The following is a 56,995-nucleotide window of genomic DNA, read 5'->3' as shown; positions in this document are numbered from 1 at the left end:
TATTTCTTCTTATTACATGGAATAACCTACAAGGAAAAAGAGGATGATTATCGTTCCCATTCCGGCGTTTACGGACAATTACATCTGGCTTGTTGTCAACGAAGAACAACACAAAGCGATTTGTGTGGACCCAGGCGACAGTGAACCGGTTTTACATTACCTGAATGAAGAACAACTGACGCTTGAGGCCATTCTATTAACACACCATCATTTCGATCATGTTGGTGGTGTTGAAGGTTTGTTGAACGCCTGGCCCAACACCCCTGTTTACGCGCCTGACGATCCCCGCATTCCGGCAGTGACTCATCCCTTGAGTGATGGCGACAGGCTCTGTTTTTCCAACATGACGCTGCAGGTTTTAAGCACAACCGGCCATACCTCGACCCATATCAGCCTGTATGATGAAGCGCAAAACCTGCTTTTTTGCGGCGACACGCTGTTTTCAGCCGGTTGCGGTCGAGTGTTTGACGGCACCCTGGAAGCCTTGCACGGTTCGCTGGCGCGCTTGAAAACCTTGCCGGATGCCACACAAGTTTACTGTGCCCATGAGTACACGCAGCAGAATCTGCGCTTCGCAGCGACGGTGGAACCGGAGAATGAAGAAATAAGCCGTTACCTGAACGAGCTCGATCAGCATCCCGGCCGTTTAACCCTGCCTTCAACGATTGAGAAAGAAAAGAAAATCAATCCCTTTCTTCGAACCGAGGAGCCGGCAGTGATTGCTTATGTTCAGAGTCGGGGCTTGGTTAGTCAGGAACCCTTGCTGGTGTTTCAACAACTGCGGGAAGATAAAAATAATTTTAAAACTTAGCACCCTGCAAATTAACAATCTCTTGTCTTTCAACAAGGGATCTAATTGAGTATAATTTAACCTATTATCACTTCACTGACCAAAAAATGGTTCGTAAATTCAGGCATATTGCATTTCTAGGTGACAGTTTATCCGATCGAGGCACCATGGATCGCCGTAAACTGTTTGGTTTCATTCCCATGGATTATTTAAGCGGCCTGAAAGGCAAATCGCCGCGCGGACGTTTCACCAACGGCTTTTTATGGGGCGACTTTGTCGCCGCCACCACCGTTGAGCAGTTGGAAATTCTGCGTGCCCGCCGTAACGGAAAACTGCCTGACAGCGGCCGAGGGAATGCGGATTTGGCCGATGCCCTGCTCACCAATGATCATGGCTTTAAACGCCGCAATGAAAATGCCTTTTCTCTTAATGATGATTTGCATGTGTTGTATGAAGGCCACCGCTTAGCGCGTTTTTACTGCGAAGGCGGATTAACGGCACATGATTACTCCGAGGAATTTACCCTGGACTTAGGCAAGGAAGGGGCTCGTCAAATTGTCTCCAACCTCGGCGCCAAACGGCAATCCCTGCTGGATGATGATAAGAAATACAAGATTACGCAAGCTGAAAAAGTAGACACCCTCATCGTGGAATGGTCAGGCGCCAATGACCTGATTACGGTGAACGAAAAGCCCACCATGAAAGAAGCAGACAGGGCAGTCGATGCACGGATAGAGAATATTGAGAAACTGATAGCCCAGGGCTATCGCCAGTTTGTCCTGTTTAATTTGCCTGATTTGTCATTAACGCCGCGTTATGCGCGAAAAGGCGGCGACGAACAAAAAAATGCCCGACTCCTGTCTCTGTACTTCAACGAGCAACTGGCCAAGCGATGTCAACATCTGAAGGAAAAATACGTCAAACTTAATCCGCCGATTTTCCTGGACGTGTTCGATGTCTGCACCCTTCTGCAGGAAGCCTATGACGATCCGAAAAAATACGGTTTTGATAAGGATAAATTAACCACCCCGTTTACTGAATCAGAAGCCTTCAAAAAGGAACAGAACGATCCTGTCGACACCCAAAAACACATCTCGCCCGCCAAAGGGTATATGTTCTGGGATGATGTCCATCCCACCGCGTACATGCACGCCTACCTGGCTGAAACATTTGAACAGCAGTATGAAGACAAGCTTAGGATTGAACCACCGGCTTCGCAGCATGAGGGCAAAAAAAGAGAAGAGCAGCAGCAGCGGCGCTTGGATGAATTGAGATTGGACAGCGCCGAGAAAGCCCTGCCTCGCAATGTTTTGCTCTTATTGAAATCTTTAAATGAGCATGCAGAGACTCTGATGAACTCTTCTTCTTTGCTTCGCCGTTCGAAAGGAGATAAACTTCATGGACTTTATTGCTGTATTCTTCAGGCAAAAGGCGATTTGGAAATCATAACAGACACATTGTCCGCTCTGCGCAAAAATAGACCGAAAATGGAAACCATCGAAACGCATAAAAATCCCATTTATGATTTTTTTGCCCGCAAACACACCACCTACTCTGAAGATCTTATTCAAGCCCTCGAAAAGGCCGTGGACGATGCCATCCAGGCGCACGATAGCCGCGATGAGGAAAAGGAAAGCCAGGGTCATTCGCTGCACTAGGTCCCTGGCATAAGCCAACGCAACACACGTCATTTACAAGGATGTAGAAGACATTTGGGTAAGGAAGCAAAGTCAGCCGAACGATTCTTAAATTGACAGCGTCATACGCTGGATTGACGGTATTCTTATTAACAGGAGGTTATACTGCCTCTCTGCCGTTTTCTTCAGGTCACCACTACAGCCATCAGATGCTGTAGTGGTTTAAGACTAACTATTTAAATCAAAGAGCTTGTATGTTTTGTGCTTGAGGGCCTTTGGCTCCTTGCGTCACAATGAATTGAACTCGTTGACCTTCTGTGAGGGTTTTAAAGCCAGAGCTTAAAATTTCTTTAAAATGAGCAAAGACATCCGGCCCGGAATCCTGCTCAATAAAACCAAATCCTTTGGCTTCGTTAAACCATTTAACGACTCCGTTTACTGTTTTAGACATAAGTATCCTTAAGTATTTATTGTAATGCCTGTAAAGGCGAATTTAGCCGGAAACAAGAATTAAAAACTACCGAACGAGGGATTAAATGAATAAAACGACGATTTGGAGAGTGTAAAATAGACATTTTCTAGCTTTATCCAATGTACAACTCTTTAGGTTAAAAGTCAATCTTATCACCTGAAATAGTTTGTGTTGTATACACCCACGGTTATGTTGATGCCGTTTAACCATGACTTTTAATTGTATTTACGAAATCCATTCACTGTTCAAACTGCATCGACCTTCTTGCAAATGCAAATTGTTCGTTTGTTATTCATTATGAATAAACAAAATAAACAAAAGAACCAATTAAAACCTATTCGGTTAATAAATCAGCAAAAAGGGTTTATTGCCGGGCCATAATTTAGTACACTGGCAAGCCAATAATTAATAACAGGCTTTTGCATTGAAGTATAAGGCATCAATTGTTACGAGATTGTTTCTTTTATTTTCAATCGGTTGCAGCATGTTCACTGCTGCTTTCGCCAGCGCCATTCCTTCGGTCTGGGATGTGTTACGCGGCCAATTAAAACTCAATCATGAAGTGACTCAACCCGAAGTTCAGGCGCAATTGCGCTGGCTTATTTCACACCCCAGCTACCTGCAAAAGCTGGCACGTTCAGAACCTTACATTTATCACATTGTCACTGAAATTCGTAAACGCAACATGCCAGGCGAAATTGCCCTGCTGCCCATGATTGAAAGCGCTTACGATCCTTTTGCCTATTCAGGAGCAGGGGCAGCCGGTTTATGGCAGCTCATGCCCGGAACCGGTAATAATCTCGGATTAAAACAGGATTGGTGGTTTGACGCACGCCGCAGTATCCGTCCTTCAACCGATGCGGCATTGAATTACCTGACTTACCTCAATAAATACTTTAATGGTAACTGGATACTGGCGATCGCCGCCTATGATTCGGGCGAAGGCACCATCTCCAAAGCCATCAGAAACAGCGGCCAATCGCGCAATGTCCGTTTCTGGAATCTGCCGGTACCCGAGGAAACGAGAGCCTATGTCCCCCGCCTCCTCGCTCTGGCTGAAATTATTAAGTACCCGCAACGTTACCATGTCACCCTGCCGGATATCCCGCACACGCCCTATTTTGAAGAAGTCAACATCGGCAGCCAGATTGACTTAAGCCATGCCGCCAAGCTGGCAGGTATTTCCTACAGCGACCTGATTAAATTAAATCCCGGTTACAACCGCTGGGCAACAGCACCCTATAAGCCATTCAAATTATTAATCCCGGCCGATAAGGTGGCTTATTTTAATCGCAATCTCGCGTTGGTTCCTCAGGAAAAACGGGTAAGCCTGACACGCCATCAGGTAAAAAACGGCGACAGCCTCAATTCCATCGCCCAGCGTTATTTCACAACGGTTAAAATGATCCGCGAGCTGAATCAACTGCATTCAGAAAAATTAAAAGCAGGACAGTTCCTGTTGATTCCAAGCAGTAAAAACACCAGTGTCGCGGCCTCCAAACGACCGACTGTACTCAATACACCTGACACGCCGGCAACCACCCAGACTTATAAAGTCCTCCATATCGTCCAGCCCGGCGACAGCTTCCACAGTCTTGAGACCAAATACCATGTTGAGGCCGCCGAAATACGTCGCTGGAATAAAATTCCAAGTCACGCCCTGTTGCGCAAAGGGCAGCAATTAATCATCTGGAAACGTGTGGTTAAAGCCGGCATCTACACGGTGAAAACGGGCGATAACTTAAGCCGCATCGCCAAACGCTACAATACAACCGTGGCTAATCTGACCCGTTTAAACCCTCACATCAACAGCCGCCTGCTTAAGCCAGGTCAGAAATTAATTCTCGGTTAGTTAGTACCGGGAGAAAAAGGCTGATGCGCCTGTGAAACATCAGGCGCCATTTTTAATTTATACAAAAAAACCCGCTTGAAATTGTTAAATCCTTCTCCCGTTTTTGCCGAAATCTCAATGGCCATGCTGTCGCTGTTATTACCCGGCAATTTCTCATCGGCTTTGGTGCCAATGATCATCCGGCTGACCTGTGGAAAAAAACGTTCGGCATAATCCCGGCCGGTGTTGCAGGCCTGATTAAAATGTCGGGAGGACAAATCACCCAGGATGAGAATCAAATCATACTTTTCCTTTCCCTGATGGGAAGCCATAGCGGTTTCATTCATGTCCTCATTCAAATCGAAAACAATGGCCATGTTTTCATCCTGATCCCTAAGCTTTAAGGTGAGAAACGGCTCTGCATCCTGCACCCATAAATTATCCTTGTAATAAAGCAGAAAGGTTCTTTTCCCACAGTCTTTATCCCCCAGTACCAGTACCCGCCTGGTTGGACTCTTATCAACAAAAAAACCCATAGCTCCATTCCTTAATGCAAAAGTAAACAACAAACCGGCCTTAGGATTCTTATGCCCATCTGCGCGCTGCCCGATTAATGTGTAAATATTATACAATAATAGTACTTAATAGGCGCTTTGACAGTAAAACAGAAGGATTTAATAAGGAAGATGCTAAAACACCGTAAAGAAAAGTAAATATAGACAAACTCCCTTGCAAGTTGCGGGTAAATGGTGTGTTATACTTAATGATAACTTAACTGCCTGTAAAAATTAGCAAACACTCATGAAATTATTGTTTGACTTTTTCCCCATACTTCTATTCTTTATTACTTATAAGCTGTATGGCATTTATTATGCTACTGCTGTTGCAATGGTTTCCTCCTTAATCCAGGTTATCTTCTTCAGGCTCAAGTACCAGCGCTACGAAAAAATGCATCTGATCGGCCTTGGCGTTATTTTTATCCTGGGCGGCGCCACCCTCATCCTTCACGATCCCTGGTTTATCAAATGGAAACCAACCGGCATTTATTGGTTGACTGCCCTGGTTTTTTTAGGCTCACGCTTCATCGGCAGCCGCACGCTGATCCAGAAAATGATAGAACATAACATCAAGCTGCCCATGCAGACCTGGTATCGGCTGAATTACGCCTGGGCCGGCTTTTTTATACTGATGGGCATTCTAAATCTCTATGTGGCCTACCATTACAGCACGGATGTCTGGGTGAATTTCAAATTATTCGGCGGCGCGGGATTAACATTACTGTTTGTGTTTCTACAGGCCATTTATTTAAGTCGGCACCTTATCGAAAAGGAAGACGAGAACCAACCCTCCAGGGATTCCGGGAAAAGTCTGCCATAACATTTGGAGCAAACCATGAGATTGCTACTGGTTGAAGATGATGAATTGCTGGGTGATGCCGTCAAGGCCGGCCTGACGCAATTTGGCTATATTGTGGACTGGCTTAAAGACGGCGAGGCTGCCCGCGCTGCCGTAAAAGCCGAATCATTCGAATTGATCATTTTGGACCTGGGTCTACCCAAATTATCCGGTCTTGGGTTTTTACAGGCCATTCGCAACGAAGGCAACGCAACGCCGGTGATCATTCTGACGGCGCGTGAATCAATAGAGGACAGGGTGAAGGGGCTGGACAGCGGCGCCGATGATTACCTGATCAAACCCTTTGATTTAAACGAGTTGAGCGCCCGGGTACGAGCCTTGGTTCGACGCTCTACCGGCCGTGCCGATTCTGTACTGCAGTACCGCAATGTCACGCTTGATCCGGCTGCTCATAGCGTGTACGTCGACGACACCATCGTCAATGTCCCCCGTCGCGAATTTGCCTTGTTGCAGAAGCTTCTGGAAAACAGTGGTCAGGTTCTCTCCAGAGAGCAATTAATGCAGAGCATCTACGGGTGGGATGAGGACGTCGACAGCAACGCGCTGGAAGTTCATATTCATAATCTGCGTAAAAAGCTCAATGCCAATTTCATTCGTACGATACGCGGTGTAGGGTACATGGCTGAAAAGAACGAGAGTAACTGACGTCTGTGAAATCTTCAATACGCAAGTTTTTATTGATCAATCTTTTATTGGCTATCACGATCACGACGACGTTAACTGCCATAGGGAATTATTATCTCGATCAGAAAGACATCCAGGAGCACCTGGATACGCTGATGGCGATTTCCGCTTTATCCTATCAGGCCTTGCTCGGGGATGATCTGCATGAGCGCCCCCTGGTGAAGATTCAGAATAACCTGGAAATTATTCCACAGAAAATTGAAAATTATTATCAGCGGCGTTTTTTAAACGATCTGCCCCCTAAAAATTACCTTGATAAATTTAACTTTCAGGTCTGGACCAACGGCGGAAAATTGCTTCTGCATTCCTCCACCGCCCCTAAAATTCCTTTAACCGCTGAAGAAGACGGGTTCAGCGACAAATACCTTTCGGATCAAAAATGGCGGGTATTTACCACCTACAATGACAAAGCCGGCATACGCACCGTACTGGCTGAACGCTATGATACCCGCAATGAATTAGGGCATCGCATCGCCCAGGATGATCTTTACATCATGTTGCTCACTTTCCCGCTTTCCGGGCTGTTGATCTGGATTATTATCGGCCGTGGCTTAGATAGCCTTGACCGTGTGGCACAAGAAGTGGCTAACCGCGCCCCGACCCATTTAAAACCGGTGGATCTGGAAGAAGTCCCCGAAGAAATCAAACCCGTTATTGATGAATTGAATAAATTGTTTTATCGCCTGCAGGAAGGCTTTGAGCGCGAGAAGCGCTTTGCCGCTGACGCAGCCCATGAATTACGAACCCCGCTTGCCGCACTCAAAGCCCAGGCTCAGGTGGCTTTAAATACCAATGATCTGGAAGAAAAAAACCTGGCATTGCAGAAGCTCATTGCCAGTGTCAATCGCAGCACACACATTGTGCAGCAACTTTTAACCATGAGCAAACTGGTTCCTGAAGCCAATTCTCTGAATGACATTGATGCAGTCAATCTGGTCAAAATTACCCGTGAAGTGTTAGCCATGCTGGCGCCCAGTGCTGTCGAAAAACAGATTGAGCTTGAGTTTGAACATGAAGAGAACCTGCCTGAGTTTGCCGGCAATCTGACAGCCATCAGCATTCTTATCCGCAACCTGGTTGACAATGCCATCCGCTATTGCAAGGATGCCGGCAAGGTACTGGTGCAGGTTTACCAGAAAAACGACGACATCGTTCTCCAAGTGTCTGATAATGGTCCGGGTATACCCAGTGAATTGCAATCGCGCGTTTTTGAACGTTTTTTCAGGGTGTTAGGAAACAAAAGTCCCGGCAGCGGACTGGGTCTTGCCATTGTCAGACAAATTACGGATCTCCACGGCGGCAAAGTGGAACTCGATTCGCCTAAAGAAGGCACGGGCCTCATTGTCCGTGTTTATTTTCCTCTGCATCAGGACAATCCAAAAGAGCAGTTTACAGAATAAAGGCCAGGCGTCCTTCGCTGAGGCTGAAGGTGAGCCTGACCCTACTGAACCGCCAGTTAAGCCCTCACCGCGAGAAGCTGCAAGGCTTGGCGAATCAGTTGCTCGCAGTTTTTTGTGCCATCATCGATTTTTTTAATTACTTTCACTGCATCCTGACTTTTATAGCCTAATGCCTCAAGGGCGCTGATGGCTTCCTGCTGATCATGGTGCAGACCGCCCGGTGATTTTGAGGTAAACAGATGGAATGACTCGACATTCGACAAATGACTCAGATTGTCTTTCATCTCCATGACTAAACGCTCTGCTGTTTTTTTACCAATGCCAGGGATATGAGTCAATTGCAGGGTATTATTCTGATGGACACACTGAATAAATTCATGGGGGGTAATGCTTGAAAGGATACTCAATGCCACCTTGGGGCCAATACCGTTAACCTTAAGCAAAGCCCTGAACAGAGCCCGTTCCTGCTTATCCGCAAAACCATAAAGCAAGAGGGCATCTTCGCGCACGATGGTATGGATGTGCAACGCCAGCAGGCCTTCTCTGGACTCCACTTCAAAAAAAGTAGGCAACGAGGTTTCAATGTCGTACCCGACGCCATTCACATCGAGAACCATTTTTCCTGGATGTTCCTTATCAATAATTTTTCCCTGTAACCAGCCAATCATTGCTTTACCCTCCTGAGCTGTTTCTGTTGACGTCCCATTAAACTTTGACGCCAGTGGCTGTGGCAAATGGCAATAGCCAGGGCATCTGCCGCGTCGCTTTGTGGCGAACTGTTTAGCATCAGTAAATGAATCACCATTTGCTTGACCTGATCTTTGGTGGCGCCGCCATACCCTACGAGCGCCTGCTTCACCTCACGCGGCGAATACTCATTGATTTTTACACGATGAGAAGCCGCAGCCACCATGGCTGCCCCCCGCGCATGCCCTAATTTCAATGCTGAATTAGGGTTTTGGTGCATAAACACCTGTTCAATGGCAACTTCATTGGGGCTGAAATCATCCATTAACTGGCAGATGCCGTTAAAGATTTCCAGCAAGCGCTCACTTAACTCGCCCTCTGCCGTTCGTATGCAACCGCTGTCGACATACGCAAGACGCCGCTTTTCCTCCCGGATGATCCCGTAACCTGTGACACGGGAGCCGGGATCAATGCCTAGAATGATGCTCATCCGGCCATGGATTCCAGTAAAGCCTCCGGAAACTGGGCATTGCTGTGTACTTCCTGCACATCATCCAGATCTTCCAGCATGTCAATCAATTTAATTAGGGTTTCAGCGGAATCGTTATCGATGGTCACGAGAGTCTGCGCATTCATGGTTAAGCCGGATTGTTCAATCTCATAACCGGCTTGCTGCAAGGCATGAAGCACTGCGTGATAGGTCTCCGCACTGGTGATCACTTCAATTTGTCCATCCTCAACCAGTACATCTTCGGCGCCTGCCTCAATGGCAAGTTCCATTACCGCCTCTTCAGGTTGACCGGCAGCCAGCAGTATAGAACCCTGTTTGGTGAAAAGATAAGAAACGGAACCGTCAGTCCCCAGATTGCCGCCGTGTTTGGTGAAGGCATGCCGCACCTCCGAAACCGTGCGGTTTTTGTTATCGGATAGGCAATCAACCAGAATGGCCACGCCGCCTGGGCCGTAGCCCTCGTAGCGCATTTCCATCATGTTTTCACCGTCTAAACCGCCTGCGCCGCGTTTAATGGCATTGTCGATGGTGTCACGCTTCATGTTGGCTTTCAGCGCTTTGATCACCGCGTCGCGAAGGCGCGGATTCGATGATTCATCACCGCCGCCCATTCTTGCTGAAACAGTAATTTCACGGATCAATTTAGTAAAAATTTTCCCGCGTTTGGCGTCCTGAACACCTTTCCTGAATTTGATATTCGCCCATTTACTATGACCGGCCATCGCCTCTACCTCTATACTGTCAAATAGTCAAATTATACCCTGTTCAGGGAATAAAAAGAACGGGAGACGGAATGAAACTCGACAAGCTTATTCGCTTCAAGCTATGCTAGTGACCTATTTTGCAAGGGAGGAGGCATTGAGTGTATCTCGCAGGCTTTGGCAACTTTCATCAAACGGAAGCAATCCCCGGTTCTCTACCGAAAGAACAGAATTCGCCTCAGGAATGTCCTTTCGGTCTTTACGCCGAACAACTAAGCGGCAGCGCCTTCACCAGGCCCCGCCACCTCAACCTGCGAAGCTGGCTCTACCGCACAGCGCCATCGGTTATCCAGGGCGATTACGTTCCTTATCGGGAGCAACCCTTAGTCCACTTTGATACGCTGCAACCCCCTAACCCTTTTCGCTGGTCGCCCTTGCCCTCCCCGGATGCGCCAACGGATTTCGTTGACGGGCTTTTTCATTTAGCCGGCAATGCCAGTAACAATGCGTTTCTCTACCAGTGCAACCGCTCCATGCACCAGCGCTATTTTTACAGCAGTGACGGTGAAATGCTGTTCGTCCCCTACCTCGGTGATCTGCTGCTTCATACGGAATTTGGCAAGCTGTCCATAGGTCCAGGTAAAATTGCGGTGATCCCCCGCGGGGTTAAATTCCGGGTGGAATTAAACAGTCCGCTTGCTTCAGGCTACCTGTGTGAAAACGCCGGCATGCCGCTTACTCTGCCGCAGTTAGGCCCGATTGGCGCCAACGGCCTGGCTAATCCCCGCCATTTTCTATACCCCTGCGCCGATTATGAGGAACGGCATGACGAGGTGAAACTGATTTGCAAATACCAACACCGTCTCTGGACAGCCGACAGCAACCACTCCCCGCTCAATGTGGTCGCCTGGCAGGGAAATTATGCGCCCTACAGTTACGATCTTTCTTTATTCAATACCATCAATACCGTCAGTTTCGATCACCCCGATCCATCCATTTTTACAGTATTGACCTCCGAAAGCCACATACCCGGCATTGCCAATCTGGATTTTGTTATCTTCCCGCCGCGATGGATGGTGGCCGAACACACGTTCCGCCCGCCCTACTTCCACCGCAATATCATGAGTGAACTCATGGGATTAATTCAGGGCGAATACGATGCCAAACCGGATGGTTTTTTACCAGGCGGCGTCAGTATTCATAATTGCATGACCGCACATGGGCCTGATAATACCGCCTATCAACAGGCGATTAAGGATTCGTTAAAGCCGGTGCAGTATAAAAATACTTTAGCTTTTATGTTTGAAACCAACGAAACCTGGCTGATAAACCCAACGGCCATGGCGCATCCGGCAAGACAAAAGGACTATACCCAATGCTGGCAAACCCTGCCATTCGCTTACACATCCTAGACCTCGAGAAGGCTTCGACTCCTTTTCAGCAATAAAAAAACCCGGCGGATGCCGGGTTTTTAGTCTGTCTGGAAATTAAAATAAATCTTCCTGAGTTAAACCCACCCTCTCGAGTAAACCGCGCAGGGTTTTTAAGGCTTCCACCTGGATTTGCCGCACGCGCTCACGCGTTAAATCAATTTCCTTGCCGACATCTTCCAGCGTCGCTTTTTCAAAACCGCGTAATCCAAAGCGTCGGGCAATCACCTGCTGCTGGTTTTCGGTCAGTTTATCGAGCAACGATTCAATGTGGGCACGCAGGTTTTCATCAGTCAACAGTTCCGCCGGGTTCATGCTGTTTTCATCAGCAATGGTATCGAGCAGGGATTTGTTTTCATCATAACCAATGGGTGTGTCCACCGACGCAACCTTGTCGTTTAGACCCAGTAATTTTTCAACGTCTTCCAGAGGCTTATCCACCATTTCAGCAATTTCTTCTGCGGAGGGCTCGTGATCCAGTTTTTGCGTCAACTGACGGGCTGCACGAAGATAGACATTCAATTCTTTCACCACATGAATAGGCAATCGAATAGTACGGGTCTGATTCATGATTGCCCTTTCAATCGTTTGGCGAATCCACCAGGTCGCATAGGTGGAAAAACGAAAACCGCGATCCGGATCAAATTTTTCCACAGACTTCATCAACCCGAGATTTCCTTCTTCGATTAAATCAAGTAAAGGCAAACCGCGATTCAAGTATCGCCTGGAAATTTTGACCACCAGACGCAGGTTGGATTCAATCATTTTTTTACGCGCGGCAGCATCCCCTTTGAGCGCCAGACGCGCATAATGCACTTCCTCTTCGGCGGAAAGCAGCGGCGAAAAGCCGATTTCGCTCAGATAAAGCTGAGTGGCATCCATGACCTTGGCTGCCTGCCGGCCGCGTTGAAAACTGGGAAATGTCTCTTCGTCCGAAAAATCGGGTTGCTCTTCTTCCTCATTGACGACCAGATCGTCCTCCAGGAGCAACGACTCGTCAGCAGACTCTTCCCAATCGTCTTCGGGGACCGCTGTTTCTTTTGTAGAATCGTCTTCAGTCTGCATGATTTCACCTGTTGTGTTTAAATCGATACAAAGAAGAAACACTTATCCTATTGTTGCAATACCGGCCTGTCCGCTGTCAACCTCGTCGCAAATAACTCATGGGATTGACAGGTTGGCCTGAGCGGCGGATTTCAAAGTGCACGCCAAAAAATTTCCTGTCTATTATTCCCATGTCGGCAATTATTTGCCCGGCTTTAACCCGTTGACCTTCTTTTACGCGATTATGAAGATTATTGCCGTATGCCGTTAAGAATTGCCCATCATGCTTGATGATAATTAAATTACCATAGCCTGAGAGTCCACTGCCTGCATAAGCAACAACCCCATTCGCAGAAGCACGAACCAGGTCGCCTTTTTTACCAGCAATATCTATGCCTTTTTTTCCCTGTTGGGGAACAAAACCGGTCACTATTCGCCCTTGAGCAGGCCACTGCCATGCACCGCCGTAACGCCGAGGTGTTGAAAACCACCCGCGTTTCGCAGGCATGGTGTATTTTTTCCTGTCCGGTGCCGGTTGCCAGCGTTTGACCGCAGGCGTTGTTTGCCGATAAGGATGCGGTTTACTTCTTTGAGTATAAACTGATTTCCTAATCCTCAATACCTGCCCGACCCGCAAGGCATACGGGCTTCGCAGCCGATTGTAGGCAGCAAGCTGCCGGAAATCGGTATCGTAGCGAAAAGCCACGGCATACAATGTTTCGCCAGGACGGACAATGTGAATCCCTTGAGAGTTAATATGGGGTTGCCATTTTAATTCTTCAACAGGCGCTAAATCAGTTCGTTCGCCGCAACCTGCAAGCAATGCACTAATCAACAACAGAAAAAGCGTGCGCATGATAACTCTCAGACAATGTATTTCGCCACGATAAACCCAAGCACGATAAGCAATACCGCCAACCAACCCAACCAATCAATGATCGGCCTGAGTTTAGTCTCAATCCGGTCGCCCATGTAAAACAAAATGCCGGACACTAAAAAGAACCGCAGCCCTCTGCCTAAAAACGAGGCCAGCACAAAAGGCAGAATGGCCATCTGCAGGGCACCTGCCGCAATGGTGAACAGTTTATAGGGAATAGGGGAAAAACCAGCGATAAAAATAATCCACAGCCCATACACTTTAAACAGATCCACCACGTGCAGGTAACTGTGATAATAGGAGGAGCCGTTTAGCCAGTGCGATAGAATCTCAATACCAAAAAAACCAATCAGGTAGCCAAACAGACCGCCCAGTACTGAAAAAATCGTCGTAATCAGGGCATAACGCCAGGATTTTTCCGGGGCGGCCAAACCCATGGCGATGAGCATCACATCCGGTGGAATGGGAAAAAAAGACGATTCGGCAAACGAAACGCCGGCTAAATAATAAGGCGCATGACTATGCCCCGACCAGCGAATCATTTTGTCATATAAATAGGAAAAAATTCGGATTATTCCCAATTGATGCCATCCACCCAATTTGATAATTGATCAAAGACTTTGTAATGCGTCATGTCCAGATTTAAAGGAGTTATGGAAACGAAACCCTGGCTTATCGCATAAAAATCAGTTCCAGGCCCGGCGTCTGCCTCAGAGCCCGGCAAGCCTACCCAATAAATGGGACGCCCCCGCGGATCATTTTGTTTAATCATCGGTTCCGCGCCATGGCGTGTGCCTAAGCGGGTGACTTCGATGCCCTTAATCTGCTGAAGCGGCAAATCCGGGATATTGACATTCAAAATCGTTTGCAGCGGCAGCAGGTCTGCCTTAATCCTGGTCACCAATTGCCGGGCAATCACGGCGGCCGTGTCATAATGCTGGATATTACCGTTCCCTGCCATCGAAAAGGCAATGGCCGGCAATCCCAGGTACCGCCCTTCCATCGCAGCAGCCACCGTGCCTGAATAAAGGATATCATCCCCCAGATTGGAACCATCATTAATGCCGGAAACCACCATATCCACCACATTCGGCTCAAGAAAGCCAGTGACGGCAAGGTGCACACAATCGGTGGGCGTGCCTTCCACACAGTAATAGCCATTATCCAGTTGTTTAACCCGCAGGGGACGCGTCAGGGTTAAGGAATTACTGGCACCGCTGCGATTTCTGTCGGGAGCAACCACAAACACGTCGGCAATCGTCGCCATCTCATTGGCTAAAGCCCGAATTCCCGGGCTGAATACCCCATCGTCATTACTAACCAGAATTTTCATGTCTACCCTTCCGGCGCTTCAAGCCATCTTACAATGGCCAGTAACTCGGCCAATTGCTGTTGTTTTTTTTCAATGTCAGCCGCAAGCTGCGGTTGGTTGGGGTTTTGCTCAAGCAGAGCCTGCTGTTTACCCAACTCTTCCTGAAGGCTTAAAATACGAGAACCAAAACGCTGAGGATTGATTTGCAATTGATATGCCATCTGGCTGACCTCGGCAAACACCGGCTTTAATTCATCACAGCTTAAATGACGGGGTTGCTTTTCAGGGCAGGCTTTCATCACATCAATCAATTCCGGCGGATTCAAACGGTAGTAGCGCTCATCATGAGCCGCACAGGAATTGAGCATGAACATTGCCCATGCCATGACCACAAATCTCAACATCAGAAACCTCGGGTTCGCCCTATTGAAAGAATGAATGTTAACACAGAGTGAAAGCCTTAGGTAAGATCTGCCCCAGCGACAGCCCTTGTCTGCATGCAATAGAGACAGGTGATATTTTATGAGTCCCAGATTGAATAAATTTTAGCAATTCGTTAAGGTATAGCGATTTAAGCGGTGATGAAATATTATGCTGGACTTTAAAATTGTACGCGACGACGAGACAGGCGAACTCTTTATAGAAACCTCGATAACCGGTAAACCGTTATTAACCATTCCCCAACTCAATAAAAGCACGGCTTTTACCCAGGAAGAGCGTCGTGCCTTCGGTCTTTTAGGGAAACTGCCCCACCGTATCGAAACACTGGACGAGCAGGTCAAACGCGCCTACCTGCAATACTCAGGCTACACCACCCGCCTGCAGCAGAATATCTACCTTAATAATCTGCATGACAAAAACCAGATTCTTTTTTATAAATTACTGAGCCGCCACCTTGCCGAAATGCTGCCCACCATTTACACCCCCATCGTCGGCACAGCGGTCAAACGTTTCAGCCATGAATACCGTCAGCCGCGTGGACTCTATATCGCCCATTCCGATAAAAACTGGCTTGAAGAAATTGTCACCAACCGCTCCAATCCCGACATCGATCTGATTGTGGTGACTGATGGCGAAGGGGTGTTGGGTATTGGCGATCAGGGCATCGGCGGCATGGATATCCCCGTCGCCAAACTGATGGTCTACAGCCTCTGTGGCGGGATCGATCCGACACGGACGCTGCCTGTGTTTCTTGACGTAGGGACGAATAACCAGGATTTGCTCAATGATCCCATGTACCTGGGATGCCGTCATCCCCGCATCAATGCAGAACAATACGATGCGTTTATTTCGGCATTTGTCAGCGCCATACGCAAGCATTTCCCCAATGCCTTCCTGCATTGGGAGGATTTTGGCCGCGGCAATGCGCGACGCATCCTCGATAAATTCCAGGATGAATTATGTACTTTTAATGATGACATTCAGGGCACCGGAGCGGTCACTCTGGCGGCGCTGCTGGCCGCCTGCGATGTGACCGGCAAACCGCTTGAAGATCATTGCATCGTAGTCTTTGGCGCAGGCTCAGCGGGCACGGGCATCAGCGATCAGATTGTCGACGCCCTGATGCGGCGCGGATTAAGCGCTGAGGAAGCCTATCGCCGCTTCTGGCTTATCGATCGTCAGGGGCTTTTGCTGGAATGCGACCAGGAACTGACCGAAGCGCAGCAGCCCTACGCACGAAAAATGGCAGACGTGGCTGCATGGTCAATCAATGACCGGCAGCATCCGTCCTTGACCGACACCGTTCGTCATGTCAAACCCACCATTTTAATCGGTTGTTCAGCCCAGCCCGGCGCTTTTTCGCAGGATATCATCGAAACCATGTCCAAAACCTGCGAACGTCCGATTATTTTCCCCCTGTCCAACCCGGATGAGAAATGCGAAGCCCAACCTGCCGACATTCTCGCCTGGAGTCAGGGCCGGGCATTGATTGCAACCGGTACTGCCTTCCCCGCTGTGGAATACCAGAACCGCCTCGTGGACATTGCCCAGTGTAACAATGCTCTGGTTTTCCCAGGCATTGGCTTAGGCATTCTGGCGGTTGGGGCTTCACGTTTATCGAAAGGCATGATTTGGGCAGCCGCCGAAGAACTCAGCGGACACTCGCCCAGCAAAAAAGACAGCTTCCTGCCCTTATTGCCTTCCCTGGACGATGCACAGACCGTGGCTAAAAACATTGCCGTGGCCGTTGCCAGAACAGCCATAGCCGAGGAGCTTGCACAAAAAAATCAGGACAAAGACCTTGAACCATTAATTCAGGACATGTTCTGGGAACCCCGCTACCTCCCTTTTCGAAAAAAAGATCGCGACTAACGTACAGTGATTAAGAAAGGTCATGCTTTTTATTTTTGATTTCGATGGAACCATTGTTTCAGAAAATACACATAATCTGCTGGCTGGCTCCTCGGGCAATCTCGAGGAGTCTTGGCAAATCCTGAGCAGCATAGAGCCTCTGGGAGGCACCGCGATCTGGAAAGAAACATTGCAATTACTGCTTAAAAAAGGCCATCATGTGGCCATTGCGTCGTTCAACAGCTTTGGAAGCTTGCTTTTTCCACGTTACCTTAAGGACGTCATTGGCCTTGAGTCCTCCGAGGTCGACAGGATTTGTATCCATTCCTGGATGCCATTGCCCCTACAGGGCGCCAATAAAAATCAACATATTCAGGCCATTCAGTCGGAACTGAATTATCAAGGTCCGGCTTGCCTTGTCGATGATGACGACAACAACCTCAAAGCGGCCAAATCACAGGGTCTTTTCACTATCCCTGCCAGCGGAGAGCCTCTGCTTGAAGTTCGAAAACTTGCCCTCACTCCACCGAAATACAATCAATTCTTCCGTGCCGTTCATTTTTCAGATATCCCCCTGCTTAACGCCTTTTGCTGCTGCAAACGCAATTAATATATCCTTAATGTTATTTTGTTAACCTACGGGGCAATTTGGTTTACAACAGCGATGATCGTGTGAGCACCCCTTCCTGTGTCGTCATCCAGGCAATAGAAAAAAACAGACAGTGTATTCTGACAGCCATCGAAGCCTTGGCTAATAATAAAGCCGTCAATGTCCAGGTGATACCTGAAAATCCGGAGCTAACCCTGGTCAAGGTTTATCAACAGGATGAACCTGTCTATTTTTTACTGACTCAAACGCTTGGGGCAGGTTCTTTTGGTGAAGTATCCAAAGCCCTGTGTCTTGATGCTGAAAGCGGCAATGTGATGCCGGAACCAGCCTATGCAGTTAAAATAACCGACTACTCCCTGGGAGGAACCGCGGCCAGCTCGGATCGCGAAAGCGCGCTCCTGGAAGCCCGGAATGAACATCATCTGCTTGAGGGGCTTCATCGCTCTTTTGGGTTTTCCCATGGCAGGCGCAAAAAAGAAGTCACGTATCAGGATGAAGACATTGGCACATTAACCTATGAAGCCCAGGTCGAGGAGGCAGTTCTTGTCATGCCGCTTTATCCCGGCCATGACTTGGGGCATAAAAAGCACGAACACCGCTTCAGTTTTGGTTCCTTAACGACTTTGTGTCTGGGTGCCGAAATCGCTGAGCAACTGGCTGAATTACACGATCACGGTATTCTCCATACCGATTTAAAGCCTGATAATATTCTCTGGGATGCCAAAGAAGGGCATGTCAATATCATTGATTTTAACCGGGCCAAAAAACTTCCAGAGGGCCATACCCACGTCCGAGTCAGCTACTCGTCCGACAAGCATTACATGGCGCCTGAAACGGAAACCGACAACGGTTATCTGTTTTCCAAGGCCAGTGACATCTTTTCATTGGGCAAAATCATGGCGGAGCAGTTTAAGATGACTGACAACAGCGGTGAATCCCACAGCTTACACAACAAGCCTTACTTAAGCTATGACGAATTACTGCTGGCCGAATTCCTTAATCGCATGTGTCATCCAGAGGAAAAAAGACGCCCGAACGCCACCGAATGCCAGCGTTTTTTCAGGCAATTGGCGGATAAAATCACCCTGGATATTAAAAAGCCGAACGCTCCATTACGGCTTCATCTCAGCAAACAATTAATCAAGCTCGAAGCCTATGCCAATGACCTCTGGCAGGCCTTTCAAAGTGAAAACAGCGTGAGTCGTGTCCTGTATCAGTTTTGCCTCATTGAAGATCGGGCAGCCCGGTATCAGGAAGTCCTCAACGCCATCCGCATGGTCGTGAACGCCCTGTCACAGCATCCTGTCAACCTGGCGGCGCTTGGAACAAACGACGAACTGGCCATAAAAGATAAAACCTTTAATAGCCTGTTTACCCGCAAGAGCCAGTTCCAAACGTTGCTTGAGGACATCGCAGTCGAATCAGATAAAGCCGTGGCGACGTCGTCTCTCCAACTGAGCAGGGGCTAAGGCTTAAACTGAATAATGACTTTTTGTGTCGTTCCTTCCTTAGGCTCCCAGGGACGGGCATAACGAAAAGTCATGGCACTGCTTTTAGGCAAGGCAACCCCCTCATTAACCGCGAAGGTGAAAACCATTTGTCCCCCGGCCCCGATCAATTTTGTTTCAGGCGCCACATATTGACTGCTCATCAGCTTAAACAGGGTTTGATCGTAATTTTGCACTGTCCACTGATACCCCGTGGTGGGGTTTGCCTGGAGCGTGACTTTAAATTGATCTTCTCCGGATGCGACATTCAAGGTCATGGCCGTAGGGTTGGCAGCGTGCACACCAAAACCCAGCATCAACAGGATCCCATGGATTAATTTTTTCATGATTTCTCGAGTGGTTAGCGCTGTTTTTAAGTATACGCCTTAAATTCACAGCCATAAATGAATTTATCCTTGGACAATCCCCCGGTTTTAGGCACTATACTAATGATCATTCATCTGCCGCAAGGAGCATTATGAAAGCTGTAGGATACCAAAAAGCCGGGCCAGCCAATGTATTGACCGACCTTGAATTACCAATCCCCACCCCTGGTGATTCCGATCTTTTAGTCGAAGTAAAAGCCGTGGCAGTTAATCCCGTTGACTGCAAAGTCCGCGTTAAAGCCAGCCCGGAACAAGGCGATTACCGAATTCTCGGCTGGGATGCCGCCGGGGTGGTCAGGAAAGTCGGCGCCAAGGTGTCGTTATTTAAACCCGGTGATGAAGTCTGGTATGCCGGTGATCTGATGCGGGCCGGTTGCAACAGCGAATACCATCTGATTGATGAAAATCTGGTGGGCAAAAAACCCAAAAGCCTGTCTTTTACCCAGGCAGCGGCCATGCCCCTGACCAGCCTCACCGCCTGGGAACTGCTGTTTGATCGCCTTGCCATTGATAAAGACGAAAAAGCATCCATCTTAATTACCGGTGCTGCAGGCGGCGTAGGTTCCATCCTGGTGCAACTGGCCCGTCAACTGACGTCGCTGACCATCATAGGAACCGCCTCCAGGCAGGAAAGCATCGACTGGATACTCAAGCAAGGCGGGCATTTTGTCATTGATCACACTCACCCCATGCTGGATCAACTCATTCATTTTGACATCAATCAGGTGGATTATGTTGCGAGCTTAACGCACAGTGATTCGCATGCGGAAGAATTGATCCGCTGTTTGAAACCACAGGCCAAATTTGCCTTGATTGACGATCCGGTCAATCTCGATATCAAGCTGTTTAAGTTAAAAAGCATCTCCATTCATTGGGAAATGATGTTCACGCGTTCGATGTATAAAACGGCGGATCGCATCCAGCAGCATGCCATCCTCAATCAAATCAGTGAATTGGTTGATCAGGGCAGTCTTCATACCACGCTCAATGAAACCTTCGGACCGATTAATGCAGCTAACTTAAAGCGCGCCCATGAACTGATTGAAAGCGGCCGTTCGCGTGGAAAAATTGTATTAACGGGTTTTTAGTCGGCAAACTGACAGAGACTTACTAGACTATGAAATATACCCTTGACAGCGGATACCCATCATGAAAACACGCGCTGTGTACATTGCAGGAAGTGCCCGCATTCCCTTCGTCAAGTCGATGACTGATTACAGGGATGTGCAAACCCAGGATTTAATGATTGCCTCCCTGCAACGACTGGTCGATACCCTGCAGTTAAGCGGCCGAACCGTTGGCGACGTGGGCCTTGGAGCGGTCATTAACAGTTCCATGAACTGGAATCTGGCCCGAGAAGCCGTTCTTGGCACCACCCTCAATCCTGATACACCGGCCTATACTCTGCAACGAGCCTGTGGTACCAGTCTGGAAACCACCCTGCAAATTGCCTTGAAAATTGCCAATTATCAAATGGACGACGGCATTGCCGGCGGCGTTGATTCCAACAGTGATCTGCCGGTGATGTTTCGTCAATCCTTCACCCGCATTCTTCTGAAACTCAATGAAGCCAAAACGCCCATGCAAAAAATAAAGGCGGTGCTGTCGTTTAAACCCAGTCATTTTAAACCGCAATACCCCTCGGTCAAGGAACCCCGCACGGGCTTGTCCATGGGTGAGCACACCGAAAAAATGGTCAAGCAATGGCAGATAAGCCGTAAAGACCAGGATCAACTCGCCTGGATCAGTCATCAAAAAGCCGCCCGTGCTTATGACGAGGGGTTTTATGATGATCTGGTTTTTGACTTTAACGGCTTACACCACGACGGCACGCTTCGTCCAGACACCACACTTGAAAAACTTGAAAAACTCAAACCGGCTTTTGACAAAACAGCGACAGGCACATTAACCGCCGGCAACAGCACGCCGCTGACCGACGGCTCCTCGGCCGTGTATTTAGTCAGCGAAGACATCGCTAAACAACACCGCCATCCCCTGTTGGCCCGCTTCGTCGACGCGCAGGTCGCTGCAGTGGATTTTGTTCATGGCGAAGGACTGCTCATGGCACCTACCCGCGCCGTGTATGAATTATTATACCGCAACGGGCTTAAACTGCAGGATTTTGATTTTTATGAAATTCATGAAGCCTTCGCCGGTCAGGTGCTGTGTACACTCAAAGCCTGGGAGTCCGATGAATATTGCCGTAATGTGCTCCGAGCAAAACAGGCCTTGGGGCCCATTGATCAAAGCAAAATGAACATCAAAGGCGGAAGTCTTGCGCTGGGGCATCCGTTTGCGGCGACTGGGACACGCATTGTCGGCACCCTGGCTAAGTTACTGCATCAAAAAGGCTCAGGGCGCGGGTTGATTTCCATCTGCACTGCGGGCGGCATGGGCGTGGCGGCCATTCTGGAAGCCGTTTGAATAAGCGCTAAACCCAAGTGCCCATCCTGTTCTCATCATTTAACTCGTCATCGATTGCTTCCCGTGGCTTGACTTTACCTTGTTGATAATCGTCATGAATGGCTCTCAACTCTTGAACACAGGCCGGCGATTTTTGAAAACCGAAACGACGGGCAATGGAGACTATCTGCTGCATTTCATGAATTTTAGCCTCGCTGGCTTTCACTTGAATGGTTTTTGTGGCTTCCTCTGGATTCTGGCTTTTCTCAAGCACCTCCCGTTTGGACAAGCCCGCGTAACGCTCACAGTATTCATCACCCGACAAGGGCAGATACGGTTTATCGTTCAACAGGCGGCGAGTGGCGAAATGGTAATCACCCAGATCCTGAATACTCATTCTGGCGCTCATTTCCTTACGGTAGATGTCCTTTTCAGGATTTCTCGGCAATAAGGGATCATGGCAAGCGGCGATAGTCGGCGTGGTTATGCCAGCCAGTGTTTGTATACTTTTGATGACACAATAGGTCAAAAAGGCCAGTAAAGGCACCGCTGCCAGAGCTAAAAAAAAGACCGGCGTCACCAGGGGGGCGCACACAGGGATTAAGGGGACAATGAGCATCGCGGCCGGAATCAACACCATGCCTGTGCCCAACAAAGCCTTCGCCCAGACTGGACGCTCGAAAACCCAGTTTAAGAACGAGTCAAATTCACCCCGTTTGCGGTGGGTATAATCATCGTAAAGCAGGGTGATCACCACGTCAGCAAAATAGCCCCAGATCAGAGCTGAACAGAGCGCGCTGACCAGCAATCCAAGAAGAGCGGGACCGGGAATGACCAAGGCCGGGATTAACGCAGGAAACAAAAGGAACAGGGCAAAAAAACCAAGCACCAGGCTGACCTGTCGCTTATGGGCCCAAAGGTAACGCAGCGCCGGCAAGGCACCATAACGAAAAGGCACGAGCACCGAGTAATAAAACACGCCGCGCAGCAGCGTGTAGAACCAGAAATTCCGTTTTCTGCGTTCCTCATTGTCCGCTTTGGTATCGACGCCAACGAATTGGGTGTCTTCATAACCGGAATAAATCATGGCGTGGTCCGTCAGAGGATTCAATTGCTTTTTGCGCTGTTCGGAGGGAATCACGTGCACAATGTCCCAGTCCTCTTTCCATTCGCCGAATTTGGAAATAGGATCATTCCCCTGTTTGAACACACGGACTTTAAGGTTTTTATTGGTTTTTCGAATGTCATCCCAGTGATCATACCGGCTTTTCTTAAGCCAGGACGTGTAAAGTCCCGGCGGGTTGAACGCATCGACGCGGCCAAGTTTATCGCCCTGATCAATGGCCAATAACAGCGACAATGCCCCACCCAGACTTGTACCGCAGACGCAGGTTTTTTTACCCTGACGGTTAAGCCAGCGCACGAGGTTATCGCGGCCGTTGCGGTAAAGTTTTTTTCCGGGGGTTTCAAACCCTTCGAGGTCGGTATTCACCTGCGACACAAACCCCTGACCGGCAGGATAGGTTGTTCCCATAAAGACAAGATGCGGCGAAGCATCCGGGTGATTGATGGGTTCAAGGCCGTAGGCGAATACGCGGTCCTCTTCACTTAAGAACAGTTTTTTAAAACCAGAGACTGGCGTCAGTTCAATGGGAACCACCTTGTAATGCACCATTTGCCATCGTTTATTGATGCATTGAGGAATGGTAAAACACTCATAAGGCGTAATGTCGCTAAAAGGCAGCAGGCTTAAGCACTGGCTGATATACAGTTCCGCCTGGCGGTGCTGCAGAGGTTCAAGCTGTTTCCCCTGCAGTTGTTTAAAAACATGGTCAAACCCCTGCTGGAAAGCCACGCGCATGGCGCGCATCAACTCCCGATCGCGAGACCAGAAGACGGCCTTGATGACTTTGCGGGTGAACAGGGACTTGACCTCATCCTGCCATCCCATGGTGAGGATGCGCAGGGCGTTGCGGGCAATAGCCAGGGAGGCAGGCCATCCTTCAAGCCCATCCAGAGGCTCCAATTCAGCCCGTTCATAAAAATTCAAGCCCAAGCCGCCTGCGTAATATTCCCCGTCCTGCATGCTTTAAACTCCTGTTATCAATCGCTGAGCCTGTCCATCCGTAAACCGGAAGGCTGGTCAAAGGCTCCCGTTATCTTCTGCGTCTGCGCTCAACATCATATACCAAATAGCTGCTGAATTTAACTCAATCCGGTGCCGGCACTTTCATGACAAAAGCCTTGCTATTCAATGGCATTAGGGTAATCTTTTACGACTTTGCTAAAGAAGGAATTGGGTGTGGAACACGAAACGATGGAATACGATGTGGTCATTGTTGGTGCGGGTCCTTCTGGATTATCGGCCGCGATTAAACTCAAGCAATTAGCCGCCGCTCAAAACAAAGACATCTCTGTCTGTGTGCTTGAAAAAGGCGCTCAGGTGGGCGCTCACATTCTTTCAGGCGCTGTCCTTGAACCGCGAAGCCTTAAAGAATTGCTGCCTGACACCTGGCAGGAAGCCCCCTTGAATACAGCCGTCACCGAAGACGCTTTTTATTGGCTGACCAGCAAGCGCGCTTTCCGCATGCCGACGCCAAGGCCCATGAAAAATGAGGGTAATTACATCATCAGCCTGGGCGAACTTTGCCAATTCCTGGCAGTTCAGGCTGAAAATCTGGGCTGTGAAATTTATCCGGGCTTTCCTGCATCAGAAATCCTCTACAACACCCACGGGGAAGTCATTGGCGTAGCGACCGGCGACGTCGGAATTGACAAAAAAGGCAACCAAACCAGCAATTACCAACCTGGCATGCATCTCCATGCCAGACAAACCCTGTTTGCCGAAGGTTGCCGCGGGCAGTTAAGCCAGAACCTCATGCACCGCTTTCAACTGCGCGACCAGTGTCAACCCCAGACTTACGGCATAGGCATTAAGGAAATATGGCAGGTGAAACCGGAAAATCATCGTCCGGGCAAGGTCATCCACACGTTTGGCTGGCCTTTGGACAACGCCACCTATGGCGGTTCATTCATTTACCACATCTCCGATAACCGCGTGGCCCTTGGTTATGTCATCGGCCTTGATTACCAGAATCCCTGGCTTAATCCTTTTGCGGAATTTCAACGCTTCAAAACCCATCCCTTTGTGCGTAAAACACTTCAGGACGGCGAGCGCATCAGTTACGGCGCACGCGCGTTGAATGAAGGAGGCTGGCAATCCATTCCCAAATTAACCTTTCCGGGAGGGGCACTTATCGGCGATGCGGCAGGTTTTTTAAATGTCCCCAAAATCAAAGGCACGCACACCGCCATGAAATCGGGCATGCTGGCCGCCGAAGCCTGTTTTGAACTCTTGATGGCAGGCAATGCCGCAGAGGATAAGCAGACAGAGCTTAAGGCTTATCCTGAGAAGCTCAATCAGTCCTGGGTAGCCAATGAATTGTATGCGGTGAGAAACATCCGGCCGGGATTCCGGTTTGGCCTGTTTTTTGGCCTGGCGAATGCTGCCTTTGAAACCTATATTACCCATGGCAAATCGCCCTGGACATTCAAGCACCATGCCGATTATGCCACCCTGCTGCCGGCTGCCAAAGCCAAAAAAATCGTTTACCCCAAGCCCGATGGCATTTTAACCTTCGATCGCTTAAGTTCGGTTTACCTGACCAATACTTACCATGAAGAAAATCAGCCCTGCCACCTGACCTTACGGGATCCGGCCCTGGCCATTGCCGTGAATTATCAGGAATACGCCTCTCCCGAGAGCCGCTACTGCCCTGCAGCCGTGTATGAAATCGTTGAGGATGAGGCCGGTCCGCGCCTGCAGATTAACGCGCAGAATTGCATCCACTGCAAAACCTGCGACATCAAGGATCCGCGTCAGAACATTGTCTGGCAAGCGCCTGAAGGCGGCGGCGGCCCGAATTACCAATCCATGTAGAGTGGAGGCCATGCAGTGTTGTTATTTGCACCCTGAATAAGGTAGACTTGCAGGTCTTAAGTCCCGGTGGCACAGCTGGATAGCGCAGCCCCCTCCTAAGGGGCAGGTCGGAGGTTCAAATCCTCTCCGGGACGCCACATAAATGGGGTTTTTCCCACTTACGGCCCCTCATTCCAATAGATCAATCATTTTGAAATCCGGGATTACATAACAAAACCCGGTCTCTCTCTCGGCTGAGATTCCTTATCCAATGGGTTGAGCATCTCCATGATAATGTATTGAGCATTCTTTTTAAGGAAAAGAGTTAAATGTGCCTTCCCTAGACTGGACCACCCAGTGGTTTTATCTTGAACAAGATCATGGTATATTTTATCAACAAATTTCTCGTCGATGGTAAGGGATAATTGAGGTCGAAGTGCCTTCAGCAATCCTAACCAATACAAACCGAGGGTTGTCGTGCATGAGCCATGCAATGCTGAATTTATTAAATCAGCCACCGTTCGTTCAGACTTGGTTTGAATGTTTTTTACCCACAAATAGTCTAATCCTTTCTTTTCATCGGAACTTAACGTATCAGATAACACTTGGATCAAGAGTTGATAGCCATAGGAACTTAACGCATCAGTCAGGCCACCTGGTAAAAAGTTGGATGTTAACCCACCCTTATGGCAGCTCAGTACCAACATCACTTCCACAGCATCCAAAATGACGGTTAGCTTCTCTTTATCAATCGTGTCTAAGGAAATCTCTGCTTTGTCGGGCTGTACATTGACATATTCCTGGTAATACTCCGGATATCGTCTTTTTAATTGAGAAAGAAAGCGCTCTTGATCCCGTTCGCTCATCTCAGTACCCCTTACATCATCGAAATGCAGTGTCGTGCGTAGAAAGCCTTTGTATTTATTGGCCAAAAAAACCGTTTCCAATGAATAAGCAATGTATTTGTTACCCTTTAAATTATCCAGTGAAATAAACACATCATCTTTAAGATAAAGCTCTTCCCAGGTTTCATAAGAATTAGAAGAATACTCTTTTTCAAAATAGACTTCAGGCATCATAAACGGCAATGGATGCTCGTCATCAATGATTTTTGCTATTGAATAAATCGAGTGGAAACTGGCCTCGCAAGGAGCCTCAAGGAAAGCCTGTTTATTTTTAACCCAGTTTTTCGACAGGATAATAATTTGGCCTAATTTGATATAGCCTGAGTAGGTTTGGTTCATTCCTGTTTTTTTATTGTCCTTCTTTTCAAATTTTTCTAGCATGCTACATCTCTTTACATAATGACCAATTAGTTGGTTTATTGGATAAATTTATTACCAATGGATTATAAAGAACAAATATTAACCAACGATTAAATGGCTATTTTTTCCAAAAAAAGGATTAGCAAATCGTATTGATGGATTTTTTGAGCAAGGAAAGAGTTAACGCGGGTTTCGTGTCGAGAGTCATGAATTGTATTGAAATCAAGGGATTGGTGATTAAGTCATTGATGTTATATCAGCTCGTTTCAATACTTTTTTTCAGTGATTCTCGCTTACCAGGAAGGTTTCTCTACGTAGGATTCAGGCCACTTTACACTTTGTTATACATTCTTTAGGCTTTCTTTTCACTTTAGGTTTACACCGTCCTCTTTTGCCATTGGCAACTGTATTGTGATGCCGGTGTAGCGCACAACGGCTTCTGATTTCCATCGATTAACACTGGCCATATAGAATACTATTTGACCATTTAGTCAGACAGTGGCAATATGTTCAAAATTTACACTTTGCGGCCGCTCCAAGGATTGCGCTTTTTATTGTTGTGACAAAAGAAGAAGCCATGCGTCTTGAATTATTTAATCGTTCCATTGAGGCAATCATTGCCAAACTACACCAGCTCAAGGGTTCGTGGATTTCTGAGCTCCATCTACCCAATAACCGGCTGGGTGAGGAAAAATTCACTGAATTAGCGCGTCTATTTAGCACGTTTAAGGATTTGGGTCTCCATTCCCTTAATCTGCGCCTCAATGCTCTCGGGCAAAATACCGGGCCCACAGGGATGGAATGGGTGGCGCTGTTCAACATACTAAAGGACTCGGGGATAAGCCATCTCGATGTAAGCGCCAATTACTTTGGACTAAGAACCGGCTCTGAACTAATCGCTCTGTTCAGAGCGCTTAAAGGTTCTTCCATCACCCGCCTTGATTTAAGCAATAATTACCTTAACCAAAGAACAGGGGCTGAGTTAGCAGCCTTGATCACTGTTTTAAACGAGCCAGGGATCATTCAACTGGATTTAAGTTACAATTATTTGGGACAATGGCCAGCCCATGAATTAATCGAGTTATTTCAGGCCTGGCGCGGTAAGTCCATGACTGTTCTTGATTTGGCTAACAATGAGTTGGGCAAACAGGACGGCGCCGCATTGGCGATCCTGTTCAGCGCATTCCAACACTCGTTAGTCACTCGCCTTGGTCTACGTCGTAATGATTTTTATCTAAGAACCGGTGCTGAATTCACCGCCCTGCTGCATGCCTTCAAAGGCTCTCCTGTTACCCACCTCGATTTAAGCGATAATGGCTTCTCTCTCATGACCGATACGTCGTTTGGAACCCTGTTTGATGCGCTGCAAGGCTCCTGTATCAGCCATCTCAATGTCAGTGGTAATGGCCTTGGGGAATTGGACCTGACTGAATTGACTGCGATGTTTTCCTCGCTAAAGACCACAAAAGTGACTCATCTTGATGCAGGCGACAACCGATTTGATTGGAAAACGGCTGAGGAATTGGCGGTTCTGTTCGATGCGCTTGCCCATTCTCGCTTAATTCATCTTGGTTTAAATAACTGCCATTTTCATGAACGAACAGCAGACGAGTTGAGTGTTATGTTTAATGCATTGCCAGCCAATATCAGGTCGATAAAATTATCGCTTCAGGAAGTAACCCAAATGGACCATGAACAACGTCAGGCCATCCAACGGCGTTTTCCGAGAGCGGAGCAAATCATCCTGGTGAATAACGACATGGACAGGGAGTTAAATCCATCGTCAAACCCAGAGGATGCCAATGTGTATCGGCGGTTAGGTTTTATTGGGATGCCGGTCCCCTCACTGGCCGGCTTAACGTCTTGGTTTGTGGTCAGCAACAACCTTCGCTTCAAACGTGAAGCGGAACAGTTACTCCCGGATGAAGTCAAGAAACGAATTGCCATGACTCCCCAGGAACTGGAAGAGCATTGTCAGAATGCCTGGCCGGCAGCCTGTTGATGTGGCGTTTCAAACCGCAGAAGGCGCAATCCTTGGTGAAAAGTAAAGAAAACGGGTGTGAGCATGTTTCAATACCCTGTTTGATGTCCTTTATTAAAGAAACCATATGGAATAAATAGAAGAGGCTCCATCCGCGCACGGCTCAAACCAATTCAGCAGAGAGACGTGAAACACGTTTAACGGCTACAATTTGGCGCGAAGTGTGTGTTCTTTACTGCCGCGATCAGAAGATTGGTTCGAGGTTTGTGTAGCAACCACGTATGGCCAAGCATTATTTGTGTCCACCAGACATCCATACTTTTCTGATCCATCCCAGACCAGTCAGGCGGATTGCTAATTAATGCATCACCCATTTTCTTTGCCTTATCCACTTCTTCGGCATTGGTTTTCTGTTGCTTGTCTTTCCATTGACTAAAAAGAGGAAATAAATCCTTATCGGGATTGGATAATAATAACTGGTGCAAATCAATGGCATTGCCCAATGCTTTGGTGACCCCCGATGCACTGTGCGGGCGTGCTGTTGCTGCGGCATCGCCTACAAACAATAAATCATTATCCGGGTAAGCAGTGATCTGGGAATCAAAAATAACCTGAATAAAGGGATGAGTTGTTTGGTGAACTATCTCGGCAATAACCGAAGGAAAATGTGCTTTTGCCAGGGCATGAAGATAGTCACATTGAGTCTCATGAAGCCCTTTCGGAGGGACAGAGCGAGTATGGACCTTGTTTTGACAATCAGTAAGCCGCAATTGCAGCTGATCAGGTGAGGTTCGTTCATAGATTAACCAGTTTATCATGGCCTTGCCGGTTTTTTCATAATCAGCCGCAGGAATGCGATAGACTAAAATATGACCATTTTCCCAGGGATAACATTCAATACTCTCCCCCGGATCATAAGTACAATCAGCAAGCGTGCCGCGCCAGGCAATATAGCCGGCATAGGTTTCTGTGGTTGATGATAATTTTTTGCGTACTGTCGATTCAACCCCATCGGCAGCAACGACAAAATCGGCAGTATAGGCAGTATTTAGCGCCGTTTTTAAAGAATACCTGCTTTTTTCTTTCTGGATGTTGATAACCTGCTGGTGATGTTGAATTAACCCGGGGTTAAGTCGTTTACGCAGATTGCGATAGACATCAATCCAATTCAGGGCAAAACCTTGTAAAGATTGATGCCAGAATTTTTCAACCTGCCCTTCTGCATTCGTTTTTCTGAAAAAAGTGCGGCCAGAAATGGCTAGCCGCGGTATATCAGCATCGAATAAATCCAGTTCAATGCATTTCTTAACCAAAGCCAATGGCAGCATGATTCCTGCCCCGTTTCCTTCTGCGCTGCCGGATGAGCGCTCAAGGACGGTCACTTCAATACCCAGGCGGGATAAAAGAATCGCTACAGCGCAACCTGAAATCGAGCCGCCAATAATAATCCCTTTTTTCATTTGGTTAACCTGATGGATGAGTTGAAGACATGTTTGTAAAAGCCAAACGAGAGGTTCTAGCAAAAATGCCGCTAGCGTAATCAGCTAAACCGTCAAACATACCACAAAAGAAACACACACAGCCAATCCGCTAACACGCTTTAAAAACAAGCCATTTAAAACCAATTGGTTCATTATGTATTAAAATTAACTATTATGTGCTTTAGTAGAACGAAATGGGCCGTAAAACCATCCTCTTATCCGAAAGGATGAAAGCATTAAAATACCGCATCCGCCAGGCCGAACGGGAGACGAGTCTGGTGGATGAAATCAACAAGCGCGGTAACTATGCGAACAATGCCCTAGGCCTGTTCAGCCAGATTCAGGGCTTTTTTGCCTCCATCTTCTCTCAAAGCAAACAGCTGCCGATTATCGGCTTTATTCTACAAATGGTTTCCGTTATTCCCACAGCCATCACCACCCTTTTTGCCAAAGACAAAACCGTGGGTGAAAAACTATTTGCCATGGGCGTTCTGGTGGTGGTTACGGCGTTAAGCATTGCCGCCTTTGTATTAACGGCCGCGGTTTCTGCAGCGATTGGTGTTGCGGTCAGCGCTCTTACCACCGTACTTGAAGGGATAAGTTTAGCCGGCAGTATCGCGGCCAAACTAACGACCCGCGCAGAATATAAGCAGAAAAAAGAATTTAATCAATTACTGGAGGCCAGAAACACGACTGCCCTGGCGGATGAAAAGTACTTAGATCCCCTGAGAGTGCGTTATCTGGAATTGCAACAGGCACTGCGTGATCCCGATTTAAAAGAGGAGGACAAAAATAACCATCAGACAGAGTCGACCTTCATTCATGATCTCCTGACCCAAAGAGGCTTGACGCTTGAGGGTGATGAAGAAAGCCAGGCGGGCAAGCTTAAAAAATGCTATGACCAGCGCTGGGAGAAAATGCTTGCGCTGACCGTGCTTGTTGAGAATCTTGAAAAGGTCGCTGATTCGATGACGCCTGATGAAAGAAAGACCCGCATCGCTGCCATTGATGCGCTTAAGGAAGAGATTGTCAAGCTGGATACAGAAATTACCGGCATCACCAAGCCCATCCATCAATTAAAGCGCAATGATTTATTAGCGAACGAGAAATTAGCCCAAACCTACACCACCTTCGCCTTAGCCGGCGCCGGAGTGGTTTTATCCACCATCGCCTTGCTGATGGCGGTCAGCGTGGTCGCAGCACCACCGGTGCTTTTACCCATCGTCGGTGGTTTGGCCATTGCCATGGCCACCATCGGCCTCATCAAATGGGTTGCTGAGAAATTTGCAGAAAAACAGGACAGCAAAGCCGATAAAAAACGACAGGTTTTAAAAGAAGAAAGCATCCTGGATGAGTCTCTGGATTGCTATCAAACCCAGCTGGGAGAAAGGCCCAATCAATCCGCCACGTGCAGTTACTCCAATCACATGCTGGGGATTTTGCAAACCCCGCCAGACCCTCAACCCCCACAAACGCCATCCCTGACATCTCAACCGACCCCGCCTGTACCAGACGCCTCCCTGGTTACCCAATCAACCCAGACGGTTGAACTCACCACCCTTCCACCCGATGCCAATCCCAACGATGCCGGGAAAGACGCGATTTACCCTTCAGCAGGTTCAAACCGCATCAGTGTGTAGAAATTATATGAAATTAAAGGCAGACAAGCCCTGAAGGCTGGCAAAGGTTTTCTGTGCGATCTGAAGATAGGTAATCTGCAATTGATACTCCACAGCCAGCGATTCCAAATCAGCATCTTCAAGCCGGGATTTGGTTTCCTTGCTGATGTCGATCAGATCCATATTCACTTTTTCTGCCACATCCAATTGATTCAAACGAGCGCCCACCTGCGCCTGAAAGTCCAGCAGATTACCCAGACCACTGTCTAATTGTTCAAGGATCTGATTGTTCTCCGTGAATACGCGTGCTTTGTCGCTGGGGGCTCCAAAGGGTTGCCTTAAGTTCGCAACCATGCGCGCGGCTGTCGAAAAAATGGATTCATTGGCGGCCGGGGCTACAGCAAAGGCATCCCCGGCTTCTGGCGTTCCTGTCACGTTAATTTCAATGCCGTTAAAACTCACCGCCATGCCGTCCGTGTACAAAGGCGCGTCATCTGGTAAACCGGTTGCGGGGATAACATTGCCGCTTGCCGCACCGCTGACCATGACCACCAGCTGATTCTGGGTGTTTAATGCGAACTGGATTGTGTAATCATCCGCAACATAGGCGGCATTGTTCACCACACTGCCTGAGGTGGCCACCGCGGTGCCGGTATTGGGCGTTGCGGTTTCAGAGACGGTGAATCGGCCATTACCGCTTGGAACCCGCATAAACAAATCATCACCGGTGTCATTCAAAGCCACCTGCAGACCGCTGCTGATGGCTTGAAAACGTTGGGTTTGATCGCCGTTATAGACGTATTGACCGTTCATATCCCGGGAAATGGTTTGCGCCTCGGAGCGGCTGCCGCTGAACATGTAATACCCGTTGCTGTCCTGGGTGTTGGCTAAACCCTGCAATTGATCCAGTAAATTCTGTGCTTCATCCGCCAGTGCTTTTCTGGCGGAATCGGTCAACGATCCATTTCCCGCCTGCACCTGCAATTCCCTTAACTTCTGAACCACACCCGCCATGTTGCCTATGACGCTTTCTTCCTGTTTAAGCGCCCCGTCGGCGTTCTGGCGGTTTTGTTCAAGGCGTTCGCCAAAAAAAATACGTTGATTCATCAAATCGATTTTAGCCGCGGCAATGGGATCATCGGAAGGCGACATCACCCGCTTACCTGAAGACAATTGCTGCTGAATGCGCAAAGCATCGGCCTGCTGCTTCAGCATGTTGTTTAAGCCGCGCGTAAACATCTGGTTTGATGAAATTCGCATGAAATCACCTCATCACTGCAAAGAGAATATCCATCATCTGTTTGGCTACGGAGAGCAACTGGCCAGCCGCCTGATAAGCTTGTTGCAATTGCAGCAGGTTTGCGGCTTCCTCATCCAGATTAACACCGCTTTTGCTATCGCGCAGGTCCACAGCCTGGTTAAATAACATATCGGCCGATTCGCTATTTAGTTTAGCCTGATTTGTTCTTCCCCCGACTGAACCGATTAAACTGGAGTAACGATCAAACAGATTTTGCGTTCCCCCCTCAAACAATTGGTCCTGTTGAATCGTTGTCAGCTTCAACCCATTGCCGTTATCCGCAATGCCGCCGGTATTGTAGGAGGCGGTGAATTGATCCCCGGCCGCCGGCACACCCGATAACACCACCGAATACGAAGGCGTCAAGGCATTGGGAATCATCACAGTATTCTCCGTGCCTGGCGTGAAGGTAAATGGACCGGAAGTGACGGAATCGGTGACATTGACCACGTTGTATTGCGTAGGCGAGATGAATTCGATGCGGAAATCCTTGTTCACATCGGTTGTGTTTAATACATTGCCAAGGCGAATGCCGCCGCTGCCTGTGTTCGTCAAAGCCGCTTGAGTCCGTACCGGGGAGGCGAAAGCCAGCTGTCTCGCATCGGTGAGATTCAGTGTCAAATCCCGCGCAGCGCCACGGGTTGGGGTCAGGGTATACGAGTCATTATTGGCGAGATTAGCGATGTTATCCACCGTAATCGTCATGCCGTCGATGGTCACGGAACCCGCCGGGGGAGCAGGCGGTGAACTGGTCCAGTTCAAGGTGGTCGCCTGGCCGTCAGAGCGGCGGATGACGCGGACTTCATTCGTCCCGGTATCGGTAACGTACAACTGGTAATCGCTGATTTTAACCTGGCTGATGTCGCTGATTTCAACCGACAACACGCCGGTACCGGTATTGTTGGTGTTTGCCACTGAACGGGCCAGTTGAGCGGACAGGGTATTAAAATCGTTAAAGAAATTTTGTCCCAACTGGTTGTTTAAATCCATCCCCAGACGATGCTGGGTGTTAAAGGCTGACGCCAGACCCATGGCCATTTGCCCAAGAACCTGACTGGCCTGCACCATGATATCGTCTTCAAAGCCCAGCAGGCCCGCGATCATGCCGGCCTGCATATTGCGGGTAATGTCAACGACCCCGGCGCCATTATCGAGAAGAATCTGGGCATTCAACTGGTTGGAACCGCTTGAATTCACCAGAAGCCTTCGCGCATCCGTGCCCATCACCAGCATTTCACCGGTCCCAATGGACACATCAATGCCGCCGTCCACCCGTTCAACAATGCTGACGTCGGTGAATTTGGACAGTTCTTTAAGTACCGCATCCCGTTGATCCAGCAAATCCGGCGCATTCTGGTTCACCGTCAATTTCTGATTGATATCGGCAATGGTTTTAGCGTACACATTAATCTGTTCAACCGCTTCCCTTAATTGAGTGCTGTTATTTCGCTGGTATTCATCAAGGCGTTGCTGCATTGTTCTGAACTGCTCAACCAGAGTCTGGCTTTGTTTGAGCGCCACATCACGGGCTGCATTGCTGTCCGGTGCATCATTAAGCTGCGAAAGGGCATTGAAAAAATTCTGCAGGTTAGCGGTAATGTTGGTGCCATCCTGAGACAGCAGTTTATCGATTTGTGCCGCCTGCTCGTAGAACACTTCGTATTGGGTTTTAGACGCCAGGGTATCGCGCACCTGCTGGTTGGCAAAACGGTCCGCGTGGCGTTGAATGTCGGTAATGACCACACCGCTGCCAATGTACGACCCTGCAAAACGTTGCGAGGGTAACTGACCAAAGAGCACCGTTTGCCGGGTATAATTGGGATTTTTGACATTGGTAATGTTAGTACCGACCACATCCAGGGCACGCTGAAACGCATTTAAACCTGAGGTTGCAATACCGAAAATTCCCACCATAATGATCGACTCCCATAATGTGCCGCCAGACATCGAAGGACAGGTTTATTCCATGGTATAACCAATCCTTTCCAGCGCTTGTTGTAACTCATCCCCATGGTAAATGGATAAAATTTTATCCGCATACCGGGGATCAGTAGCGTAACCTGCGTCATGAAGGGCTTTAATAAAACGATGTGGGTCATTCGCGTTTGCTAAAGCCTGCTCATAACGGCTGTTGTCTTTAATTAACGAGACATAATCCGCAAAACTGTTCTCAACAGACGAATATTTCTTGAAAGAAGCCTTCGTCTTTACAGGTATATCGGCAACATACTCGGTTGTCTTTACCTCGACTGCTTCATTTTGCTGTTTACCTGTTGATTTTATGTTGAAAAAATTATTACTGCTGCTGCCGTCTTCATCCCGCGTGACGTATTGTCCCCATCCGGTTTCAAGGGCAGCCTGAGCGACCAGCAACTTGGGATCAAGGCCCAGCATGCTGGCAGCCTGTTGCGCATAAGGCCAGATGGATTTCACAAATTCATCAATGGATTGCGCTGTTTTTCCCTGATCAGCCGCTGGTGATTGCGGTTTTAAAGGCGGTTTAACCGCATAGGCCTGCTGAAGCGCGGCCTGGTGCTGCAAGGGGTAGCCGGTATGGGTTTTCAGTGGTAAAGAATAGGATGGAGAGGCCGCTTTCGGTAAAGCAAAGCCTTGATGATCCGCCTTAAGAGGGAAACCCTGATTAACGTGCAGGGGAAAGCCCTGAGCCCCCTCGCCCGGAGGTAGGCTCTGACGTGAGATGGTTTTGCTCAATTGTTTAGTCAGCATGTCCGCAAGACCAATACCAGGGCCTTTGGTGATTTCTGAGGCATATTGGCCATCCAGCATTTCCTGGAACGTTTGCTCGTATTTAGTACGAAAAACCGTGCCCTCTTCGACAAAATGCTGCGCCCGCATGCTTTTAATCATCGCCTGCAGAAAAATCGCTTCAAATTGTCTTGCAGCCTCGGGCAACGCTTTTTCTGAATCATTACGTGCCTTAAGCTGCAGGGTTTGCAAGCCTTTAAAATCAGTCATCGCCACGCCGTTTGCTGTCATAAAGTCACCTTTACGCTAGATGATAATAATCGTTGCATTTAATGCGCCAGCCTGCCTTAACGCTTCAAGAATGGCGATGAGATCGCCCGGTGCCGCGCCCACGGCATTGATGGCTTTCACCAACTCCTGCAGTGTCGCGCCGGGAGCAAAAACGAAAGTCCTTGATTTTTGAGAAATATCAATCTGGCTTTCAGGCGTCACCACCGTGTTGCCAGCCGCAAAAGGATTGGGTTGGCTGACCAAGGGGTTTTCACTGACCGTCACCACCAGGTTACCGTGCGAGACGGCGACCGGCTTCACACGAACCAGTTGATTAATGACAATGGTGCCGGTGCGTGGATTGACGATGACTTTGGCTTCCGCGTCCCCGGGGGTAAATTCGATGTTTTCAAGGACGGACACGTAATCCACACGATGCCCCATGCGCTTGGGCGCAGTGACTTCGATGGAGGCAGCGTCAATGGGTCTCGCTGTCCCCGGGCCCATGGTTTGATTAATGGCATCGGCCATACGGCGGGCGGTGGTAAAGTCTGGCGAATTTAAATTGTAGGTCAGGGTCTTGGAAAAATAGAACGGGTTGGGGATGTCGGTTTCCACCGTTGCCCCATTGGGTATGCGGCCGCCGCTTGGCACGTTGACCGTGACGTTAGTCCCATCATCACCGGTCACGCTCAGACCCACGACCACCAGATGGCCCTGCGCCATGGCATAAACCCGGCCGTCCGCGCCTTTCAATGGCGTCATCAGCAAGGTGCCGCCACGCAGACTTTGCGCATCGCCGATGGATGAGACATTGACATCCATGGTCTGACCTTTCTTCATGAACGAATTCAGGTTAGCCGTGACGATGACCGCAGCAATGTTTTTGGAATTAAGCTTGGTGCCGGGAGGAATATTAATGCCGAGCTGCGTCAGCATGTTGCCGAAGCTTTGTTCAGTAAAGCGTGTCCCTGACTTGTCGCCGGTCCCGTCCAGCCCGACAACCAGCCCGTAACCAATCAACTGGTTGGTGCGGACCCCGGCTAAATTAGCCACATCCTTGATGCGCTCCGCCGCCGCCGTATGAACCAGCACAAGCAGACAAAAACCCTGTAATAACGCATTCCATTTATGCATAACTCTATCCTGTTTAATCCGTCTTCTACCCTGTTATTCCGGGAAGAAGGGGCCCCAGATGAATCGTGAGAACCAACCCTGGGCATTGACATTATTAACCTGACCAGTACCGCCGTAGGCAATACGGGCATTGGCGATGCGATCAGAACGCACCGTGTTGTCAGGGCTGATGTCCTGCGGTCTTATCATCCCGGATACACGAACGTATTCATGCCCCTGATTGATGGATACCCATTTTTCACCCTGAATGAGCATGGAACCATTGGCTAACACTTTCGCCACGGTTACGGAGATACTGCCAGCCAGTTTGTTGTTCTGAATGGATCGGGCATCTCCCATGAATTGCCGTTTGGCATTTAAGTCGAAATCGAGGCTGTAGCCTGCGCCAAGCGCGATCGGCCGCCCCAGGAAGGAGCCATTCACGATCTGGCTTTTATCATTTTTAGTCTGCATGGTTGTCGCTTTTTTCTGCGCATCGGTCTTCTCGACTAAAAGCACAGTCACAATGTCGCCGGCGTGACGCGCTCTTGGGGTTTCAAACAAAGGCAAAGCGGTTTCAGCATTATAAATTGCCCCTTGCGCCACCCTGCCCTGCTTATTATCCGGGGTTACCGGATAGGTTGGAGCAAAGTCGGGGGAGTTACCAGGCGCCGGAGGGTTTAAGAGTTCACAGCCTGAAAGCAGGCCGGCCATCGATAAGCTTACAACCAATCCTTTAATCCTCATGATCACTACCTAATTAAAGAGTCTGAGTCAGAAACTGCATCATGCTGTCCACGGTTTCAATGGCTCGCGCATTGATTTCATAGGCCCGTTGCGCCTGGATCATGTTGACCAGTTCTTCAACCACATTCACGTTAGACGCTTCAAGCGACCCCTGCTGTAACAAACCAAGTCCTGAGTTTCCGGGGTTATCCGTCTGCGCAGCCCCGCTGGCCACCGTTTCCAGATACAGGTTCTGACCGATGGGTTGTAATCCGCCGGGGTTGATAAAATCCGTCAGTTGCATGGTGCCAATCTGCGTAGGCACATTGTTTCCCGCAACAACCACGCTGACCGTCCCGTCGGAACCGATAGTAATGTTTTGCGTCTGTTCAGGCACAGAGATGGGCGGCTGCACCACATAACCGTTCGCGGTGACAATTTGTCCCTGCGAATCAAGCATGAACGTGCCGTCGCGGGTATAGGCCTGGCTGCCATCAGGCATCAGCACCTGGAAAAACCCACGCCCTAAAATAGCGACATCCAGCGGGTTATTGGTGTTTTGGATAGGGCCTTGGGTGAAAATTTTCTGGTTAGCCACCAGACGCACCCCTGTTCCCATATAAATACCGGTTGGGATTTCGGTATTCTGTGTTGATAAGGCGCCAGCCTGACGGAGGTTTTGATAGATCAAATCCTCAAAGTCGGCACGTCCTTTTTTAAATCCGGTGGTACTGACGTTGGCAAGGTTGTTGGCGATGTTTGTGATGTTTTCGGATTGCGCATCAAGACCGGTTTTACTCACCCACAGTGCTGGTTCCATGGCTATTCCTTGTCATTGCCTACTGAATTACTGTCTTACTCTTGCAATAGTTGTGCCAACCGCTGGGCGTTCTCGTCCACGGTCTGCATGACTTGAAGCTGGGCCTCAAATTCGCGGCCAGCCGCTATCATATTGACCATTTCCGTGACGGCATTGACATTGCTGCCTTCGAGCGCGCCATTAACGACGCGAATGGCGGGATCAGGTACTGCGGCGCCGCCGGAAAGGTGCATTAAACCATCCAGGCCTTTGGTCAGATTCTTGGGTTCGATTTTGACTACTTTTAAGCGATCAATCACGGATACTTCTCTCGGATCGCCATCCAGGGGCACAATGGAAATGGTGCCGTCAGCACCAATGTTGATGCTTTTCGCAGGCGGAATGGAAATCGGCCCGCCATCGCCTAAAACCGGCAGCCCGGAAGCCGTGACCAGCATGCCGGTAGAGGTCAAGTGGAAATCCCCCGCACGGGTATAGGCTTCTTTGCGTTGAGCATCCTGTACCGCAAACCAGCCATCCGGACCTTGAATCGCCACATCCAGATCGCGGCCGGTGGTCATGATTCCACCCTGCGAAAAATTAGTGCCGTTGGCTTCTTCAATGGGTATAGCCTGATCGATGATGGCAGGCCCCACCACAAACATCGATTCGGCCTGAAATAAATCGGCTTTAAATCCCGGGGTATTGGCATTAGCCAAATTATTGGCAGTAATGGTCTGACGGTCAAAATTAACCTGCGAGCCGTGCATTGCATTATACAGAATGGGTTCCATCATTGACTCCCGTCTTTATTATTCTTATTAGTGACCTGAAGCCCGTATCCTGTTAACGAATATTAATAATCGTCTGCGCCATCGCATCGCCAGTCTGAATCACTTGCGCGTTCGCCTGGAAATTACGTTGAGCGGTAATCATCTTGACCAGTTCCGCTGTTAAATCCACGTTCGATCCTTCAAGCGCCCCGGATTGAATAAGACCCAGGCTTGCGGTACCTGCCACGCCGACCAGCGGCTGTCCGGAAGAAGACGTTTCCGCCCAGTTATTGTCGCTGATGCTTTGCAACCCGTCAGGGTTTGAGAAATTGGCTAGCAGCACCTGCCCCATGGCCCGTGACTGACCATTGGTATAGCGTCCAAAAATAATCCCTTCCTCATCGACGTCCAATCCTTCAAGACGGCCGGTTGTCACGCCGTTTTGAACATTGGATTGCACAGCAAACGGGCTGCCGAACTGAGTGCTGTCAGAAAAATCGACTGTAAAGTTCAGGGGTTGCGCTCCGTTACTTAAGGTCTGAGTCAGGGGAATCAGGTTATTGGCCAAGGGGTTGTTGCTCGTATCCGTGGCACTGGCAAATGTTCCATCATCATTGAAGTTGACTCGAAACAGGTTGTCCGTGTTGTTGGGACCCACGTTAGCCGGCACGTTCTGATTATCAATCTGAAATGCCACGTACCATTGGTTCTGAGTACCCGGTGGAGACGCAGCATTGGGCGTACCCGCTGCTGCGGCTGCATCAGCACGGATAAAATACATGGTCAAGACATGGGAGTTACCCAGGCTGTCGTATATCGTGGATGACGTGGGATTATTGTAGGTGTCCGTAGCCGGCGTCGCTCCACCGACCCAGGCCACAGAAGGCGGGGTACTGTTTGCAAACAGATTCACACCGATTTGCGCATTGGTGGTGGCATTCGGCGGCACATTGGACGTGTTGATACTCAAATCGCCCACCGTGGTGGTGATGTTGCCGCTGGAATCCGCCTGATAACCCACCAACCGTTGTTGCGTGGCATTCACCACAAAACCGTCATCGCTGACGCCAAAGGAACCGGCCCTGGAATAAAGGCGAGTACCGCCGCTGTTTAGCGTAAAGAAGCCGGAACCGGTTATGGCTAAATCCAGGCTGTTATTGGTAAATGACAAGGACCCCTGACCAAACATCTGCTGGACACGCGAAAGACGAACGCCGCTGCCTATTGCATACCGACCCCCGCCAAAAGCACCAGTGGAATAAACATCAGCAAATTCTGCTCTGGACATTTTAAAACCAGTTGTGGAGGCATTAGCGATGTTATTGCCAATAACCTCCAAGTCGCTGGTCGCAGCCTGAAGACCACTGATTGCTGTTCCAAATACCATAGCGTTATCCTCCAATTAAAAATCAATAAAACGCATTGATTACTGATTAAGCAGTAATTTGTCGAACGTCACTTAAAGCCACTGAACCAATACCTGCCACGTTCAAGCGAACGCCTTCCCCATTCTGACCGAGGTTCACGCTGTCAACATTGGCAGCCACCATGGTTTTTAAGGCCACTTCCTGGCCCTGGAAATTGCCGGTGACTTTGATGGTGTATTTACCGGCTGGCATACGTTCACCCTTCTGATTCATGCCATCCCAACTGAATTGGAATAGTCCCAGTTCGTGGGTGCCTAAAGGGATGGTGCGCACCAACTCGCCATTTTCACCGTAAATGGATGCCGCGAGGTTAGAGACCGGCGCTGGAATATCAACTGCCGCATTGGCCTCGCCTTCCGCACCCAACTTGAATGTGCTGCTCGGTATCAGTACTTTGCGCCCCACCAGAGCAGACGCCTGCAAGGCTTGATTGGATTGCAAAGACGAAGCCAATTGGGAAATGGACTGTTCCATACGGGCGATCCCGTCATTGGTGCTGAATTGCGCTAATTGCGCTAAAAAATCACCGTTTGTTTTTGGATCCATGGGGTCCTGGTTACGTACCTGGGCAATCATCAAGCGCAAAAAATCTTTTTGCCCAAGACTTTGATTGCCGCTGGTAGTCGGCACGCCAGGCATGTTCACGTTGGTATTGATTCCATTAATGGAAGCCATAATTTAAACTCCTTACTGTCCCAACTGTAGTGTTCGTTGCATTAACTGTTTAGCGGAGCTAATCACTTCTAGGTTGACTTGATAAGCCCGCGAAGCCGAGATCATGTTTGCCATTTCCCCGACCAAATTGACGTTCGGTACATACACATAACCGGCTTCGTTGGCGAGAGGATTGCCGGGGTCGTAGCGAAGAACCGGTTCGAGCTCGCTTTCATAAATCCCCGCCACCTGCACTCCCGCGGTTTTTCCGGCAATGGCATTGCGTATGGACAGATTCGCCTGCTCCTGCACGGATTGAAAAAGCGGATATTGTGGACGGTAAACATCATCCGGGTTACCTGCCACCACATTGGCATTACTCATGTTGCTGGCAGTGGTTGACATCCGGGTCGTTTCAGCAACCAGCCCAGAACTGGCAATATCAAATATCGTGTTCAATGACATATTATTCCCCTCTCAATGCCAACATCATGTTTTTTATCTTGCTGTCCAAAAACGTTAAACTGGCCTGATACGATAGTGAGTTGCGTAAAAATTCCGTTGTTTCTATGTCTTTATCCACTGTGTTACCATCCAGCGATGATTGGGTTGGAATCCGGTACATGATTTGAGACGAATAGCCATTTTTGGCCACAATGTGACCAGGTTGGTCAGTAATCAGCCTGTTAGCTGACGATGACGACATCGCCTGTTTTAACGTCTCATTAAAATCAATGTCTCTTGCTTTGTAATTGGGTGTATCAGCATTAGCCAGGTTGTTTGCCAGTTGCGATGCCCGCTGGTCGCGGATCAGTAATGCTTTGGCATGCACGCCCAGATAGCTGTCCAAATCAATTGTCATGCTCCCTCCTCACGCTGACTTACTTTTTAGCAAAGCAATTGCTATGCCAAATCCCTGTAATTTGGTAGTATAGGCAGCGGCCAAACGTTTCCATTACAGCGAGAAATTTATGAGCGACCATAGCCTTTCCCTCCCGACCGATGCTGTAGAACAAATCAAAAATTACCTGTTGCAATTACAGCAAGAAATCTGCCAATCTTTACAAGCCATTGACGATAAAGGCATTTTTGTTGAGGACGCCTGGGAACGTGAAGGCGGTGGCGGTGGAATGTCCCGAGTGTTGGAAAAAGGCAATGTGTTTGAAAAAGCCGGCGTTAATTTTTCTTACGTGCATGGAGAAAGTTTGCCGCCTTCAGCCACCCTCCTGCGTCCGGAACTCAGCGGCAGGCAATTCACGGCATTGGGTGTTTCTCTGGTTATCCATCCTGAAAATCCCTACGTTCCCACGTCGCATGCCAATGTGCGTTTTATTATGGCTGAAAAGGAAAACGAGCCGCCCGTATGGTGGTTTGGCGGCGGCTTCGATTTAACCCCATATTACGGCTTTGAAGAAGACTGCCGTCATTGGCATCAAATGGCCAAAGCCGCCTGTCAACCTTTTGGCGATGATCTGTACCCTCGCCTTAAAGCCTGGTGCGATCGCTATTTTTTCATCAAGCACCGCAATGAAGCGCGCGGCATCGGCGGACTTTTCTTCGATGATTATCATGAAATCAGTTTTGAAAACAGTTTTGCCCTCATGCGCAGTGTGGGCGATCATTACCTCAAAGCCTACCAACCCATTGTGCTCCGACGAAAGGACATGCCGTATGGGGAACGTGAGAAGGAATTCCAGCTGTACCGACGAGGCCGCTATGTCGAATTTAACCTCATTTACGACAGAGGCACCCTGTTTGGTCTGCAATCCAACGGTCGGGCGGAATCCATTCTCATGTCCTTGCCGCCGGAAGTTTGTTGGCAATACAACCTGCAACCGGAGCCAAACACCCCCGAAGCTCGACTGTACAGCGACTTTTTACCGGCGCGCGACTGGTTGAGATAAAGACGTTTCCGGTTTGCTGAGCGATTCGCCTTGGCAAACCCGAAGTTAATGGCGGCGTATAACCCGCCAGAGGACAATGGCGGCGACCGCATTGAGGGCACCCAGCAATAAAAACAAAAACGCGATACTCATTTTAAAATGAATAAGCACCATTAACACCACACTGCCAACGACCATGGCGAGGGCATTTAAAATATTGTTCGCCGCCACCGTGCGTGCACGCTCGTGTTCAGGACAACTGACCTGGATGAAGGTGTAGAGGGGCACAATAAAAAGGCCCGCTGAGAAAGCAAACAGAAAAAAATCAAGCGTGACAGGCCAGTTGGAAAAATGCAGCAGAAATCGGCCTAAGGATTGTAAAGGCAAATTCTCATCCACGGCGGGGGTCACCCAATAAAGATTCATGGCAAAAAAGGACAGCAGCAACATGGCCGGAGGTACATACTTCAGGGTGATGGTCCCCTGAAGGAAGCGGCCAATGGTCAGCGAACCCAAAGCAATGCCTATGGAGAACATCGCCAGAAACAGCGCGAAAACCGAGGTATCCGCACGCAGGACATAATGGGTATAATCCGGCAGCTTGGTCGTTATGACTGCGCCAATCAGCCAAAACCAGGAAATCGTCAAGATAGCCGGTAACGTAATACGATTAGCAAAGGTCAGACGCATCATGGTGCATGTAGCCCGCCAGACATGCCAGTCGATAGCCACGGTGACTTTGCCCGGTGCGGGCGGGATGAACCAACTGGCTACCATGCCGGCAACAGCAGCGCTCAAAACAAGACCAACGGCATATCCCACATGCGAGTGGGTTGTGCCTATGGTCAAAGCGCCCAGGGTAGTGCCCAGCAAAATAGCAATAAATGTGCTGGCTTCAATCAAGGCAGTGGCACCCAGCAACTCCTCGCGGGGCAGGTGATCGGGCAGGATGGCGTATTTGATGGGCCCAAAAAAAGTGGAATGGATGCCCATGCCCATCAATACCAGCAGAAGCAGCGTCATGCTTTGGGCTGAAAAAGCCAAACTGCCGATAATCATCAGCACCAGCTCGAACACCTTGATAATCCTGGTCATCATGGCTTTATCGTACCTATCCGCCAATTGGCCGCTGGTCGCTGAAAATAAAAAGAACGGCAGAATGAATAACCCGCCGGAGAGCGCCTGATAAAATTCAGAATGCGATTGTGAAGAAGCAAGATGGTAACTGATCAAAGTCAGCATGGACAGTTTAAACGCATTGTCATTGAATGCGCCGAAAAACTGGGTAATAAACAAGGGTAAAAAAGTCCTTTTTTTCAAAAGATAAGCTTCACGCAAGGCCATACGGCTCCCTTCTTTCGACAAGAGTGAGCAACTTACTGGTAATAGCCGGTAAAGTCAAATGATCTATTTTGAAAGGCAAATTGCTACAATTTAGAGCAACAATGTGGTTTAATAGGCCCTTTAGTTTATGAAAAAGAGACTTTATGGCTTTAATTCGCGCGATTTCACTGGATTTTGACGGTGCAATTTTTAACGGTGATTTTCATCGCCACAAGGATGTCATTAGAGCCAATAAAGCCTTGCTGGATCTGATTGCAAACAACGCCGAAGGCTATGAAAGCACCACGCTTTATGCGGGCACCAACCGCCAGTCCATCAGCGATGATGCCGCCAATGCACACCGCAATGACACGGGTTCTGCCTTTCCACACCTGATGCAACTCACTGCTTATTTAAATAAGTTTCTGAAGGTAAAACTGGACAAATTTCTGTTAACGGATCTCTACCATCAGCGCAAAGCGGGGGAATCGTTTAATGAAGCCCTGACTTTATTGGAAAAGGACAGTCCGCATTACGATCGGGAAAAAATAAAACATGGCCCGTTTAAGGATTGGCTGCATGACCAGAGCAAGTTGACACTGCTCTATGCCCAAATCCATCGGTTCGCCAAACAACACCCCAAAGACACCCTGGATTTTTATTTCTATGATGATCGGGACGACATTCTTGACAAACTTCATGCCTATTTCCAGCAAAATCCCCATCGACTTCCGCGTAACCTGTGCCTGCGTATTAAACAATATTGCGGAGAAGGCTCCCTGAAAGATTACCCTCCTGTTCAGGGCACTGGAAAAATTGACAAAAAATACAAAGCCACCGTCAAGCACCTGGCTACCGATACATTGGCATCTGAACGATTCCAGCAGAAATCCCCCGCCAATGGCAAAGGCAGGCTGGTCCGTACCTATGAAGAAGCGAAAGAATCCAATTTTGTCCTGACGGCTAACCTGGACTGCATTAGCGACTGTCAGCTGCTGATCACACAACCCATACCGTCAGCTGCAGCGACTGTTCAGCCGGTCAATGAGCTGCCTGAAAAGAGCGCGTCCTGGCACGCTTTTACCAAGCCGACGTTGGGAAATGATCGTTCTCCTTTATTAAGAAGGCAACTGTCAACACCGCTTGCTTCTGCACAACAACCCTCCGAGCCTTCCCATAGCCATTCAGAATTAAGCAAACAGATTTCGCAAGCCGAGAGTGCCGGCGATGATCGGATCATGTCAACCCGCGCTTTGGCCGCTAGTCCTCCTGCTTTGGAGAAAAGCCTCAATGCTTCTGAAGCAGCGACTCCTGTCAGTGACGAGAAAAAATCAGAACCCATTGCCTGGCAGTTTTACAGGCCGTCAACTCAGCTTTTACCCGAAAAGCCTCTGCTGAGGCAGACTTCAAGCGCCACAGCCATCTCACCCCCGCAGGATGAAAGCAAGCGCCCCGCCCAGTTTCTTTAATGGCTCCTGCGTCTAACGCCTTACTCCCAGGGAGTCAGGGCGTTGTCTGCTTATTGGCTGACGGGTTAACATGACATTCCTGCGGGATTAACGGGCAACTGTAGGCATTGCGAGTCACGTTGAAAATCACATTCCCATGATGATAAACCGGATTATGATGCACTTCTCCCACGCAATTCAGTAACCATTGTCGTTGGTTGCCAAGCACGACAAAATCACCGTTTTGAGTGTTAACCGGCAAACTCACCAGACTCCTTAAACTGATCGGTGTCGATTGCCAGGCCGGTTGTCTTGTCGATTGATAATGAATATACAAAGGCGTTTCTTCCCCGTTTAATTTCGCATGCGCTTCCATTGCTTCCAAATGCCCATCGAGACAACGCCAGTAGACTTTGTAATCATCCGCAAAAGCCCAGGATGAAAAAACCGTTAAAACGAAAGCAGACAATGCAATTTTCATGTTTCTTTCCTTAGCTAAGGATTAGCATCCATTGAATAGTTTAAAACCAGTTAATCATTGGTTTTCTCTTCCCTCAACGCGGCGCGGCGGCTTAATGAGGAAATAATCTTTTCCAGACTATGCTGATGGGGCGGGTCCTGTTCGATAATCGCTCGGGTCCGTTGTTCACAATACTCCTTCACTTCCCGATCGGGCAAGATGTAAAAAGTACCCTTTTCGACCTCCTTGAGAATATGCTCCGCCACGTCTTCAGCAGGACGGCTGCGGGCAATTAATTCCTCAAGCATGGTATGCAGCGCGTCGACATGAAGCGGTGCGGAATGGGATAACAACGGCGTATTGGCAAAGGAAGGACAAACCACCGAGACAGCCACGGGTTTCTCTAACCGCTGCAAATCAAAGTGCAGGGATTCGGACAAGGCCACAATGGCATGTTTGGACATGGCATAGGCCGCCATTTGCGAGCCGCTGCATAACCCATAGAAACTGGCCATATTAATGACATGGGAGGGATGCTCCTGCTTGAACAGCACAGGTAAAAAAGCCTGGAGCCCATGAATGACGCCGAAAAGATTCACATCCATGACTTTACGGATATGCTCGCTGGTTAATTCCCACACCGGGGCAAAGTGGCCGCTGATGCCGGCATTGTTAAACAGCAAATCCACCCGGTTAAAGCGTTCGAAGGTTTGTTTAACGAGATGCCTTAAACTTTCCGGACGCGACACATCACACACCACACCCAGCACGTCGGTAGAGGTTGCAGCACTGAGTTGTTCCACCTGATCACACAGCGTACTGACGTCATTATCGGCCATGACCACATGGATGCCTCGCCTGATACAGGCCTGAGTTAACGCCAAGCCAATACCGCTGGCAGCGCCAGTGATCACCGCAACCCGTTCATTCGCATTCACCTGAGTTCCCCGCTGCCACAATCATGGAAATTCGATCATAGCGATTCTTAAGAGGGGTGGTCAAGCCAGAGCTATTGAACTGCTGCAGATTTAAACCATCTGCAGCTTTCGCAAAGACTTATTCGCTGACAATCACAACATCCTGTGCTTTATATCCCTTGGGACCCTTGTCAAGAATAAAAGTTACGGTATCGTTTTCATGGAGAGTTCTAAATCCAGAGCCTTGGATATCTTTGTAATGTACAAATATGTCATCACCCTGCTGATTGACAATAAATCCAAATCCCTTTTTTTCATTGAACCATTTAACATGGCCACTTTCTCTTTGCGACATTCACTATCCCCTTTGTCTTTAGCTCCTCTACCTGGAAGGGTAGAACTAATACTTTAGTATCCACTCCAGTTCAAATTGCTCGGACAACCCTTAAGGAATACCCTGATACCATCAAATTTGCGCTACAATGGATACGTCGTCATGCCAGACCCAACTGGCATACTCTTAGCATATCAGTTTTTTATTGATTGTTAACGATTTTTTTTAATATTGAGGTGGAGGCTCGTTATTTTGAACAGTATGAACAATTCTGTGATGACTTACTCTAAAAATGAGTTTATTCGCATGGCCCTGGCCTGTGATGTACTCAAATTCGGTGAATTTACCCTTAAATCTGGACGGAAAAGCCCTTATTTCTTCAATGCTGGCCTGTTCTATCAGGGTGACTCGCTGCGGCATCTTGGTCATTTTTATGCCAAGGTGATTATCGATCATCGAATTGATTGCCAACACCTGTTCGGTCCCGCCTACAAAGGCCTTCCCTTGGCGACAGCCACAGCCGTGGCGCTGTCGGAACGCGGCGTTAACACCACGGTTACTTTTAACCGCAAGGAAGCCAAGGATCATGGCGAGGGCGGTCAATTAATCGGCGCGCCCCTTTCAGGCAAGACCGTCATGATTGACGATGTGATCTCGGCAGGCACCGCCTTTCGCGAGGCGCAACACCACATTCAAACGCACGGCGGGCACTTATCCACTGTCGTGATTGCTCTTAATCGTTGCGAACGTGGTACAGGCAACACGTCGGCTGTGGCGGAAATTGAAGCGCAGGGCATCCAGGTGTTATCCATCGTGACGTTTTTTGACCTGGTGGAGTATTTGAACGACGAAGGCGCGAAGGAAGAAGTGAAACGCATGCAGGCGTATCGCGAGCAATACGGTTATTGACAGCAAATCGGGCCCGGAGGGCCCGACAGAAAGGAATTAATAGGCTGCGATATCAATGGTTTTGATTTTCTGAGTGATTTGTTTGCCATGACGGTTAATGGTCAGATTCACGGCGTCGCCCACTTGAATATCCGTCAGTAGATTATAAAGCGCATCGTAATTTTTTACAGGATGACCGTTCAGCGCAACAATAATGTCGCCCAGTTGAATACGTCCCCAATTGTCGCGATGTGTTCCGCGCAGGCCTGCCTTTGCTGCCGGCGTATTGGGCAATACATCGGCAATCAGGATGCCTTTAACAATGCCAAGGCGGGTAGCGATACTGGGCTCCACACGCTGGATGCCAATACCGGCCAATACCACACGGCCATTTTTAATCAGTTGCGGTACAATACGCTGAATGTCATCGGCCGGCACCGCAAAGCCCACACCGGCTGATGAACCGGAATTGGAATAAATCGCGGTATTCATGCCAATCAATCGCCCTTTTGAATCGAGCAAGGGGCCGCCGGAATTACCCGGATTGATTGACGCATCGGTTTGAATCATGTCGCGAATCGTCACCCCGCCCGCTCCGGGCACCTGACGGCCCAAGGCGGAAATCACCCCAATCGTCAGACTGTGATCCAGGCCAAAGGGATTACCGATAGCGATGACCTTTTGCCCCACCAGAAGATCGCCGGTGCGGCTTAACTCAAACGGTTTAAACCCCTTTAATTTTTCAAGCACCTGGGGTGAGGTAATCTGCAATACCGCAATGTCTTTACGGGGCTCAGAACCAATGACTTTGACGGGGACCGTCCGGTTATCAATAGTGACGCTCAATTGATCCGCGCCATGGACAACGTGGTAATTGGTGACAATATGCCCCTTCTCATCCCAGATAAAGCCGGAACCTGCACCCGCAGGAACATGGGCTTTCTGGTAGGCATGATTCGCCGTCGGTTTAATGACATTGGCTAAGCGATGCACATAAACGACCTTGGGCGAAAAGCGTTGAAACACCTCGATGGTATTGCGCTCACTAGGCAGCAGATCATCCAGATTGGTTGCGTGAAGCGAAGGTAAACAAAGTAACGACAACGAAAAAACAGCACTGCGAAAAAATTTATTGATCATCCCCAAACTCCATACCAATAGCGCCAGTTAAACGTTTGCGAATACTCTGGCGGGCCAATAACTTATCAATAACAGATTTAGGAAAATCGGTTATCGTAATTATATTTTTACTGATTAAAACGTCAATCAAGTCTTCCAAAACCCGGATCAATTGCAGATCGGACTGGATGAGTTTATACCGATCGTGGCCCTCGCAACGACTGAGGAATTCGATAATTTCCGGATTATCGAGAGGCAGTTGCTCTGCCTGCTCATCCTCCTGCTCGGCAATGGCGGTGATTTGACCGCTTTTGTCACGCCTAATATAAACCACTTGGATCATCCTCTGATATCATTGGTTGAATTATGCACTATTTTAAGGCGTTTGACCATTAAAAATCGTAACTATTTGGCTAGAAGTGATAATTGACGGGCTCTCTTGGCTTCTCTCTCCCGGAGAGGGGGGAGGTTAGAGAGGGGTTACGTTATCCTGATAAGCCCCTCTCCCCCAGGAGAGGGTTGGGGAGAGGGCGATGAAGGCTTTGATCAACTGACGGCGAATTCCACTTTTTTAGGGTGTTTCCTGAGAGGCGTTTTTTCATCCGTTGACGCGTCATCGGCGGAATTGTCGCTGCTGTCCTCTTTGGTGTTCTCATCGCTTTCATTGATATCTGTTTCAGCCTCAGCAACGTCTTCACGTCGTTGAGCTTCTCTTTTGGCCTGTTCCGGATCAATGCCGCTGGATATTCTGAAAAAGCCCAGCAAAAACTCAAAAGGTAACATCAGCGCCGATTTAAACGTGGACGTGGTTGATTTTAAACTGTCTCTGGCGACATGCTCGCTGTTGTAGTTATGGCGCAGGTAAATTTTTTCCAGCAGTCCCGTGTGACGCTGATAAATGGTATCCAGATGGCGATTGCGCCGCCCTTCCTGATCAAGCAGGTAATCCTGCAATTCCGCGTGGCTGTCCCAAAGCGCTGCACGGCGTTTTTGCAGCAAGGCAAGCTCATTGTCGTAAAACTCGATTTCCTTGTCGATTTCGCGTTTAAGCTTATCGCAGGCTTCCTTGCGTCCAGGCGCTTGTTCACCGGAAATGATGGTTTCCGATTCCTTAATCGCCACCTCGGCATAGCGATGGATCAGTTCTTCTTTCTTTTTAAGAATCTCTTCAATTTTCTGATCAAGGTATTGAATGGCTTCTTTGTTGGATCCTAAAGCCTGGTAATGGGAGTCAAAGCGTTTATTGCTGGCCATTTGCTGGCGGAGCTTATTTAATTCTGCCGCTTCCTGTGCCAAAGCACGCAATTGAGCCTGATCGTTTAAATTTTTATCCCGGCTGATTAATAATTGTCGAATAAAAGCGGCAAGAATCCCGACTACACCAAATACTGCCGCGCAGATGATAGCAATAGTGACTGGTTCCATGCTCACTCTCCTTATTGCAAGTGAATCAATTGCGTGTGGATATCAACCGTAAAATAGCGGCTGAATGCCTGGTAGGAATCAATGTCAGGCCATTGTTCTTCCCGATCGCACATGCGCAGCATTTCCGCTTCAAAAATGGGACGGTAGTATTCTTTCAGGAAGGGTTTGATTTCAGCGAGGCGATCAAAATTCTTAATTACGACGGTCGCATTTTCCGCCAGGTGTGAAATATTGACTCGCTCAAGCACATTGGATAATTCATGGTCATCCTCAACCGCCGTTTTCATCCATTTCAATAACACGGAACGGGGTCTGACACGAAGCAGTTGGCGGCCTTCAGCCACGGAGTCTTCCATCAGCACAATGTGGGAATGCAGTTCAAATTTAAAGCAGCAAAGAAAATCCAGGAAACTTCCTTCGATGTCGTTACGGGCCTCTTTTCCCAACCAACGGCAGATTTCGTGTCTGAACATTGTAGGAAAATGACGTTCAATTTCGTTTAAAGTCTCTTCATCATTCGTTTGTTTTGTTATAACATAAGCCGTGTTGTCTGTTTGAAGTAAACGTAAATCGGGTAAATCGATGTCGTTTATTTGAGCGGCCAGGAAAGATAAAAAAACCTTAGTGGGTTTGAGAACAATTATTTCCCATTGACTTGGTTGCATGACGCTCTCCTTGTTTTAATTGACTCATCCTGAGTAAAACTAAAGCAAAATCAAAACGCCTTGTCTTCCACTTTTCTCGGGGGAAGACTATCAGGTTAACTCCATCAAAATTAAATTGCAATAGATTTTTTTAGCCTACTCGGTCTGTCCACGCCCCAAAAAAGAAAAAATAATGGCCGGCAGAGGATGCTGCCATGGTATAAAAATGGTTTTGTTCTTGACAGTCATCGCGTATTGTATATGCTTGCGGTTTTTATTCTGTTGTTAAATCATGACCACCCTCAAAAAACTGGTCCTTGCTCTTTTGATCCCCCTTTTTCTGGCCTGTATGGTGATGTGGGGCGTCGTCAACTCGCTTAAACCAGACACCATCAAGGCCTACGTTAATGAGGAACTGCAACGGCTGACGAATGAATCCGGCCAAATCAAGGGTGACGTGAGCTGGCATGTTTTTCCGAGGCCGCGAATCAAAATGACTCATGTCCAGATTGGCGATCCACGCAGTGCGTCTCCTTTTGCCATCACCATCGATAACCTTCTGCTTAATCTTAAATTGACGCAATTGTTACGGGGTAATCTCGTGTTTAGCGAACTGAACGTCGATGGATTTACAGTCGAGATTGACCAGCGTGCGAATCGTATCAGTCCCCCGACCCAGGCAAAACCGCCTCGTGGGATTGAACCCCTGGCGCATCAATTTGCCATAAAAAACGTAATGCTCAGCCATGGTAAATTAATCTTAACCCGCGACCAGAGTCAGGTGATCTTCTCCGGTTTGCAAATTGGCGCGGAGCAATTCAACCTGCGGCAGCAATCCTTCCCCTTCCAGTTAAAAAGCAAGGTCACCGTCAATAAAAAGGGGCAACCGTTTGCGCACACGCAGTTCCTGTTTAAGGGAAATACTCGGCTGACAGCGCAGTGGCTTTCGGATGCGGAGCTTAAATCCCTGCCCTTGTTTGGGCAACTGACGCTGCTGGACTTAAGCATTCAGCAGTTGAAAGTCGATCGCCTGCAGGCGAATACGTCCTACAAAGAAGGGATTCTGGATTTAAACCCCCTCACCCTGAGTCTTTATCGCGGCGAATCAGTCGGCGATTTGCACTATGATCCGCAACAGGCGAGGCTTCAATTAAACCAGACGGCTACCGATTTAGACAGCAATAGGCTGATTCATGACCTTTTTGCCAGAAAGCTTTTGAAAGGACGCCTTGATTTTTCCCTGCATACCGCCATTGATCTGCACGATTTCAAATGGCCTCAGTCCATCACCGGCAAAGGCAATATCACGGTAAAGGACGGCACATTAATGGCAATGAATGTCAACCAGATGATTCAGGAAACCAATGCCCGGATTAATTCTCTTTTTCTTAATCAATCCGCCACGGACCAGCCGGCTAAACCCGAGGAAACGTTGACTAACGCTGCTTTCTTTAAGGGCAATACCGACTTTAAGCTCATGGCTTCCCAATATCGGATTGAAAACGGTTTATTAAACAGTCATTTATTCGTTCTGCAAACCAACCGTTTGCAATTGAAAGGCGGCGGCCAAATGAACCTGCTGGATTATTCTCTGTCCGGTACCCTGTTGGCCAAGGTAATCTTTAAAAATGAAAACGCTGATAAAATTCAGCAATTACTGGGCGGCGCCATTCCCCTGCTGGTGAAAGGAACCCTCATTGAACCCTTAATCCTGCCGGATATGAAAAAAATAAACCCGTTGTTGACGCAGACCTTCATCACCGAAACCCTGACCATGCCGGTTAAAGCCGTGCACAATCAATTAAAGGCTATGTTACATTAATATGCAGAACCCATTGCTTAAGCAGTTCAGCCTGCCGCTTTTAGCCTGGTATGATGAGTATGGCCGCAAGGATTTACCCTGGCAGCACCCGCGAAGCGCCTACCGTGTCTGGGTTTCGGAAATCATGCTGCAGCAAACGCAGGTGCAAACGGTTCTCCCCTATTTTGACCGTTTTATGCACCACTTCCCGACCGTGCATGATTTGGCCGAGGCGGGCGAAGATTGGGTCATGGCCCATTGGTCCGGTCTTGGGTATTACAGCCGGGCACGAAATCTGCACCGGACAGCCCAGCTCATTGCCAGCGAGTATGGCGGTGAATTCCCACAGGAGATCACGGTTCTCGCCCAGCTTCCCGGTATTGGTCCTTCCACAGCCGCAGCCATTGCCTCCCAGGCATTTAATCGCCCCACGGCCATTCTTGATGGCAACGTCAAGCGGGTCTTAAGCCGTTATTTTATGGTGGACGGTTGGCCGGAGAAGGCGGACGTGAAAAATAAACTCTGGCAATTGGCCCAAGACTGCATGCCTTTGCAGCGGTGTGCCGATTACACCCAGGCCATCATGGATTTGGGCGCGACCTGCTGCACCAGTAAAAACCCGGGATGCGAGCGTTGTCCCGTGCAGGCCAACTGCCTTGCTTTCCATCATCGGAAAGTCAGCGACTACCCTTTCAAAAAACAGAAAAAGCCACTCCCGGTCAGGCATCGGCAGTTTTTATTGCTTTGCCGCGACAACCAGGAGATTTACCTTGAAAAAAACCCGCCGAAAGGGTTGTGGAGCAGCCTCTGGTGTCTGCCCAGTCTGGATACAGAAAGCCCTGTGGAGCCTTTTATCGAGGAATACTATGGTTTTAACATCGTAAAGATTGAGAAATTAACGTCCATCAAACACACCTTCAGCCATTTTCATTTACACATGGAAGCGCATCTGGTTCATACGGGATCTTCCGTCAATCACAGCCTTAAACAACCGCGGGGCCAATGGGTTCATCCGATCGCGGCCACGGAGCTCGCTCTGGCCAAACCCATACGTGATCTCATTGAACGCTACCTTGAATACCTGGCTGTGCAGGCCGTATTGGATTAACCACCGCAACCGGCAACACCCATACCAGGGCTATCGGCTGTCCCGGCGGCGCTGGCTTATCGTCATTAACAGCAGTAAAACGCCAGCCGCCAGCAACAGCCCCATCTCGCCAAAATACAATTGGTTAACCGGAATACTCTTCCATTGCGCCAGCAGGTAATAAAACAGAATAATCACCACACCGGAAACGCTGTTGAACAGAGACTGCACGCGGCCCTGAAACTCCAGCGCCGTCATTTCCTGAGCCAGCGTGGTTAATAAAGCCCAGGCTGAAAAGGAATAACCAATCAGGAAATGATAAAAAATCGCCCAATGGGTATTCTGGGTATGGCTAAAGAGATAAAACGAGACTGTACCAAGAACAACCTGGACAAGAATAATTCTCGGAATGGAAAACCGCGTAGCCAGCCAGGGACTGATGCAACCACCGATGATAATCCCCAGCGAAAACATGGCTTCAAGCCAGCCAAACTGGGTGACATTGCTGTGCAGAATGCCTTTCGCGTATGGCGCAAGCAACACGGGCGCGGTCATCATGCAGACAAAGAACAAGCCCTGAACCAGGTAGATGAGCAGCAAGGGGGTATTGGCCAGCACATAGCGTCCGCCTTCAATAAACTGGGTAAATAACGAATCCCTGTTCTCATGCTCATCCTGGTTGCGGCGGTATTGAATGCCAAACAGGAGCAGCATGGCCAATAGATAGCAGATACCATTAATAATGAAGCAGGCCGAAGAGGACGTCATGGCCAGAATCAGACCCGCACCACCCATGCCCAAAACCGCCCCGATCTCATAGGCAATATCAACGGTCGCATTGCCATAAAGCAAATCTTTTTTATCGACAATTTCCCTGACAAAGGTCATGGCGACTGGAATATACACCGCCAACAGGGAACCAATCACGGCGGCTAACACATAAATGGAAAAGGCCGTCATGTGGTTTTGTGCCAGAAAGCCAAAGCCAAACAGGCAGGCCGCCCGCAAACCATTGGCTAAAAGCAGGAGGAATTTACGATTGTAGCGATCCGCAATCACACCAAAAAACGGCCCCAGCAACACATTAGGTAACCAGAAGCAGGTCATTAACAAAGCGGTAGACACCACCGAAGCACTGAAATGCATCAAGGTCCATACCATGATGATGTAAGTCAAACCGTTGCCGAACATGGCCATCATGCAGCTGGCAGTAAAAAGGCTGAACGAACGGTTACGAAATAAATAGAACTGATTGCTTAACATATTAATTACCATTTTTTTGTCAGAAACCCGAGGCCAATGGCTTGCAATGAACCCGGGTTCATTTTTTTAAATTGAATAACCCCTCATGAAGGCATGAGTGAGTTGCTGTATCTGACGCCACATCCAGGATGGCTATAGTGTTAGCTGTTCATTTTAGAAACATAAACGAGGTAGGCAACGTCTGCCAACCATTTTGATAGAGTGAAATCATATCACACCCAGCCTACAATTTGCAAAGTTTTTATACAGAAACCAGTCCGCAGTGGTGATCATCTTTCGAAATAGTTGTCTTAACTTGAACATTTTTTACAAGTTGAATACTATTCATCCATTTTGATTTTTAAAAGGCAAACTCGTGCAAAAAGTATTATACTGGCAGGAAGTAGTAGGGGACAGT

55 protein-coding genes and 1 tRNA gene (1 of these 56 cut by a window edge) are annotated in these 56,995 nt (G+C 48.7%); 22 read left to right on the top strand and 34 right to left on the bottom strand.

From position 1 onward, the window contains the following. From Lrub_RS06730 to Lrub_RS06720, 3 genes are all read left to right on the top strand, one after another. Positions 1-25 carry the 3' portion of a 23S rRNA (adenine(2030)-N(6))-methyltransferase RlmJ gene (locus Lrub_RS06730; protein WP_058531396.1) on the top strand. 800 nt of this gene lie to the left of the window's left edge, so the window shows 25 of its 825 coding nt (coding positions 801-825); the start codon falls outside the window, past its left edge; its stop codon occupies positions 23-25. An 18-nt stretch (positions 26-43) separates the two neighbouring features. After that, positions 44-811 carry a hydroxyacylglutathione hydrolase gene (gene gloB, locus Lrub_RS06725; RefSeq protein WP_058531395.1) on the top strand — a complete coding sequence of 256 codons (768 nt, stop codon included), beginning with the start codon at positions 44-46 and terminating at the stop codon, positions 809-811. 86 nt (positions 812-897) lie between these two features. Then, on the top strand, positions 898-2,448 hold the full coding sequence (locus Lrub_RS06720; protein ID WP_058531394.1) for an SGNH/GDSL hydrolase family protein: 1,551 nt from the start codon (positions 898-900) through the stop codon (positions 2,446-2,448). 220 nt (positions 2,449-2,668) lie between these two features. On the opposite strand, the gene Lrub_RS06715 is transcribed toward Lrub_RS06720, so the two are convergent. Next, positions 2,669-2,878 (bottom strand): cold-shock protein, encoded by a 210-nt coding sequence (locus Lrub_RS06715; RefSeq protein ID WP_058531393.1) that lies wholly within the window; start codon positions 2,876-2,878, stop codon positions 2,669-2,671. Between the two features lie 505 nt (positions 2,879-3,383). On the opposite strand from Lrub_RS06715, the gene Lrub_RS06710 reads away from it, so the two are divergent. Beyond that, the gene (locus tag Lrub_RS06710) at positions 3,384-4,751 is read left to right on the top strand and encodes a lytic transglycosylase (protein ID WP_058531392.1); all 1,368 of its coding nucleotides are present in this window, start codon (positions 3,384-3,386) and stop codon (positions 4,749-4,751) included. On the opposite strand, the gene Lrub_RS06705 is transcribed toward Lrub_RS06710, so the two are convergent. Further along, positions 4,748-5,266, bottom strand: a complete 519-nt coding sequence (locus tag Lrub_RS06705) for a hypothetical protein (protein WP_058531391.1) — start codon at positions 5,264-5,266, stop codon at positions 4,748-4,750. The genes Lrub_RS06710 and Lrub_RS06705 overlap by 4 nt on opposite strands. 265 nt (positions 5,267-5,531) lie before the next feature. Here Lrub_RS06705 and Lrub_RS06700 point away from each other — a divergent pair, with 265 nt between their 5' ends. Genes Lrub_RS06700 through Lrub_RS06690 form a run of 3 tightly spaced genes read left to right on the top strand, consistent with a single transcriptional unit; the run spans position 5,532 to position 8,230 of the window. Further along, a complete protein-coding gene (locus Lrub_RS06700) occupies positions 5,532-6,107 on the top strand; it encodes a septation protein A (protein WP_058531390.1) in 576 nt (191 codons plus the stop codon). Between the two features lie 15 nt (positions 6,108-6,122). Beyond that, entirely contained in the window at positions 6,123-6,791 is a 669-nt protein-coding gene (locus tag Lrub_RS06695; protein ID WP_058531389.1) for a response regulator, read from the top strand. Between the two features lie 5 nt (positions 6,792-6,796). After that, positions 6,797-8,230 carry an ATP-binding protein gene (locus Lrub_RS06690; RefSeq protein WP_058531388.1) on the top strand — a complete coding sequence of 478 codons (1,434 nt, stop codon included), beginning with the start codon at positions 6,797-6,799 and terminating at the stop codon, positions 8,228-8,230. Between the two features lie 56 nt (positions 8,231-8,286). Here the strand turns inward: Lrub_RS06690 and ruvA are convergent, their stop codons facing one another. From ruvA to Lrub_RS06675, 3 genes are read right to left on the bottom strand one after another with little or no spacing between them, the layout of a single operon-like run. Then, entirely contained in the window at positions 8,287-8,898 is a 612-nt protein-coding gene (gene ruvA, locus Lrub_RS06685; protein ID WP_058531387.1) for a Holliday junction branch migration protein RuvA, read from the bottom strand. After that, positions 8,895-9,407 (bottom strand): crossover junction endodeoxyribonuclease RuvC, encoded by a 513-nt coding sequence (gene ruvC / locus Lrub_RS06680; RefSeq protein WP_058531386.1) that lies wholly within the window; start codon positions 9,405-9,407, stop codon positions 8,895-8,897. Before ruvC ends, ruvA begins: the two co-directional genes overlap by 4 nt. Next, positions 9,404-10,150: a YebC/PmpR family DNA-binding transcriptional regulator gene (locus Lrub_RS06675; RefSeq protein WP_058531385.1), complete on the bottom strand. Its 747-nt coding sequence runs from the start codon at positions 10,148-10,150 to the stop codon at positions 9,404-9,406. Before Lrub_RS06675 ends, ruvC begins: the two co-directional genes overlap by 4 nt. A 140-nt stretch (positions 10,151-10,290) precedes the next feature. On the opposite strand from Lrub_RS06675, the gene hmgA reads away from it, so the two are divergent. Continuing rightward, complete coding sequence (gene hmgA / locus Lrub_RS06670; RefSeq protein ID WP_058531384.1) at positions 10,291-11,541, top strand: homogentisate 1,2-dioxygenase; 1,251 nt, start codon at positions 10,291-10,293, stop codon at positions 11,539-11,541. Positions 11,542-11,616: 75 nt separating this feature from the next. Here hmgA and rpoS read toward each other — a convergent pair whose 3' ends face one another. The 5 genes from rpoS to Lrub_RS06645 form a co-directional block, all read right to left on the bottom strand. Then, positions 11,617-12,624, bottom strand: coding sequence for an RNA polymerase sigma factor RpoS (gene rpoS, locus Lrub_RS06665; RefSeq protein ID WP_058531383.1), 1,008 nt, complete (start codon positions 12,622-12,624; stop codon positions 11,617-11,619). 76 nt (positions 12,625-12,700) lie between these two features. Continuing rightward, positions 12,701-13,459 (bottom strand): peptidoglycan DD-metalloendopeptidase family protein, encoded by a 759-nt coding sequence (locus tag Lrub_RS06660; protein ID WP_058531382.1) that lies wholly within the window; start codon positions 13,457-13,459, stop codon positions 12,701-12,703. Between the two features lie 8 nt (positions 13,460-13,467). Further along, positions 13,468-14,022 carry a YqaA family protein gene (locus Lrub_RS06655; protein WP_202813746.1) on the bottom strand — a complete coding sequence of 185 codons (555 nt, stop codon included), beginning with the start codon at positions 14,020-14,022 and terminating at the stop codon, positions 13,468-13,470. A gap of 29 nt (positions 14,023-14,051) precedes the next feature. Then, positions 14,052-14,813: a 5'/3'-nucleotidase SurE gene (surE, locus tag Lrub_RS06650; RefSeq protein ID WP_058531381.1), complete on the bottom strand. Its 762-nt coding sequence runs from the start codon at positions 14,811-14,813 to the stop codon at positions 14,052-14,054. A gap of 2 nt (positions 14,814-14,815) precedes the next feature. Further along, the gene (locus Lrub_RS06645; RefSeq protein WP_065235722.1) at positions 14,816-15,196 is read right to left on the bottom strand and encodes a hypothetical protein; all 381 of its coding nucleotides are present in this window, start codon (positions 15,194-15,196) and stop codon (positions 14,816-14,818) included. Positions 15,197-15,383: 187 nt separating this feature from the next. Between Lrub_RS06645 and Lrub_RS06640 the strand changes: the two genes are divergently transcribed. Genes Lrub_RS06640 through Lrub_RS06630 form a run of 3 tightly spaced genes read left to right on the top strand, consistent with a single transcriptional unit; the run spans position 15,384 to position 19,163 of the window. After that, positions 15,384-17,105 (top strand): NAD-dependent malic enzyme, encoded by a 1,722-nt coding sequence (locus tag Lrub_RS06640; RefSeq protein ID WP_058531379.1) that lies wholly within the window; start codon positions 15,384-15,386, stop codon positions 17,103-17,105. Between the two features lie 22 nt (positions 17,106-17,127). Continuing rightward, positions 17,128-17,694 carry an HAD family hydrolase gene (locus Lrub_RS06635; RefSeq protein ID WP_058531378.1) on the top strand — a complete coding sequence of 189 codons (567 nt, stop codon included), beginning with the start codon at positions 17,128-17,130 and terminating at the stop codon, positions 17,692-17,694. A 38-nt stretch (positions 17,695-17,732) separates the two neighbouring features. Beyond that, positions 17,733-19,163 carry a protein kinase family protein gene (locus Lrub_RS06630; RefSeq protein ID WP_058531377.1) on the top strand — a complete coding sequence of 477 codons (1,431 nt, stop codon included), beginning with the start codon at positions 17,733-17,735 and terminating at the stop codon, positions 19,161-19,163. On the opposite strand, the gene Lrub_RS06625 is transcribed toward Lrub_RS06630, so the two are convergent. Beyond that, positions 19,160-19,528 carry a protease inhibitor I42 family protein gene (locus Lrub_RS06625; RefSeq protein ID WP_058531376.1) on the bottom strand — a complete coding sequence of 123 codons (369 nt, stop codon included), beginning with the start codon at positions 19,526-19,528 and terminating at the stop codon, positions 19,160-19,162. The two genes, Lrub_RS06630 and Lrub_RS06625, sit on opposite strands and share 4 nt — an antisense overlap. Positions 19,529-19,659: 131 nt before the next feature. Here Lrub_RS06625 and Lrub_RS06620 point away from each other — a divergent pair, with 131 nt between their 5' ends. Beyond that, positions 19,660-20,655 carry a zinc-binding alcohol dehydrogenase family protein gene (locus Lrub_RS06620; RefSeq protein WP_058531375.1) on the top strand — a complete coding sequence of 332 codons (996 nt, stop codon included), beginning with the start codon at positions 19,660-19,662 and terminating at the stop codon, positions 20,653-20,655. 61 nt (positions 20,656-20,716) lie between these two features. Beyond that, a complete protein-coding gene (locus Lrub_RS06615; RefSeq protein ID WP_058531374.1) occupies positions 20,717-21,991 on the top strand; it encodes an acetyl-CoA C-acetyltransferase in 1,275 nt (424 codons plus the stop codon). Positions 21,992-21,998: 7 nt separating this feature from the next. Here Lrub_RS06615 and Lrub_RS06610 read toward each other — a convergent pair whose 3' ends face one another. Beyond that, entirely contained in the window at positions 21,999-24,056 is a 2,058-nt protein-coding gene (locus Lrub_RS06610) for a hypothetical protein (protein WP_058531373.1), read from the bottom strand. A gap of 216 nt (positions 24,057-24,272) precedes the next feature. Between Lrub_RS06610 and Lrub_RS06605 the strand changes: the two genes are divergently transcribed. Together Lrub_RS06605 and Lrub_RS06600 are read left to right on the top strand one after the other, a co-directional pair. Continuing rightward, positions 24,273-25,910, top strand: coding sequence for an electron transfer flavoprotein-ubiquinone oxidoreductase (locus Lrub_RS06605; protein ID WP_058531372.1), 1,638 nt, complete (start codon positions 24,273-24,275; stop codon positions 25,908-25,910). Between the two features lie 60 nt (positions 25,911-25,970). Then, positions 25,971-26,047: transfer RNA gene (locus Lrub_RS06600), tRNA-Arg, on the top strand. Between the two features lie 66 nt (positions 26,048-26,113). Here the strand turns inward: Lrub_RS06600 and Lrub_RS06595 are convergent. After that, a complete protein-coding gene (locus Lrub_RS06595) occupies positions 26,114-27,175 on the bottom strand; it encodes a hypothetical protein (protein ID WP_058531371.1) in 1,062 nt (353 codons plus the stop codon). Between the two features lie 538 nt (positions 27,176-27,713). Here Lrub_RS06595 and Lrub_RS06590 point away from each other — a divergent pair. Continuing rightward, complete coding sequence (locus Lrub_RS06590) at positions 27,714-29,156, top strand: leucine-rich repeat domain-containing protein (RefSeq protein ID WP_272946948.1); 1,443 nt, start codon at positions 27,714-27,716, stop codon at positions 29,154-29,156. A 176-nt stretch (positions 29,157-29,332) separates the two neighbouring features. On the opposite strand, the gene Lrub_RS06585 is transcribed toward Lrub_RS06590, so the two are convergent. Continuing rightward, complete coding sequence (locus Lrub_RS06585) at positions 29,333-30,595, bottom strand: FAD binding domain-containing protein (protein WP_058531370.1); 1,263 nt, start codon at positions 30,593-30,595, stop codon at positions 29,333-29,335. Positions 30,596-30,810: 215 nt separating this feature from the next. Between Lrub_RS06585 and Lrub_RS06580 the strand changes: the two genes are divergently transcribed. Then, positions 30,811-32,256, top strand: a complete 1,446-nt coding sequence (locus Lrub_RS06580) for a T4SS effector SidA family protein (protein WP_133134134.1) — start codon at positions 30,811-30,813, stop codon at positions 32,254-32,256. 3 nt (positions 32,257-32,259) lie between these two features. On the opposite strand, the gene flgL is transcribed toward Lrub_RS06580, so the two are convergent. Genes flgL through flgB form a run of 11 tightly spaced genes read right to left on the bottom strand, consistent with a single transcriptional unit; the run spans position 32,260 to position 42,868 of the window. Next, positions 32,260-33,495: a flagellar hook-associated protein FlgL gene (gene flgL, locus Lrub_RS06575; protein WP_058531368.1), complete on the bottom strand. Its 1,236-nt coding sequence runs from the start codon at positions 33,493-33,495 to the stop codon at positions 32,260-32,262. Between the two features lie 4 nt (positions 33,496-33,499). Beyond that, positions 33,500-35,449, bottom strand: coding sequence for a flagellar hook-associated protein FlgK (flgK, locus tag Lrub_RS06570; RefSeq protein WP_058531570.1), 1,950 nt, complete (start codon positions 35,447-35,449; stop codon positions 33,500-33,502). Positions 35,450-35,494: 45 nt separating this feature from the next. Continuing rightward, positions 35,495-36,511 carry a flagellar assembly peptidoglycan hydrolase FlgJ gene (gene flgJ / locus Lrub_RS06565; protein ID WP_420324348.1) on the bottom strand — a complete coding sequence of 339 codons (1,017 nt, stop codon included), beginning with the start codon at positions 36,509-36,511 and terminating at the stop codon, positions 35,495-35,497. A gap of 36 nt (positions 36,512-36,547) precedes the next feature. Next, on the bottom strand, positions 36,548-37,648 hold the full coding sequence (locus Lrub_RS06560; protein WP_058531366.1) for a flagellar basal body P-ring protein FlgI: 1,101 nt from the start codon (positions 37,646-37,648) through the stop codon (positions 36,548-36,550). A 33-nt stretch (positions 37,649-37,681) separates the two neighbouring features. After that, positions 37,682-38,374: a flagellar basal body L-ring protein FlgH gene (locus Lrub_RS06555; protein ID WP_058531365.1), complete on the bottom strand. Its 693-nt coding sequence runs from the start codon at positions 38,372-38,374 to the stop codon at positions 37,682-37,684. 13 nt (positions 38,375-38,387) lie between these two features. Further along, on the bottom strand, positions 38,388-39,173 hold the full coding sequence (gene flgG, locus Lrub_RS06550; RefSeq protein WP_058531364.1) for a flagellar basal-body rod protein FlgG: 786 nt from the start codon (positions 39,171-39,173) through the stop codon (positions 38,388-38,390). Between the two features lie 35 nt (positions 39,174-39,208). Further along, entirely contained in the window at positions 39,209-39,946 is a 738-nt protein-coding gene (gene flgF / locus Lrub_RS06545) for a flagellar basal-body rod protein FlgF (protein WP_058531569.1), read from the bottom strand. A gap of 52 nt (positions 39,947-39,998) precedes the next feature. Continuing rightward, entirely contained in the window at positions 39,999-41,312 is a 1,314-nt protein-coding gene (gene flgE / locus Lrub_RS06540) for a flagellar hook protein FlgE (protein ID WP_058531363.1), read from the bottom strand. 46 nt (positions 41,313-41,358) lie between these two features. Continuing rightward, positions 41,359-41,991 (bottom strand): flagellar hook assembly protein FlgD, encoded by a 633-nt coding sequence (locus Lrub_RS06535; RefSeq protein ID WP_237760771.1) that lies wholly within the window; start codon positions 41,989-41,991, stop codon positions 41,359-41,361. A 48-nt stretch (positions 41,992-42,039) separates the two neighbouring features. Beyond that, positions 42,040-42,471 (bottom strand): flagellar basal body rod protein FlgC, encoded by a 432-nt coding sequence (flgC, locus tag Lrub_RS06530; protein ID WP_058531361.1) that lies wholly within the window; start codon positions 42,469-42,471, stop codon positions 42,040-42,042. A 1-nt stretch (position 42,472) separates the two neighbouring features. Further along, positions 42,473-42,868: a flagellar basal body rod protein FlgB gene (gene flgB / locus Lrub_RS06525; RefSeq protein ID WP_058531360.1), complete on the bottom strand. Its 396-nt coding sequence runs from the start codon at positions 42,866-42,868 to the stop codon at positions 42,473-42,475. 109 nt (positions 42,869-42,977) lie between these two features. Here flgB and hemF point away from each other — a divergent pair, with 109 nt between their 5' ends. Next, positions 42,978-43,910, top strand: coding sequence for an oxygen-dependent coproporphyrinogen oxidase (hemF, locus tag Lrub_RS06520; protein ID WP_058531359.1), 933 nt, complete (start codon positions 42,978-42,980; stop codon positions 43,908-43,910). A 45-nt stretch (positions 43,911-43,955) separates the two neighbouring features. Here the strand turns inward: hemF and Lrub_RS06515 are convergent, their stop codons facing one another. After that, a complete protein-coding gene (locus tag Lrub_RS06515) occupies positions 43,956-45,233 on the bottom strand; it encodes an MFS transporter (protein WP_058531358.1) in 1,278 nt (425 codons plus the stop codon). Positions 45,234-45,376: 143 nt separating this feature from the next. Between Lrub_RS06515 and Lrub_RS06510 the strand changes: the two genes are divergently transcribed. After that, positions 45,377-46,681, top strand: a complete 1,305-nt coding sequence (locus tag Lrub_RS06510) for a hypothetical protein (protein ID WP_058531357.1) — start codon at positions 45,377-45,379, stop codon at positions 46,679-46,681. A 34-nt stretch (positions 46,682-46,715) separates the two neighbouring features. Here Lrub_RS06510 and Lrub_RS06505 read toward each other — a convergent pair whose 3' ends face one another. The 3 genes from Lrub_RS06505 to Lrub_RS06495 form a co-directional block, all read right to left on the bottom strand. Next, entirely contained in the window at positions 46,716-47,141 is a 426-nt protein-coding gene (locus Lrub_RS06505; RefSeq protein ID WP_058531356.1) for a hypothetical protein, read from the bottom strand. A gap of 50 nt (positions 47,142-47,191) precedes the next feature. Next, positions 47,192-48,058 carry an SDR family oxidoreductase gene (locus Lrub_RS06500; protein ID WP_058531355.1) on the bottom strand — a complete coding sequence of 289 codons (867 nt, stop codon included), beginning with the start codon at positions 48,056-48,058 and terminating at the stop codon, positions 47,192-47,194. Between the two features lie 118 nt (positions 48,059-48,176). Then, complete coding sequence (locus tag Lrub_RS06495) at positions 48,177-48,392, bottom strand: cold shock domain-containing protein (protein WP_058531354.1); 216 nt, start codon at positions 48,390-48,392, stop codon at positions 48,177-48,179. A 255-nt stretch (positions 48,393-48,647) separates the two neighbouring features. On the opposite strand from Lrub_RS06495, the gene pyrE reads away from it, so the two are divergent. After that, on the top strand, positions 48,648-49,280 hold the full coding sequence (gene pyrE / locus Lrub_RS06490) for an orotate phosphoribosyltransferase (RefSeq protein WP_058531568.1): 633 nt from the start codon (positions 48,648-48,650) through the stop codon (positions 49,278-49,280). 36 nt (positions 49,281-49,316) lie between these two features. Here the strand turns inward: pyrE and Lrub_RS06485 are convergent, their stop codons facing one another. From Lrub_RS06485 to Lrub_RS06470, 4 genes are all read right to left on the bottom strand, one after another. Beyond that, entirely contained in the window at positions 49,317-50,399 is a 1,083-nt protein-coding gene (locus Lrub_RS06485) for a S1C family serine protease (RefSeq protein WP_058531353.1), read from the bottom strand. Continuing rightward, a complete protein-coding gene (locus tag Lrub_RS06480) occupies positions 50,389-50,712 on the bottom strand; it encodes a hypothetical protein (RefSeq protein WP_058531567.1) in 324 nt (107 codons plus the stop codon). Before Lrub_RS06480 ends, Lrub_RS06485 begins: the two co-directional genes overlap by 11 nt. Before the next feature lie 212 nt (positions 50,713-50,924). Beyond that, on the bottom strand, positions 50,925-51,803 hold the full coding sequence (locus Lrub_RS06475) for a hypothetical protein (RefSeq protein ID WP_058531352.1): 879 nt from the start codon (positions 51,801-51,803) through the stop codon (positions 50,925-50,927). Positions 51,804-51,814: 11 nt separating this feature from the next. Next, complete coding sequence (locus Lrub_RS06470) at positions 51,815-52,468, bottom strand: hypothetical protein (protein WP_058531351.1); 654 nt, start codon at positions 52,466-52,468, stop codon at positions 51,815-51,817. A 271-nt stretch (positions 52,469-52,739) separates the two neighbouring features. Here Lrub_RS06470 and Lrub_RS06465 point away from each other — a divergent pair, with 271 nt between their 5' ends. Both Lrub_RS06465 and mutY read left to right on the top strand, forming a co-directional pair. Beyond that, positions 52,740-54,269: an AsmA family protein gene (locus Lrub_RS06465; protein ID WP_058531350.1), complete on the top strand. Its 1,530-nt coding sequence runs from the start codon at positions 52,740-52,742 to the stop codon at positions 54,267-54,269. 1 nt (position 54,270) lies between these two features. Further along, positions 54,271-55,356 carry an A/G-specific adenine glycosylase gene (mutY, locus tag Lrub_RS06460; RefSeq protein ID WP_058531349.1) on the top strand — a complete coding sequence of 362 codons (1,086 nt, stop codon included), beginning with the start codon at positions 54,271-54,273 and terminating at the stop codon, positions 55,354-55,356. A 30-nt stretch (positions 55,357-55,386) separates the two neighbouring features. On the opposite strand, the gene Lrub_RS06455 is transcribed toward mutY, so the two are convergent. Then, positions 55,387-56,598 (bottom strand): MFS transporter, encoded by a 1,212-nt coding sequence (locus tag Lrub_RS06455; RefSeq protein WP_058531348.1) that lies wholly within the window; start codon positions 56,596-56,598, stop codon positions 55,387-55,389. Positions 56,599-56,995 lie beyond the last annotated feature (397 nt).

Origin of the sequence: Legionella rubrilucens, assembly GCF_001468125.1 — a bacterium.
Taxonomy (GTDB): domain Bacteria; phylum Pseudomonadota; class Gammaproteobacteria; order Legionellales; family Legionellaceae; genus Legionella_C; species Legionella_C rubrilucens.
The sequence above is the reverse complement of the archived record's forward strand: the minus strand, read 5'-3'. Positions and strand labels throughout refer to the sequence as shown.

What these genes read in the sequence shown, in the direction of transcription:
- gloB (WP_058531395.1), top strand. Translation starts at nt 44, where the DNA reads ATGATTATCGTTCCCATTCCGGCGTTTACGGACAATTACATCTGGCTT.
- Lrub_RS06720 (WP_058531394.1), top strand. Translation starts at nt 898, where the DNA reads ATGGTTCGTAAATTCAGGCATATTGCATTTCTAGGTGACAGTTTATCC.
- Lrub_RS06715 (WP_058531393.1), bottom strand. Translation starts at nt 2,878, where the DNA reads ATGTCTAAAACAGTAAACGGAGTCGTTAAATGGTTTAACGAAGCCAAA.
- Lrub_RS06710 (WP_058531392.1), top strand. Translation starts at nt 3,384, where the DNA reads ATGTTCACTGCTGCTTTCGCCAGCGCCATTCCTTCGGTCTGGGATGTG.
- Lrub_RS06705 (WP_058531391.1), bottom strand. Translation starts at nt 5,266, where the DNA reads ATGGGTTTTTTTGTTGATAAGAGTCCAACCAGGCGGGTACTGGTACTG.
- Lrub_RS06700 (WP_058531390.1), top strand. Translation starts at nt 5,532, where the DNA reads ATGAAATTATTGTTTGACTTTTTCCCCATACTTCTATTCTTTATTACT.
- Lrub_RS06695 (WP_058531389.1), top strand. Translation starts at nt 6,123, where the DNA reads ATGAGATTGCTACTGGTTGAAGATGATGAATTGCTGGGTGATGCCGTC.
- ruvA (WP_058531387.1), bottom strand. Translation starts at nt 8,898, where the DNA reads ATGATTGGCTGGTTACAGGGAAAAATTATTGATAAGGAACATCCAGGA.
- ruvC (WP_058531386.1), bottom strand. Translation starts at nt 9,407, where the DNA reads ATGAGCATCATTCTAGGCATTGATCCCGGCTCCCGTGTCACAGGTTAC.
- Lrub_RS06675 (WP_058531385.1), bottom strand. Translation starts at nt 10,150, where the DNA reads ATGGCCGGTCATAGTAAATGGGCGAATATCAAATTCAGGAAAGGTGTT.
- rpoS (WP_058531383.1), bottom strand. Translation starts at nt 12,624, where the DNA reads ATGCAGACTGAAGACGATTCTACAAAAGAAACAGCGGTCCCCGAAGAC.
- Lrub_RS06660 (WP_058531382.1), bottom strand. Translation starts at nt 13,459, where the DNA reads ATGCGCACGCTTTTTCTGTTGTTGATTAGTGCATTGCTTGCAGGTTGC.
- Lrub_RS06655 (WP_202813746.1), bottom strand. Translation starts at nt 14,022, where the DNA reads ATGATTCGCTGGTCGGGGCATAGTCATGCGCCTTATTATTTAGCCGGC.
- surE (WP_058531381.1), bottom strand. Translation starts at nt 14,813, where the DNA reads ATGAAAATTCTGGTTAGTAATGACGATGGGGTATTCAGCCCGGGAATT.
- Lrub_RS06645 (WP_065235722.1), bottom strand. Translation starts at nt 15,196, where the DNA reads ATGTTGAGATTTGTGGTCATGGCATGGGCAATGTTCATGCTCAATTCC.
- Lrub_RS06640 (WP_058531379.1), top strand. Translation starts at nt 15,384, where the DNA reads ATGCTGGACTTTAAAATTGTACGCGACGACGAGACAGGCGAACTCTTT.
- Lrub_RS06635 (WP_058531378.1), top strand. Translation starts at nt 17,128, where the DNA reads ATGCTTTTTATTTTTGATTTCGATGGAACCATTGTTTCAGAAAATACA.
- Lrub_RS06625 (WP_058531376.1), bottom strand. Translation starts at nt 19,528, where the DNA reads ATGAAAAAATTAATCCATGGGATCCTGTTGATGCTGGGTTTTGGTGTG.
- Lrub_RS06620 (WP_058531375.1), top strand. Translation starts at nt 19,660, where the DNA reads ATGAAAGCTGTAGGATACCAAAAAGCCGGGCCAGCCAATGTATTGACC.
- Lrub_RS06615 (WP_058531374.1), top strand. Translation starts at nt 20,717, where the DNA reads ATGAAAACACGCGCTGTGTACATTGCAGGAAGTGCCCGCATTCCCTTC.
- Lrub_RS06610 (WP_058531373.1), bottom strand. Translation starts at nt 24,056, where the DNA reads ATGCAGGACGGGGAATATTACGCAGGCGGCTTGGGCTTGAATTTTTAT.
- Lrub_RS06595 (WP_058531371.1), bottom strand. Translation starts at nt 27,175, where the DNA reads ATGCTAGAAAAATTTGAAAAGAAGGACAATAAAAAAACAGGAATGAAC.
- Lrub_RS06585 (WP_058531370.1), bottom strand. Translation starts at nt 30,595, where the DNA reads ATGAAAAAAGGGATTATTATTGGCGGCTCGATTTCAGGTTGCGCTGTA.
- Lrub_RS06580 (WP_133134134.1), top strand. Translation starts at nt 30,811, where the DNA reads ATGGGCCGTAAAACCATCCTCTTATCCGAAAGGATGAAAGCATTAAAA.
- flgL (WP_058531368.1), bottom strand. Translation starts at nt 33,495, where the DNA reads ATGCGAATTTCATCAAACCAGATGTTTACGCGCGGCTTAAACAACATG.
- flgK (WP_058531570.1), bottom strand. Translation starts at nt 35,449, where the DNA reads ATGGTGGGAATTTTCGGTATTGCAACCTCAGGTTTAAATGCGTTTCAG.
- flgJ (WP_420324348.1), bottom strand. Translation starts at nt 36,511, where the DNA reads ATGACTGATTTTAAAGGCTTGCAAACCCTGCAGCTTAAGGCACGTAAT.
- Lrub_RS06560 (WP_058531366.1), bottom strand. Translation starts at nt 37,648, where the DNA reads ATGCATAAATGGAATGCGTTATTACAGGGTTTTTGTCTGCTTGTGCTG.
- Lrub_RS06555 (WP_058531365.1), bottom strand. Translation starts at nt 38,374, where the DNA reads ATGAGGATTAAAGGATTGGTTGTAAGCTTATCGATGGCCGGCCTGCTT.
- flgG (WP_058531364.1), bottom strand. Translation starts at nt 39,173, where the DNA reads ATGGAACCAGCACTGTGGGTGAGTAAAACCGGTCTTGATGCGCAATCC.
- flgF (WP_058531569.1), bottom strand. Translation starts at nt 39,946, where the DNA reads ATGGAACCCATTCTGTATAATGCAATGCACGGCTCGCAGGTTAATTTT.
- flgE (WP_058531363.1), bottom strand. Translation starts at nt 41,312, where the DNA reads ATGGTATTTGGAACAGCAATCAGTGGTCTTCAGGCTGCGACCAGCGAC.
- Lrub_RS06535 (WP_237760771.1), bottom strand. Translation starts at nt 41,991, where the DNA reads ATGCCTGGCGTGCCGACTACCAGCGGCAATCAAAGTCTTGGGCAAAAA.
- flgC (WP_058531361.1), bottom strand. Translation starts at nt 42,471, where the DNA reads ATGTCATTGAACACGATATTTGATATTGCCAGTTCTGGGCTGGTTGCT.
- flgB (WP_058531360.1), bottom strand. Translation starts at nt 42,868, where the DNA reads ATGACAATTGATTTGGACAGCTATCTGGGCGTGCATGCCAAAGCATTA.
- hemF (WP_058531359.1), top strand. Translation starts at nt 42,978, where the DNA reads ATGAGCGACCATAGCCTTTCCCTCCCGACCGATGCTGTAGAACAAATC.
- Lrub_RS06515 (WP_058531358.1), bottom strand. Translation starts at nt 45,233, where the DNA reads ATGGCCTTGCGTGAAGCTTATCTTTTGAAAAAAAGGACTTTTTTACCC.
- Lrub_RS06510 (WP_058531357.1), top strand. Translation starts at nt 45,377, where the DNA reads ATGGCTTTAATTCGCGCGATTTCACTGGATTTTGACGGTGCAATTTTT.
- Lrub_RS06505 (WP_058531356.1), bottom strand. Translation starts at nt 47,141, where the DNA reads ATGAAAATTGCATTGTCTGCTTTCGTTTTAACGGTTTTTTCATCCTGG.
- Lrub_RS06495 (WP_058531354.1), bottom strand. Translation starts at nt 48,392, where the DNA reads ATGTCGCAAAGAGAAAGTGGCCATGTTAAATGGTTCAATGAAAAAAAG.
- pyrE (WP_058531568.1), top strand. Translation starts at nt 48,648, where the DNA reads ATGACTTACTCTAAAAATGAGTTTATTCGCATGGCCCTGGCCTGTGAT.
- Lrub_RS06485 (WP_058531353.1), bottom strand. Translation starts at nt 50,399, where the DNA reads ATGATCAATAAATTTTTTCGCAGTGCTGTTTTTTCGTTGTCGTTACTT.
- Lrub_RS06475 (WP_058531352.1), bottom strand. Translation starts at nt 51,803, where the DNA reads ATGGAACCAGTCACTATTGCTATCATCTGCGCGGCAGTATTTGGTGTA.
- Lrub_RS06470 (WP_058531351.1), bottom strand. Translation starts at nt 52,468, where the DNA reads ATGCAACCAAGTCAATGGGAAATAATTGTTCTCAAACCCACTAAGGTT.
- Lrub_RS06465 (WP_058531350.1), top strand. Translation starts at nt 52,740, where the DNA reads ATGACCACCCTCAAAAAACTGGTCCTTGCTCTTTTGATCCCCCTTTTT.
- mutY (WP_058531349.1), top strand. Translation starts at nt 54,271, where the DNA reads ATGCAGAACCCATTGCTTAAGCAGTTCAGCCTGCCGCTTTTAGCCTGG.
- Lrub_RS06455 (WP_058531348.1), bottom strand. Translation starts at nt 56,598, where the DNA reads ATGTTAAGCAATCAGTTCTATTTATTTCGTAACCGTTCGTTCAGCCTT.